General features: G+C 71.0%; 52 protein-coding genes (2 of these 52 only partly in view). 22 read left to right on the forward strand and 30 right to left on the reverse strand.

The genetic code is table 11. The features are described 5' to 3' along the window. Positions 1–71, forward strand: partial view of a VCBS repeat-containing protein gene (locus tag AB0Q90_RS14620; RefSeq protein WP_363162698.1) — the 3' end only. 3,031 nt of this gene lie to the left of the window's left edge; 71 of the gene's 3,102 nt are visible here — the last part of the coding sequence; its start codon lies off the left edge, out of view; its stop codon occupies positions 69–71. Between the two features lie 798 nt (positions 72–869). Here AB0Q90_RS14620 and AB0Q90_RS14625 read toward each other — a convergent pair. After that, a complete protein-coding gene (locus AB0Q90_RS14625; RefSeq protein WP_363162699.1) occupies positions 870–1,022 on the reverse strand; it encodes a hypothetical protein in 153 nt (50 codons plus the stop codon). A 919-nt stretch (positions 1,023–1,941) separates the two neighbouring features. On the opposite strand from AB0Q90_RS14625, the gene AB0Q90_RS14630 reads away from it, so the two are divergent. From AB0Q90_RS14630 to AB0Q90_RS14640, 3 genes are all read left to right on the forward strand, one after another. Next, on the forward strand, positions 1,942–3,204 hold the full coding sequence (locus tag AB0Q90_RS14630) for an MFS transporter (RefSeq protein ID WP_363162700.1): 1,263 nt from the start codon (positions 1,942–1,944) through the stop codon (positions 3,202–3,204). Between the two features lie 361 nt (positions 3,205–3,565). Then, the gene (locus tag AB0Q90_RS14635; protein ID WP_363162701.1) at positions 3,566–4,417 is read left to right on the forward strand and encodes a helix-turn-helix domain-containing protein; all 852 of its coding nucleotides are present in this window, start codon (positions 3,566–3,568) and stop codon (positions 4,415–4,417) included. 52 nt (positions 4,418–4,469) lie between these two features. Next, on the forward strand, positions 4,470–5,081 hold the full coding sequence (locus AB0Q90_RS14640; protein WP_363162702.1) for a Uma2 family endonuclease: 612 nt from the start codon (positions 4,470–4,472) through the stop codon (positions 5,079–5,081). Positions 5,082–5,112: 31 nt separating this feature from the next. Here the strand turns inward: AB0Q90_RS14640 and AB0Q90_RS14645 are convergent, their stop codons facing one another. Both AB0Q90_RS14645 and aspS read right to left on the reverse strand, forming a co-directional pair. Then, positions 5,113–6,033, reverse strand: a complete 921-nt coding sequence (locus AB0Q90_RS14645; RefSeq protein ID WP_363162703.1) for an intradiol ring-cleavage dioxygenase — start codon at positions 6,031–6,033, stop codon at positions 5,113–5,115. Positions 6,034–6,155: 122 nt separating this feature from the next. Further along, positions 6,156–7,919 (reverse strand): aspartate--tRNA ligase, encoded by a 1,764-nt coding sequence (gene aspS, locus AB0Q90_RS14650; RefSeq protein ID WP_363162704.1) that lies wholly within the window; start codon positions 7,917–7,919, stop codon positions 6,156–6,158. 142 nt (positions 7,920–8,061) lie between these two features. Here aspS and AB0Q90_RS14655 point away from each other — a divergent pair, with 142 nt between their 5' ends. Next, positions 8,062–10,251: a SpoIIE family protein phosphatase gene (locus AB0Q90_RS14655; RefSeq protein ID WP_363162705.1), complete on the forward strand. Its 2,190-nt coding sequence runs from the start codon at positions 8,062–8,064 to the stop codon at positions 10,249–10,251. Here the strand turns inward: AB0Q90_RS14655 and AB0Q90_RS14660 are convergent. From AB0Q90_RS14660 to AB0Q90_RS14680, 5 genes are all read right to left on the reverse strand, one after another. Then, on the reverse strand, positions 10,227–11,282 hold the full coding sequence (locus AB0Q90_RS14660) for an AI-2E family transporter (RefSeq protein WP_363162706.1): 1,056 nt from the start codon (positions 11,280–11,282) through the stop codon (positions 10,227–10,229). The two genes, AB0Q90_RS14655 and AB0Q90_RS14660, sit on opposite strands and share 25 nt — an antisense overlap. A gap of 75 nt (positions 11,283–11,357) precedes the next feature. Next, positions 11,358–12,035, reverse strand: coding sequence for a hypothetical protein (locus AB0Q90_RS14665; protein ID WP_363162707.1), 678 nt, complete (start codon positions 12,033–12,035; stop codon positions 11,358–11,360). A 93-nt stretch (positions 12,036–12,128) separates the two neighbouring features. Beyond that, complete coding sequence (locus AB0Q90_RS14670; RefSeq protein WP_363162708.1) at positions 12,129–13,106, reverse strand: pirin family protein; 978 nt, start codon at positions 13,104–13,106, stop codon at positions 12,129–12,131. 110 nt (positions 13,107–13,216) lie between these two features. Further along, positions 13,217–15,160: an Ig-like domain repeat protein gene (locus AB0Q90_RS14675; protein ID WP_363162709.1), complete on the reverse strand. Its 1,944-nt coding sequence runs from the start codon at positions 15,158–15,160 to the stop codon at positions 13,217–13,219. 180 nt (positions 15,161–15,340) lie between these two features. Next, on the reverse strand, positions 15,341–15,805 hold the full coding sequence (locus tag AB0Q90_RS14680; protein WP_363162710.1) for an SseB family protein: 465 nt from the start codon (positions 15,803–15,805) through the stop codon (positions 15,341–15,343). 260 nt (positions 15,806–16,065) lie between these two features. Here AB0Q90_RS14680 and AB0Q90_RS14685 point away from each other — a divergent pair, with 260 nt between their 5' ends. After that, the gene (locus AB0Q90_RS14685; RefSeq protein ID WP_363162711.1) at positions 16,066–17,892 is read left to right on the forward strand and encodes an acyl-CoA dehydrogenase; all 1,827 of its coding nucleotides are present in this window, start codon (positions 16,066–16,068) and stop codon (positions 17,890–17,892) included. A gap of 84 nt (positions 17,893–17,976) precedes the next feature. Beyond that, positions 17,977–19,275 carry a M18 family aminopeptidase gene (locus AB0Q90_RS14690; protein ID WP_363162712.1) on the forward strand — a complete coding sequence of 433 codons (1,299 nt, stop codon included), beginning with the start codon at positions 17,977–17,979 and terminating at the stop codon, positions 19,273–19,275. Positions 19,276–19,284: 9 nt separating this feature from the next. Here AB0Q90_RS14690 and AB0Q90_RS14695 read toward each other — a convergent pair whose 3' ends face one another. Continuing rightward, positions 19,285–19,701 (reverse strand): cupin domain-containing protein, encoded by a 417-nt coding sequence (locus AB0Q90_RS14695; RefSeq protein WP_363162713.1) that lies wholly within the window; start codon positions 19,699–19,701, stop codon positions 19,285–19,287. A gap of 52 nt (positions 19,702–19,753) precedes the next feature. Between AB0Q90_RS14695 and AB0Q90_RS14700 the strand changes: the two genes are divergently transcribed. Both AB0Q90_RS14700 and AB0Q90_RS14705 read left to right on the forward strand, forming a co-directional pair. Continuing rightward, complete coding sequence (locus AB0Q90_RS14700; RefSeq protein ID WP_363162714.1) at positions 19,754–20,755, forward strand: helix-turn-helix domain-containing protein; 1,002 nt, start codon at positions 19,754–19,756, stop codon at positions 20,753–20,755. After that, positions 20,752–21,249: an LURP-one-related family protein gene (locus tag AB0Q90_RS14705; protein WP_363162715.1), complete on the forward strand. Its 498-nt coding sequence runs from the start codon at positions 20,752–20,754 to the stop codon at positions 21,247–21,249. Before AB0Q90_RS14700 ends, AB0Q90_RS14705 begins: the two co-directional genes overlap by 4 nt. A 13-nt stretch (positions 21,250–21,262) precedes the next feature. Here the strand turns inward: AB0Q90_RS14705 and AB0Q90_RS14710 are convergent, their stop codons facing one another. After that, positions 21,263–22,060 (reverse strand): carbon-nitrogen family hydrolase, encoded by a 798-nt coding sequence (locus AB0Q90_RS14710; protein ID WP_363162716.1) that lies wholly within the window; start codon positions 22,058–22,060, stop codon positions 21,263–21,265. 185 nt (positions 22,061–22,245) lie between these two features. Here AB0Q90_RS14710 and AB0Q90_RS14715 point away from each other — a divergent pair, with 185 nt between their 5' ends. Then, complete coding sequence (locus AB0Q90_RS14715) at positions 22,246–23,070, forward strand: maleylpyruvate isomerase family mycothiol-dependent enzyme (protein ID WP_363162717.1); 825 nt, start codon at positions 22,246–22,248, stop codon at positions 23,068–23,070. Positions 23,071–23,099: 29 nt separating this feature from the next. Here AB0Q90_RS14715 and AB0Q90_RS14720 read toward each other — a convergent pair whose 3' ends face one another. Together AB0Q90_RS14720 and AB0Q90_RS14725 are read right to left on the reverse strand one after the other, a co-directional pair. Further along, on the reverse strand, positions 23,100–24,395 hold the full coding sequence (locus AB0Q90_RS14720; protein ID WP_363162718.1) for an MFS transporter: 1,296 nt from the start codon (positions 24,393–24,395) through the stop codon (positions 23,100–23,102). Beyond that, on the reverse strand, positions 24,392–25,066 hold the full coding sequence (locus tag AB0Q90_RS14725) for a GntR family transcriptional regulator (protein WP_363162719.1): 675 nt from the start codon (positions 25,064–25,066) through the stop codon (positions 24,392–24,394). Before AB0Q90_RS14725 ends, AB0Q90_RS14720 begins: the two co-directional genes overlap by 4 nt. 198 nt (positions 25,067–25,264) lie before the next feature. On the opposite strand from AB0Q90_RS14725, the gene AB0Q90_RS14730 reads away from it, so the two are divergent. Further along, complete coding sequence (locus AB0Q90_RS14730; protein WP_363162720.1) at positions 25,265–26,164, forward strand: D-alanyl-D-alanine carboxypeptidase; 900 nt, start codon at positions 25,265–25,267, stop codon at positions 26,162–26,164. 45 nt (positions 26,165–26,209) lie between these two features. Here the strand turns inward: AB0Q90_RS14730 and AB0Q90_RS14735 are convergent, their stop codons facing one another. Both AB0Q90_RS14735 and AB0Q90_RS14740 read right to left on the reverse strand, forming a co-directional pair. Next, positions 26,210–26,674, reverse strand: coding sequence for a GNAT family N-acetyltransferase (locus AB0Q90_RS14735; RefSeq protein WP_363162721.1), 465 nt, complete (start codon positions 26,672–26,674; stop codon positions 26,210–26,212). Beyond that, on the reverse strand, positions 26,671–27,171 hold the full coding sequence (locus AB0Q90_RS14740) for a hypothetical protein (protein ID WP_363162722.1): 501 nt from the start codon (positions 27,169–27,171) through the stop codon (positions 26,671–26,673). The genes AB0Q90_RS14735 and AB0Q90_RS14740 overlap by 4 nt, the downstream gene beginning before the upstream one ends. Before the next feature lie 154 nt (positions 27,172–27,325). On the opposite strand from AB0Q90_RS14740, the gene AB0Q90_RS14745 reads away from it, so the two are divergent. After that, positions 27,326–28,264 (forward strand): serine hydrolase, encoded by a 939-nt coding sequence (locus tag AB0Q90_RS14745; RefSeq protein ID WP_363162723.1) that lies wholly within the window; start codon positions 27,326–27,328, stop codon positions 28,262–28,264. A 63-nt stretch (positions 28,265–28,327) separates the two neighbouring features. On the opposite strand, the gene AB0Q90_RS14750 is transcribed toward AB0Q90_RS14745, so the two are convergent. Genes AB0Q90_RS14750 through pdhA (AB0Q90_RS14760) form a run of 3 tightly spaced genes read right to left on the reverse strand, consistent with a single transcriptional unit; the run spans position 28,328 to position 31,876 of the window. Further along, the gene (locus AB0Q90_RS14750; RefSeq protein ID WP_363162724.1) at positions 28,328–29,731 is read right to left on the reverse strand and encodes a dihydrolipoamide acetyltransferase family protein; all 1,404 of its coding nucleotides are present in this window, start codon (positions 29,729–29,731) and stop codon (positions 28,328–28,330) included. A gap of 10 nt (positions 29,732–29,741) precedes the next feature. Continuing rightward, the gene (locus AB0Q90_RS14755; RefSeq protein WP_363162725.1) at positions 29,742–30,722 is read right to left on the reverse strand and encodes an alpha-ketoacid dehydrogenase subunit beta; all 981 of its coding nucleotides are present in this window, start codon (positions 30,720–30,722) and stop codon (positions 29,742–29,744) included. 2 nt (positions 30,723–30,724) lie between these two features. Further along, the gene (pdhA, locus tag AB0Q90_RS14760; protein ID WP_363162726.1) at positions 30,725–31,876 is read right to left on the reverse strand and encodes a pyruvate dehydrogenase (acetyl-transferring) E1 component subunit alpha; all 1,152 of its coding nucleotides are present in this window, start codon (positions 31,874–31,876) and stop codon (positions 30,725–30,727) included. Between the two features lie 323 nt (positions 31,877–32,199). Between pdhA (AB0Q90_RS14760) and AB0Q90_RS14765 the strand changes: the two genes are divergently transcribed. The 3 genes from AB0Q90_RS14765 to AB0Q90_RS14775 all read left to right on the forward strand — a co-directional run bounded on the left by AB0Q90_RS14765 (position 32,200) and on the right by AB0Q90_RS14775 (position 34,444). Then, positions 32,200–32,859 carry a response regulator transcription factor gene (locus AB0Q90_RS14765; protein ID WP_363162727.1) on the forward strand — a complete coding sequence of 220 codons (660 nt, stop codon included), beginning with the start codon at positions 32,200–32,202 and terminating at the stop codon, positions 32,857–32,859. A 64-nt stretch (positions 32,860–32,923) separates the two neighbouring features. After that, positions 32,924–33,346, forward strand: coding sequence for a pyridoxamine 5'-phosphate oxidase family protein (locus tag AB0Q90_RS14770; RefSeq protein WP_363162728.1), 423 nt, complete (start codon positions 32,924–32,926; stop codon positions 33,344–33,346). A gap of 102 nt (positions 33,347–33,448) precedes the next feature. After that, positions 33,449–34,444 (forward strand): phosphotransferase, encoded by a 996-nt coding sequence (locus tag AB0Q90_RS14775; protein ID WP_363162729.1) that lies wholly within the window; start codon positions 33,449–33,451, stop codon positions 34,442–34,444. Positions 34,445–34,499: 55 nt separating this feature from the next. On the opposite strand, the gene AB0Q90_RS14780 is transcribed toward AB0Q90_RS14775, so the two are convergent. Continuing rightward, positions 34,500–36,074, reverse strand: coding sequence for a protein kinase (locus AB0Q90_RS14780; protein ID WP_363162730.1), 1,575 nt, complete (start codon positions 36,072–36,074; stop codon positions 34,500–34,502). 347 nt (positions 36,075–36,421) lie between these two features. Here AB0Q90_RS14780 and AB0Q90_RS14785 point away from each other — a divergent pair, with 347 nt between their 5' ends. After that, complete coding sequence (locus tag AB0Q90_RS14785; RefSeq protein ID WP_363162731.1) at positions 36,422–38,047, forward strand: protein kinase; 1,626 nt, start codon at positions 36,422–36,424, stop codon at positions 38,045–38,047. Positions 38,048–38,071: 24 nt separating this feature from the next. Here AB0Q90_RS14785 and AB0Q90_RS14790 read toward each other — a convergent pair whose 3' ends face one another. Both AB0Q90_RS14790 and AB0Q90_RS14795 read right to left on the reverse strand, forming a co-directional pair. Continuing rightward, positions 38,072–38,611 (reverse strand): bacterial proteasome activator family protein, encoded by a 540-nt coding sequence (locus AB0Q90_RS14790; protein ID WP_363162732.1) that lies wholly within the window; start codon positions 38,609–38,611, stop codon positions 38,072–38,074. Between the two features lie 86 nt (positions 38,612–38,697). After that, positions 38,698–39,234 (reverse strand): PadR family transcriptional regulator, encoded by a 537-nt coding sequence (locus tag AB0Q90_RS14795; protein WP_363162733.1) that lies wholly within the window; start codon positions 39,232–39,234, stop codon positions 38,698–38,700. A gap of 87 nt (positions 39,235–39,321) precedes the next feature. Between AB0Q90_RS14795 and AB0Q90_RS14800 the strand changes: the two genes are divergently transcribed. Further along, the gene (locus AB0Q90_RS14800; RefSeq protein ID WP_363162734.1) at positions 39,322–39,552 is read left to right on the forward strand and encodes a hypothetical protein; all 231 of its coding nucleotides are present in this window, start codon (positions 39,322–39,324) and stop codon (positions 39,550–39,552) included. A 34-nt stretch (positions 39,553–39,586) separates the two neighbouring features. Next, positions 39,587–39,817 carry a hypothetical protein gene (locus AB0Q90_RS14805; RefSeq protein ID WP_363162735.1) on the forward strand — a complete coding sequence of 77 codons (231 nt, stop codon included), beginning with the start codon at positions 39,587–39,589 and terminating at the stop codon, positions 39,815–39,817. 96 nt (positions 39,818–39,913) lie between these two features. On the opposite strand, the gene AB0Q90_RS14810 is transcribed toward AB0Q90_RS14805, so the two are convergent. Then, a complete protein-coding gene (locus tag AB0Q90_RS14810; protein ID WP_363162736.1) occupies positions 39,914–40,894 on the reverse strand; it encodes an NAD(P)H-quinone oxidoreductase in 981 nt (326 codons plus the stop codon). A gap of 215 nt (positions 40,895–41,109) precedes the next feature. Here AB0Q90_RS14810 and AB0Q90_RS14815 point away from each other — a divergent pair, with 215 nt between their 5' ends. Both AB0Q90_RS14815 and AB0Q90_RS14820 read left to right on the forward strand, forming a co-directional pair. Next, complete coding sequence (locus AB0Q90_RS14815; RefSeq protein ID WP_363162737.1) at positions 41,110–42,111, forward strand: ATP-binding cassette domain-containing protein; 1,002 nt, start codon at positions 41,110–41,112, stop codon at positions 42,109–42,111. Then, positions 42,108–42,956 (forward strand): ABC transporter permease, encoded by an 849-nt coding sequence (locus tag AB0Q90_RS14820; RefSeq protein WP_363162738.1) that lies wholly within the window; start codon positions 42,108–42,110, stop codon positions 42,954–42,956. The genes AB0Q90_RS14815 and AB0Q90_RS14820 overlap by 4 nt, the downstream gene beginning before the upstream one ends. A 12-nt stretch (positions 42,957–42,968) precedes the next feature. Here the strand turns inward: AB0Q90_RS14820 and AB0Q90_RS14825 are convergent, their stop codons facing one another. From AB0Q90_RS14825 to pdhA (AB0Q90_RS14850), 6 genes are read right to left on the reverse strand one after another with little or no spacing between them, the layout of a single operon-like run. Beyond that, positions 42,969–44,066, reverse strand: coding sequence for a potassium channel family protein (locus tag AB0Q90_RS14825; RefSeq protein WP_363162739.1), 1,098 nt, complete (start codon positions 44,064–44,066; stop codon positions 42,969–42,971). After that, complete coding sequence (locus AB0Q90_RS14830) at positions 44,063–45,415, reverse strand: molybdopterin molybdotransferase MoeA (RefSeq protein WP_363162740.1); 1,353 nt, start codon at positions 45,413–45,415, stop codon at positions 44,063–44,065. The genes AB0Q90_RS14825 and AB0Q90_RS14830 overlap by 4 nt, the downstream gene beginning before the upstream one ends. Further along, positions 45,412–46,323, reverse strand: coding sequence for an NTP transferase domain-containing protein (locus tag AB0Q90_RS14835; protein WP_363162741.1), 912 nt, complete (start codon positions 46,321–46,323; stop codon positions 45,412–45,414). Before AB0Q90_RS14835 ends, AB0Q90_RS14830 begins: the two co-directional genes overlap by 4 nt. A gap of 54 nt (positions 46,324–46,377) precedes the next feature. Beyond that, positions 46,378–47,685 carry a dihydrolipoamide acetyltransferase family protein gene (locus AB0Q90_RS14840; protein WP_363162742.1) on the reverse strand — a complete coding sequence of 436 codons (1,308 nt, stop codon included), beginning with the start codon at positions 47,683–47,685 and terminating at the stop codon, positions 46,378–46,380. Continuing rightward, a complete protein-coding gene (locus AB0Q90_RS14845) occupies positions 47,685–48,689 on the reverse strand; it encodes an alpha-ketoacid dehydrogenase subunit beta (RefSeq protein ID WP_363162743.1) in 1,005 nt (334 codons plus the stop codon). Before AB0Q90_RS14845 ends, AB0Q90_RS14840 begins: the two co-directional genes overlap by 1 nt. Next, on the reverse strand, positions 48,686–49,816 hold the full coding sequence (pdhA, locus tag AB0Q90_RS14850) for a pyruvate dehydrogenase (acetyl-transferring) E1 component subunit alpha (RefSeq protein ID WP_363162744.1): 1,131 nt from the start codon (positions 49,814–49,816) through the stop codon (positions 48,686–48,688). Before pdhA (AB0Q90_RS14850) ends, AB0Q90_RS14845 begins: the two co-directional genes overlap by 4 nt. Positions 49,817–50,006: 190 nt before the next feature. Here pdhA (AB0Q90_RS14850) and AB0Q90_RS14855 point away from each other — a divergent pair, with 190 nt between their 5' ends. Beyond that, complete coding sequence (locus tag AB0Q90_RS14855; protein ID WP_363162860.1) at positions 50,007–50,492, forward strand: Lrp/AsnC family transcriptional regulator; 486 nt, start codon at positions 50,007–50,009, stop codon at positions 50,490–50,492. Between the two features lie 13 nt (positions 50,493–50,505). Here AB0Q90_RS14855 and AB0Q90_RS14860 read toward each other — a convergent pair whose 3' ends face one another. From AB0Q90_RS14860 to AB0Q90_RS14870, 3 genes are all read right to left on the reverse strand, one after another. Further along, complete coding sequence (locus AB0Q90_RS14860) at positions 50,506–50,805, reverse strand: hypothetical protein (protein ID WP_363162745.1); 300 nt, start codon at positions 50,803–50,805, stop codon at positions 50,506–50,508. Positions 50,806–50,904: 99 nt separating this feature from the next. After that, a complete protein-coding gene (locus tag AB0Q90_RS14865) occupies positions 50,905–51,495 on the reverse strand; it encodes a TetR/AcrR family transcriptional regulator (RefSeq protein ID WP_363162746.1) in 591 nt (196 codons plus the stop codon). After that, on the reverse strand, positions 51,492–53,009 hold the full coding sequence (locus tag AB0Q90_RS14870) for a 3-hydroxyacyl-CoA dehydrogenase (RefSeq protein WP_363162747.1): 1,518 nt from the start codon (positions 53,007–53,009) through the stop codon (positions 51,492–51,494). The genes AB0Q90_RS14865 and AB0Q90_RS14870 overlap by 4 nt, the downstream gene beginning before the upstream one ends. A 208-nt stretch (positions 53,010–53,217) precedes the next feature. On the opposite strand from AB0Q90_RS14870, the gene paaN reads away from it, so the two are divergent. Continuing rightward, positions 53,218–54,728 carry the 5' portion of a phenylacetic acid degradation protein PaaN gene (gene paaN / locus AB0Q90_RS14875; RefSeq protein WP_363162748.1) on the forward strand. The gene runs 181 nt beyond the window's last position, so only the first 1,511 of its 1,692 coding nucleotides appear in the window; the start codon lies at positions 53,218–53,220; its stop codon lies off the right edge, out of view.

Raw genomic sequence — 54,728 nt, forward strand, 5'->3', positions numbered from 1 at the left:
ACGGGAAGGGGTCGTTCGGCTCGCGGACGAAGATCGCGACAGGCTGGGGCGGCTACAAGTCCCTGTCCTAGACAGCCGGTTCACCGATCGAGGCGCCCGGGGTCCGTTGTGACCCCGGGCGCCCTATAACTTTCCAGGTTTCCGCAGGCTTGCCAGCAACGGACGATGAGACCGCCCGAGGCATCTCGTCGTCCGATCCGCCCCGGGAAGAGGCAGCCCGACCAACCTGCCGCTGCCTACGTTCGCATCAGTGCCGGAACCCATTTCGACCCCGAAAGGACCGCACGCATGCTCACACTCATGGACCCAGAGGTGGTTCCCGAGGCCCCAGCCCCTGCCCCTGCCCCTGCCCTGGGCATACCGGCTCTTGGCCCCGCCACCTTGAAGGTCGGCGTCGGCGTCGGTACCCGCAGGGCGGTCCGCTACCCCGCCACTGCGAAGGGCGGCCGCTCTGGCATCGGCACCCGCAGGACGGTCCGCTACCCAGCCGCTGCGAAGGGCAGCGGCCCCGGCATGGGCACCCGCAGGACGGTCCGCCAGCCCGCCTCGTTGAAGGGGGGCGGCCCTAGCGTCGGCGGCCGCAAGCCCGTGCGTCGTCCCACCACGTTGAAGCACGGCCCCAGCGTCGGCACGCGTAGGCCTGTCCACCAGCCTGCCACCGCAAAGGGCGGGCCTGGCGTCGATTCCCGCTGGTCTGTCGCCACCCCTGCCACCGCCAAGGTCAGCGGCCCCAGCGTCGGTACCCGCAGGGCGGTCCGGTACCCCGCGACCGCGAAGGGCACCCCGGGCGTCAGCGGCCGTAAGCCTGCGCACCGTCCCGCCACAGTGAAGGCCGGGGGCCCTAGCGTCGGTACCCGCAGGACGGTCCGCTACCCGGCGACCGCGAAGGGCAGCCCGGGCGCCGGTAGCCGCAGGTCCACCGCCACCACCACCCCCGCCACCGCGAAGGGCAGCGGCCCGGGCATCGGCAGCCGCAGGACCGTCCGCCTTCCCGCCTCATTGAAGACAGGCGGCGGTGGCATCGGCAGCACCAAGCCCGTGCGTCGGCCCACCACGATGAAGACCGGCCCCAATGTCGGCACGCGTAGGCCTGTCCACCAGCCCGCCACCGGGGAGGGCAGCGGCCCGAGCATCGGCACCCGCAGGACCGTCCGCCTTGCCGCCACGTTGAAGGCGGGCGGCCCTAGCGTCGGCGGCCGCAAGCCAGTGCGTCATCCCGCCACGTTGAAGGCCGGGAGCCCGACCACCGGCACCCGCAGGACGGTCCACTACACCGCCACCGCGAAGGGCAGCCCTGGCGTCGGTTCCCGCAGGCCCGTCAGCCAGCCCGCCTCTCTGAAGGTCGGCCCTGGCGTCGGTAGCCGCAAGAGCATCCGCCGCCCCGCCACCACAAAGCACACTCCCGGCGCCGGTACGCGTAGGCGCCTCCGCCAGCCCGCCTCTTTGAAGGGCAACCCTGGCGTCAGCGGCCGCAAGCCCATGCGCCGTCCCACCACGCTGAAGAACGGCGGCGGCATCGGCACCCGCAGGCCCATCCACCGCCCCACCACCGCAAAGAGCGGCCCAGGCGCAGGAAACCGTCGGCCTCTCCAACGCCCCGCCACCATGAAGGCCAGCGGCCCCGGCGTCGGCACTCGCCGCAAAAGCACCCCCGGCATCGGCAGCCGCAAGAGCACCCGCCGCCCCGCCACATTCCAGACCGGCATCAGCATCAAGGGCGGCGTCAGCATCGGGGAACGTTCCCGCAGGACCGCCCCTGTTGGTCCGAACAGGCGCTAGGCGACGCCGGACTCGGATCAAACCGGCAGACAGACGGGGGAAACGGATGGAGCGCCCGCCGATCACGGTGGAGCTGCGGGAAAGGGACGAGTGCGCCGTGCAGCTCGGCATCGTGCTGCCGATGTACAAGGAGATCTACGCCCTGCCCGGCACGGGCGCCCGATGAGCAAAGTGAGCATCGACGCGCCGCCCCGGGCAGGGCTGCTGCGGCGCCGGGGCTTCCGGTTGTACTGGAGCGCGCAGAGCGTTTCGCTGGTCGGCGACGAGATCAACATCCTGGCCATACCGCTGGCCGCCGTGCTGCTGCTGGACGCGGGCGCGACCGAGATGGGCTGGCTCACGGCAGTGGCACTGCTGCCCTCGCTGCTGCTGTCGATACCCGGCGGGGCGTGGGCGGACCGGCGCACGAACCGGCGCGGCGCGATGATCGTCGCGGATGTCGGCCGGTTCGCCGCGGTTGCCTCCGTACCGCTGGCGTACGCGCTGGACGCGCTGACGATGACCCACCTGTATGTGACGGAGTTCGTCGTCGGGGTGCTCACCGTGCTGTTCCGGGTCTGCAAGCACCACGTGTACGCATCCGTGGTCGCCCCGGAGAGATACGTGGACGCCAACGCGCTGCTCTCCGGCAGCACATCAGCGGCATCGGTCGCCGGGCCGAGTACGGGCGGAGCGCTAGTTCAGGCGCTGTCGGCGCCGTTTGCACTGCTGGTGGACGCCGCGACCTACCTGGTGTCGGCGGTGTGCCTGGGACGCATCAGAACGCAGGAGGCACCCCCCGCACCGCGTGACGGGGGCGGGCTGTCGGCCGGACTGCGCTGGGTGAGGGCACACCGCGCCCCGGGCCTGCTACTGGCCGGGGTCTCCATGCTGAGCCTGTGCCACACCTTCCTGCTGACCCTGTACGTGCTGTACGGAGCCACCGAACTGGGGCTGACGGCCGGGGCGTTGGGGGTGGTGATCGCCGCGGCGGGGCTCGGCGGGCTGGCCGGCGCGTACGCCGCGCCGCGCGTGGTGCGCAGGATCGGCATCGGCCCGACCGTCGTCACCGGCTTCCTGTGGTTCAGCCTGCCCGTGATGCTGGTACCGCTGGCCGAGGGCCCGGAGCCACTGGTGATCGCAGCGCTGCTTGCCGCGCAGCTCGGCGCCGGCAGCGGGGGCTCGGTCCTGGACATCTCCGCCAACAGCTACCTGATCGCCGTCATCCCGGAAACGCTGCGCTCCCGCGTAATGGGCGTGGTGCAGACCGCCAACTTCGGCGTACGCCCGATCGGCGCGGTACTGGCCGGCACGCTGGGCACCGCCCTCGGCCTGCGCCCCACCCTGTGGATCGGCACAGCGGGCGCCGCACTGAGCGTGCTGTGGGTCATCGCGTCCGGCGTACAGCACATCCGGGAACTACCCGAAACTCCCCACGCCCGCTGACAACCGGGCGAGGATCACGTGCAGTTGAGGAAGCGTCCTTCCTCCGCAGCTTCAACTGCCGCCCCGCGGTGGAGACAACGGACGGATCACCGAAGCCCGACGCCCCGCCCCCCGGTCCGGCCTGCGCTCCCTAAGAACCACCCACTGGGAAGAAACCACCCCACCAAGCCCCACCCCTCCCTCCCGCCGCGCAAACTCACTCCCGCGGGTGAATATGCCCAACTCAGCTGGATTCAGGACCGGTTGCCTGCCCTACGCTCAGCGCGAACACCCCAGACAACCGCAGACATGCGACGGCCCCCGCCGGGAGTAGCGATCCCAGTGGCGGGGGCCTGACCACCGAGGAAGATAAGGCTTCCCGATGGACACCCAAAACCCTAGCGCGCCCCTGCCCGCCCAGTCCCGCATCCCGGGGAAAAACCACCCCCACGGCCAGCCGCACTCCGGCGTCGTCCACGACAACGTCCGCCACACCGAGAGCTTCACGGTGATCGGCAACCACCTCGTCCAGCACGAGGAGCTGTCGCTGCTGGCCATCGGGCTGGCGTGCTACATCCAGTCGGTACGGCAGGGCACCGCCGTCGACATCAAGACCCTCGCCGACCGCTTCCCCGAGGGCCCCACCCGTATCGCGGCCGCCCTGCGCGAACTCGAAGCCCACGGCTACCTCAGCCGCACCCGCGAGCGCACCGCCACCGGCCGGATCGTCACCCGCACGGTCTCCTGCAACAAGCCCGGGCACCGGCCTGCCGAGGCCGCCGACAGGCCCGCCCGACGCACGGTCACGGACAAGCCGCCTCCCCGCAAGAAGCGCCTCCCCGCCGTACCGCAGCCCTCATCCACCTCCCCCGCCCTCCTCCAGGCAGCCGTCGACGTCCTCGTCGGCCTCCGCCGCCACGACCACCGCCTGCTCCTCTCCACCACGGACGCCGAACACCTCGCCCCAGGGGTCGTCGCCTGGATGGAACGCGACGTCAGCCCCACCGCCGTACGCCACGCCCTGACCGAGAACCTGCCAACGAAACCCCTTATCCGCCCGGCGGCCTTCCTCGCGCACCGCTTGGCCGCCCAGCTGCCACCCCCACCGCCGTTCCGCCCACCCACCACCGTCCTGCACCCGCTTCAGAACTGCGACGGCTGCGACCACGCCTTCCGCGCCCCAGAACCTGGCCGCTGCCGCGACTGCCGATCAGACCTCCCGGAGTCCGCCTAGCATGAAAGCGACGATCCTTGCCCCTGGGCACAGACGACGAGGAGCGAGCGCCATGACCATCGCCCCGGACGACGCGCAGCAGGGCGCCTCCCACCGGTACCGGGCTATGCGGGATCTCGTGCAGTCCACGGATGACACGGTTCCCGGCAAATTCGAAGTCACCAAGGAAGGCATCGTTCACGACATGATGGCGCCCGTCGGCCCGCACGAGCTGACCACCGCGCACCTCCGGAAACGTCTCGAAAAGGTGATTCCGGAAGAACTCCTGGCCCACACGGGCGAGCCCGATGTCGAGGACGAGTCCGAGGGCATCATGCGCCGTCCCGACCTGATGGTGATCGCCTGGGTGGACATGGATGTGCCGGGCTCGTTCGACCCGCGCACCCTCATTGCCGCCATTGAGGTCGTCTCCCGGTCCAACCCCGACAACGACTGGGTGACCAAAGTGCGCGACTACCCCCTGATCGGCGTCCCCGTCTACGCGATCTTCGACCCTCGCACCGCCACCGGTGCCGTCCTCACCGACATCCACCCCACCCCCGACGGCCCCCGCTACGCCACCCGCAAGGACTTCGTCTACGGCGAGGACGTCACCATCGGCGACTGGACCATTTCGACCGATGGCCTGCCGCTCTACCCAAGCGAGGGCGACGACCAGCGCTAGGTCATCACCCTCACATGCCTGACATGCGTCCTCACATCGACGTGCCGTCGTTCGTCGCGTCCGGGTCCACGCCCATCGTGATCGAGCCGACGACGCCCTTGGCGATGCCGTTCTTCTTGTACTTCAGCTTGAGCAGGCCGCCCGTCGTGCCGCTCTGGTCGTAGATCGTGTCCTCTTCGAGCGTCGTGCGCTCCGTCGTCGACGTGGAGTACGGCTCCACCTCGGCGGAAGCCAGCACGGTCTCCTCGTCGAAGAAGAACTGGCCGGTGTGGCAGGCGTGGCCGCCCTCGTAGCCGGCGTCGGTCCACTCGCCGTCCACGTGCACCTTGGTGTGGATGTGGACGCAGCGGCCCTGGTACCAGCCCGGGAAGATCGTCCGGAAGGTGACGCGGCCGTGCTTGTCGGTCTTCCAGGTGCCGCGCAGATAGCGCTCGTCGTCGGTGGGCTCCTCGTGGACCCCGCCACCGGTGCCGCCGGACGGTGCGCCGGACGGGGGCTCGCCCGTCGGTTCACCCGAAGGCGCGTCCGTCGGGGGTGTGCCGCCACCGCCGCCACCGCCGCTCGACATGCTCTCGTACCCCGAGTAAATACCCAGCGCGTCGCAGTGCCAGATGTCCACGGCTGCGTTCGCGATCGGCTTGCAGGTCTCGTTGTCGATCACCTTGAGGTTCAGGGTGAGCGGGATGCCCTCCTTGTCCTCGGTGATGTCCTGGCGGAGCTTGTCCGCGTCGATGTAGTACGGACCTTCGGTGGTCTCCGAGGTGAGCTTGTAGCAGGTCTCGGACGTGGTGTCCGTACCGCTGCCACTGCTCGTGTCGTCCGCGAACGCGCCCGCCGCGAGCGTGCCGCCCACGCCCACCGCGGCGACCGCGCCGGCGCCGGCGACGACGACCTTGCGACGCGTCAGATCCTTTTTGTGCTTCGGCTCTTGGGCCGTGTGGTTTCCCGTCATGTCGCGCAACGCTAGGTAAGAGCGCTGTAAGGCGCGTGGGCGTGCGCTGTGGGTAGCTGTGAAAGCTGAAAGGGCCCGGAACCGATCACGGTTCCGGGCCCTTCGCTCAGTCGCTCGATCGACTACTTCGGCTGCGGCTTGCGCACCGACAGGTGCAGCTCCTTCAGACGCGTCTCGTCCAGCTCCGTCGGCGCGCCCATCATCAGGTCCTGGGCGTTGCCGTTGAGCGGGAAGGCGATCGTCTCGCGGATGTTCGGCTCGTCGGCGAGCAGCATCACGATGCGGTCGACGCCGGGGGCGATGCCGCCGTGCGGCGGGGCGCCGAAGCGGAACGCGCGCAGCATGCCGGCGAACTGCTCCTCGACGGTCTCGCGGTCGTAGCCCGCGATCTCGAAGGCCTTGAGCATGATCTCCGGCTCGTGGTTCCGGATCGCGCCGGAGGACAGCTCGACGCCGTTGCAGACGATGTCGTACTGCCAGCCCAGGATGTCCAGCGGGTCCTGGGTCTCCAGGGCCTCAAGGCCGCCCTGCGGCATGGAGAACGGGTTGTGCGAGAAGTCGATCTTGCCGGTGTCCTCGTCCTTCTCGTACATCGGGAAGTCGACGATCCAGCAGAAACGGAAGACGCCCTCCTCGAAGTGCCCGGCGCGCTTGGCGGCTTCCACCCGCACCGCGCCCATGATCTTCGAGACCTCGTCGAACTCGCCCGCGCCGAAGAACACGGCGTGACCGGCCGACAGGGACAGGCGCTTGGTGAGCTCCGCGACGTTCTCCTCGGTGAGGAACTTCGCGATCGGGCCGGACAGCGAACCGTCCTCGGCCACGCGCACCCAGGCCAGACCCTTCGCGCCCTGCGAGACCGCGTAGTCGCCCAGCTGGTCGAAGAACTTACGGGGCTGACCCGCGACATCCGGCACCGCCAGCGCACGCACGTGCTTGCCCGCGAACGCCTTGAACTCCGAGCCCTCGAAGACATCGGTGATGTCGACGAGCTCCAGCTGGGCCCGCAGGTCCGGCTTGTCGGAGCCGTACTTCAGCATCGCCTCGCGGAACGGGATCCGCGGGAAGGGAGAGGTGACGTGACGGCCGTTGCCGAACTCCTCGAACAGCTCCGTCATGAGCTTCTCGATCGGCTGGAAGACGTCCTCCTGCTCGACGAAGCTCATCTCGACGTCGAGCTGGTAGAACTCGCCCGGCGAGCGGTCGGCACGGGCGTCCTCGTCGCGGAAGCAGGGCGCGATCTGGAAGTAGCGGTCGAAGCCGGAGATCATCAGCAGCTGCTTGAACTGCTGCGGCGCCTGGGGGAGGGCGTAGAACTTGCCCGGGTTCAGACGGGAGGGGACGACGAAGTCACGGGCGCCCTCGGGGGAGGTCGCGGACAGGATCGGCGTCGCCATCTCGTTGAAGCCCAGCGCCGTCATCTTGTGACGGATCGCCGAGATGACCGACGTACGCAGCAGGATGTTCTTGTGCATGCGCTCGCGGCGCAGGTCCAGGAAGCGGTACTCAAGGCGCCGCTCCTCGTTGACCCCGTCCTCGGCGTTGATCGTGAAGGGGAGCGGGGCGGCGGCGCCGAGCAGCTCGACCTCGCCGACCTCGACCTCGATCTCGCCGGTGGGCAGGTCGGGGTTCACGTTCTCGGTGCCACGCGAGACGACCTTGCCGTCGATACGGACCGTGGACTCCTTGGAGAGCTTGTCCAGGGCCTCGTAGGCGGCGGTGCCGGGGCGGGCGACGAGCTGCGTGATGCCGTAGTGGTCGCGCAGATCGATGAAGAGGATGCCGCCCAGGTCGCGCCGATTGTGCAGCCAGCCACTGAGCCGGACGTCGGTGCCGACGTCAGAGGCGCGGAGCTCGCCGCAGGTGTGGGACCTGTACCGATGCATCGTCGTTCATCCAGTCTTCGCGGATCGGGGTCGTGTTTCACGTGAAACACCCCCAGCGTACCGGGCACGCGAAGATCGACCCCCCACCATTTACCGGCCGCTTCGGTGGCAGGCTTCGATCTCCTGTTCTTAGAGTGGGTCAATGCGCACTGGGGAGCCCCTGCCCGCCGTGGGGGAGGTACTCGCCGCCCTGGCGACCGGCCAATGGCACTGGTCCACCGCCACCGGCCTGGTCACGGTGGACGCCGAGGCGGCCAGGCTGCTCGGGCTGCCCGGGGAACGGGCCACCCTCCGGGAGTCCCAGGTACGCGCCCGCCTCCACCCCGTCGACTGGAACGAGATCGCCGGCGTGATCCAGCTCGCCGTCGCCGAGGGCACCCTCGGCGAGGTGCGGGTGCGGATCATGGACGGGCAGGGCGGGGCGGTCCGGATCACCCGCGCCCGTTTCAAGCCGGGCTTCGACCCCGAGAAGCGGGCCTACGAGGTGATCGGCACCCTTCAGGAGGTCACCGAGCCGACGCCGGGCACCCCGGCCGGGCGGCGGGCCGTCACCGGGGACTGGCGGCGCTCGCGGGAGGCGTTCCTGCTGGACGCGGGCCGGGCGCTGGCCGAGGCTCGGTCCACGGCGGAGGTGCTGCGGGTCGCGGCCGGGCTGTCGATGCCGGGGTTCTCACCGGACGGGCTCGCCGTCTTCGGCGTATCGGGCGACCGGCTGACGATCATCGGCCACCACGGGCAGCAGCCCGGCGACGAGGGCCCCTTCACGCACATGTCCCTGCAGACCGACTATCCGGCCGCCGAGGTGGTGCGCAGCGGCCGGGCGGTCTATCTCTCCACCCCCGAGCAGTACCGGTCCCGCTATCCGCTCACCTGGCCGCTCGCGGCGCACTTCAACCGCCGGTCCTGGGCGTTCCTGCCGCTGACGGTGGCCGGCCGCACGATGGGCGCCTGGATGGCGGCCTTCACCTACCCGGTCGCCTTCACACCGGACGAGCGGTCCGTGCTGACGACGGTGGCCCGCATGCTGGCGCAGGCGCTGTCGAGGGCCGGGGCCGCCGAGACCCAGCGGGAGCTCACGGACGGCCTCCAGCGCTCGATGATGCCCACGCTCGGCCCGCAGGGGATACCGGGCATGACCGTGGCCGCGCGCTATGTGCCCACCGGCGGCGGGCTCCAGGTCGGCGGCGACTGGTACGACATGATCCCGCTGCCGAGCGGCCGGTTCGCGCTGGTCATCGGTGACGTCCAGGGCCATGACGTACGGGCGGCCGGGCTGATGGGCCAGCTGCGCATCGCGCTGCGCGCCTACGCCTCCGAGGGGCACCGCCCCGACGCGGTCCTCTCCCGCGCCTCCCGCTTTCTGCACGGGATGACGGACGACGGCCCGGACTCCCTCGACCTGCGCTTCGCGACCTGTCTGTATGTCGAGGTCGACCCCGCGGCGGCGACCCTCGACATCGCCCGCGCCGGCCATCCCGACCCGGCGATCCGCATGGCGGACGGCACGGTGCTGACCCGGCCCACGGCGGGCGGGCTGCCGCTCGGCATCGACCCGGACGCGGACTATCCGACGACCAGGATCACCCTGGAACCCGGCGAGACGATGCTGCTGTGCACCGACGGGCTGATCGAGACCGGCGGCCATGACCTGGAGACCGGCTGGAAGCGGATCCGCTCGATCCTGGAGGGGCACGACGGCGATCTGGAGCAGCTCGCCGACGCCCTGGTCCAGGCCGTGCACGGCCCCTCCTCGCACCACACCACCGGCCCGCTGGCCGACCGGCGCGAGGACGACATAGCGGTGCTGCTGCTGTGCCGGGAGGGGGAGGGCTGCGGCTGCGGGGAGACGGTCGTCGTACGGCCGACGGTCCGCCGCACCATGCTCACGGTCGCACAGGCCGAGCCCGAGCGGATCGCGGTGGGCCGGCAGCAGCTGCGCGAGCTGCTGCACGACTGGTCCTCCCCCGACCAGGTCGACTCCGCCGTCCTCCTGCTCTCCGAGACGCTGACGAACGTCCTGGTCCACACCGACGCCGACGCCCTACTGCTCGCCGAGGTGCACGGCGAACCGGGCGTGCGCCGGATGCGCGTGGAGGTCACGGACACCAGCGACGACCTCCCCCACAAGCGCCGCCCCGGCGAACTGGCCTCCTCCGGCCGCGGCCTGATGCTGATCGAACTGCTCGCGGACGCGTGGGGGGTGGATCCGCGGGGCGAGGGCAAGAGCATCTGGTTCGAGCTGGACGAGACCGCGGCCGCGGACGACAAGGATCAACCGGACGGGACGACGGCCGCGGACGGCAGGGATCAGGGCGCCTCGGGCGCGCCGTAGTGGGTGCGCAGTTCGCTGATCACCCCGAAGGCCGCCGCCGTCAGCGGCACCGCCAGGAGCATGCCGAGGACGCCGGCCACGGAGGCGCCCGCGGTGATGGTGAGCATGACCACCGCGGGGTGCATCTGAACGGTGCGGCTCTGGATCATCGGCTGGAGCACATGCCCCTCCAGCAGCTGCACGGCGAGCACGACCCCCAGCGCCCACAGCGCGATCACGAACCCGCGGTCGGCGAGCGCCACCAGCACCGCGACGGCCCCGGAGATGAAGGCGCCGAGGTAGGGGATGTAGGCGGTGACGAAGACGAGGGCGCCGAGGCCCACGGCCCCGGGCACGTCCAGGACCAGCAGGCCCACGGTGATGCACAGCCCGTCGATGAACGCGATGAACGTCGTGCCCCGCATGAACCCCTCGACGGCCTCGAAGGCCCGCCGCGCGATCGCCTCCACGGTGTCGGCGGTCCCGCGGGGCGCCATCGAGCGCAGGGTGCCGGCGACCCGGTGGGAGTCCCGCAGGAAGAAGAAGACGAGCAGCAGGGCGAGTACGGCCATGGCGATGGTCTCGCCCACGACGCTGACCCCGCTGATGACGCCCGAGGCCGCGGTCCCGCCGAACTTGGTCAGCAGTTCCTTGGCGTTGGAGGCGATGTCGTCCAGCGAGGTTCCCGCGGCGCCGAAGTGGTCGGCGACGTCCTGCGCCGCGTCCTTGAGCGAGGCGACGATCTGGTCCCCGGTGTCGATGAGCGCGGCCACCACGATGTACACCGCACCACCGACCACGGCGACCACGGCGACGCAGGTCAGCGCGGCGGCCACGGACCGGTTGACCCGGGCCTTGACGAGCCGCCGGTGGAAGGGCCCGAGCAGCGCGGTGCCGAGCAGCGCGAGCAGCACCGGCACGACGGCGGTCCGGAACTCCACGCACAGCCTGATCCCGACGTAGACGACCCCGGCGACCAGCAGCGTCACCGCGCACCAGGCGGCGAGCCGTCGCACGGGGTCGGGCAGCGGGAGGGGTCTGGAGTCCGGCACCCTCCCAGCCGACCACGCCCGGCCCGTCCCGACCCCTCGGGGGAGCCAGCCGGGTGACGGGGTGTCAGCCGCCGCTCAGGACTCGCCGGGTGCCCGCACCACCAGCAGCACTCCCGCCAGCACGATCCACACGGCCATGAGCAGTACGGTCACCCAGGCGGTGATCGGCCCCGCAAGGCACAGCACCCCGACGACGAACGCGCACCAGCCCAGCCACGCCGGCACGGCCCGGGTCGTCACGGCCACCCGCCACACGGTGAACAGCAGCACCGCCGCCGCGACCATGGCGGCAACGAAACCGGCGTAGGCCATGTCCAGCAGCAGGATCGCCACCATGGCCGTCTCCGGGCCCACGAGGAACACATCGGAGTTGTTGGCGGTGATGGCGTAGATGGCGCCGGCGAGTGTGCCGACCATGAGCAGGGCCGCGTAGACGGCTCCGCCCGCGAGCACGAGGTGCGAGCGGTTCCCGGCGAGCCGGGCGAGCGCGCCGAGGAACCACAGGAAGAGCAGGATCGCCACCAGCAGCATCACGGCCATGCCCTCGGTGACGTCGAGGTTGTCGTCGTCGCTGTAGAAGGCGAGCGTGTCGCGCAGTGCGTCCTTGCCTTCGGTGTCCGGGCTGTCGGAGTAGGTCACCAGCAGCCCGACGAGCATGAGCACGCCCGACGCGATCCCGGCGACGCCGGGCCAGAGCGTTCTGCGGGGGGTCTCCCCGGCGTGCGCCGGAGGAGCTGTCGTCGGTGTCGTCATGTCGGCCTCCCACGTGAAAACCCACGTGAGGGTCCCGGAACAGGACTCTTCTCCAGTATGCGCGCCGGTCGGTCCCGGCGCGCTGCTGGTCGGCTAGGCCTGCGGCCCGCTCCCGGTCATCCCGTGGACGGCGGGGACGGTGCCGAGCCGGCCCTTCTGGAAGTCCTCGAAGGCCTGCATGAGCTCGTCCTTGGTGTTCATCACGAACGGGCCGTAGTGGGCCATCGGCTCACGGATCGGCTGTCCGCCGAGGAGGACGACCTCCAGGTCCGGCGTGTGGGAGTCCTGCTGCTCGTCCGCGCGGACGGTCAGCGAACCTCCGGCGCCGAAGACGGCCGTCTGCCCGAGGTGGATCGGACGCCGCTCCGCACCGACCGAGCCGCGCCCGGCCATCACGTACGCGAGGCCGTTGAAGTCCTCGCGCCACGGCAGGGTGATCTCCGCGCCCGGGGCGACGGTCGCGTGGATCATCGTGATCGGGGTGTGCGTGATGCCCGGTCCCTGGTGGCCGTCCAGCTCACCGGCGATGACGCGCAGCAGGGCGCCGCCGTCGGGGGTGGTGAGCAGCTGGACGTTGCCGCCACGGATGTCCTGGTAGCGCGGGGCCATCATCTTGTCCTTGGCCGGGAGGTTCACCCACAGCTGGAGGCCGTGGAAGAGACCGCCGGACATGACGAGGGACTCCGGCGGCGCCTCGATGTGCAGCAGGCCCGAGCCGGCCGTCATCCACTGGGTGTCGCCGTTGGTGATGGTGCCGCCACCGCCGTTGGAGTCCTGGTGGTCGAAGACGCCGTCGATGATGTAGGTGACGGTCTCGAAGCCGCGGTGCGGGTGCCAGGGGGTGCCCTTGGGCTCGCCCGGCGCGTACTCCACCTCGCCCATCTGGTCCATCATGATGAACGGGTCCAGATGGCGGTAGTTGATCCCGGCGAACGCACGGCGCACCGGGAAGCCCTCGCCCTCGAAACCGCTCGGCGCGGTCGTGACGGTGAGCACGGGACGGGCCACGGCAGCTGCGGGCGCGGCAACGCGCGGCAGCGTCAGCGGGTTCTCGACGGTCACTGCAGGCATGTCGGTACCTCCTTGTGCGTCCACTTTAGTTGAGCATTGAACTTTCTGCCACCCCCAACAGAGAAAGCCCGGAGGGCATTCCCTCCGGGCTTCTCACCGACTCAGCGGTGTCAGTTGCTGAAGTACAGGTACTTCCAGGACCCGTACGTCGTCGAGTTCACGCTGTCGCCGGACGAGCCGTTGACGTACACCGAGCGCATCCGCGCCCGGACACCCGACTCACCGGGCGCCCCGAGGCTCACGGCCGACTTCCCGTTCGTACCGAGCGGGAAGTACTGCGAGTCCAGCGCGTACCACGAGCCCTCGTAGTAGACCTGGAGGTCGAAGCGCTGCTGACGGCCCGGGTAGTAGGTCATCGTCGTGGTGAGCAGCGGGTCGGTGCTCTTGTGGAACCAGTAGTACGTCTTCGTGCCGATCTTGGCCGTCTTGTAGTGCTTGGAGACGGCGGTGGAGACCTTCACCTTGGCGTACGCCGTGACCTTCACGGTCTTCGGCTTGTAGCGGGAGTCGCCCTTGAAGACGGCCGTGACGGTGGTGTCCCGGGTCATGTCCACCCAGGCGGAGATGTTGCCGTCGGAGTTGACCGTCCCGCTCTTGATCAGCTTGTTGGGCTTGTCCCCGCCGTACGGGTTGGCCCAGATCTCCACCGAGCGGTTCTTGTACGTCGTACCGAGGTGCGCGGTGAACTTGACGTCGGCGCCGTAGCTGTACAGCTTGCCGTTGTTGTTCAGGCTGAGCGAGGTGGAGGCGCGGGAGACATCGACGGTGTCGGAGGCGGAGCGCGCCGTGTGCTCCGCGTCGCCCGCGAAGCGCACCGTGTACTTCACCTTGCCGCCGGCCGGCGGGGTGTTGCTGAAGGAGTAGGTGCCGTCCGCCTTGACCGTGACGGCGGGCAGCGCCTTGCCGTCCGGGCTCTCCATGTCGGTGCGGGTGACCGCGAGCGTCGTACCCGCGGCGAACGGCACGTTCGCGGTGAGCTTGCCGGTGACGGTGAGCGGCTTGGCGCGGGTCGCGGTCGAGGGCGCGTTGACCGTGAGGGTCGGCACGCTGAGCGCCGGGCCCGTGAACGCCTTCAGGGTGTACGTGTTGTCCGAGTTGCCGGCCAGGGCGAACACCCGGGAGGAGTCGGGGGCCCAGGCCACCGCGCCCATGCTGGAGGTCCCGGCGTCGAAGCGGCGCACCGGCGTGGCCGAGCCCGCCTTGTAGATGTTGACGTGGCGGTCGTAGGCCTGGGCGATCAGACCGCCCGGCGAGACGTCGCCGTGCCAGCCGGTCTCGTTGAGGCCCGCGACCTCGGTGAAGGCGCCGTCGGCGTAGTTCAGCTTCCGGTAGCCGTTCCACAGCACCTGGGGGGTGCCGGGCATGAGGTCGATGTCCATCGTCCAGCGGTCGCTGTCCGTCTTGGCGACCACCTGCGGGGTGGCACCGGAGACGTCGAGGAGGTTGATCGCGCCCGCGCTGTCGCCGCTGTCGTGGAAGGCGAGCAGACCGGGCGAGGACGGGTCCGCGTCGAGAACGCCCGCGTTGTAGTACGGGGCGACGCTCTCCGGGAGCTGTCCGAGGGTCACCGCGGTGGCCGCGTCGGTGGCGGCGGGGTCGAGGACGCCCAGGTTGCCGTGGAAGAAGCCGTCGTCCCCGGTGACCCGGTAGGAGAACCACAGCCGCCCGCCCGCGAAGGCGGCCTCGCGCGGGTCGACGCCGGCGCCGAGGTCGTAGCGGGTCACGACCTCCAGGGTGGCCGCGTCGACAGCCACGATCTCGTGGGTCGTCGGCAGCACCGCGTACAGGGTGAGACCGTCGTCCGAGAGCGCGAGGTCGCTGGGGCGGCCGAAGCCGACGTTCACGTCGACCAGGGTGCCGCTGTAGTCGGTGGCCAGGATCCGTCCGTTGTCCTGGTCCGCCACGAAGACGCGCTGCAGGGCGCCGTCCGCGACCAGACCCACGGGCTGGGTGACCACGGCCGACGCGGCCGAGGCCGTACCGGCCGTCACGACGGTCAGTGCCGCCGAGCTGAACAGGACCGCGAGCGACGTCGCGACCGCAGTGCTGCGCATGCGCACAGTGATGTACCCCCACAGAAGAACCCGGCATGCCGGGGAGTCGAGAGCGCCGCGCGGCACCCGGACGCGGACCGCGGGAGAGCGGTGGCGTGCGGGGCGCGGCTGCCAGGGGGCACTCTATGGCATGGCTGTGACAACAGGGGAGGGATATTCCGGCCCCCGTTGCGGCAGGTCCTAGCCGTACATCCGGCGCATCGCGAAGTCGACCATCTCCTCGACCGCCTTCGCGTCGAAGACCATGCGGTGCTCGCCCTCCATGTCGAGGACGAAGCCGTAGCCGGTCGGCAGGAGGTCGATCACCTCGGCGCCGGTGATCACGAAGTACTTGGACTCCTTGCCCGCGTACCGGCGCAGCTCCTTGAGCGAGGTGAACATGGGGATCACCGGCTGCTGGGTGTTGTGCAGGGCGAGGAAGCCGGGGTTGTCGCCGCGCGGGCAGTAGACCTTCGAGGTCGCGAAGACCTGCTGGAAGTCCTCCGCGGACATCTGCCCGGTGGTGAAGGCCCGCACCGCGTCCGCGAGCGAGGGCGGGGACGGCTCGGGGTACAGCGGCGGCTGCTGGCCGTAGCCGCCGGACATGGGCTGCTGCGGCGGGGCGTAGCCCGCTTGAGCGCCGACGTTCTGCTCGTAGCCGTACATGGGCGCAAGCGTACCGAGCGGGGGCGGCGCGGGGGGCGGGTACCGCCGCTACAGCGGGAGTGTGACCGGCCTCCGGCGGCTCTCGATCGGGGCGGACGACATTTTCCGTGACGACTATGACGTCCGGTGTGACCCGTCACAGATGACCGGAACGGGGTTGCGGCTTATTACCGACGGGTAGCATCATCGTAGCTACTTGTTGGTACGTGAACTAGCGCGAGGATCCAGTGCCTCGCCCGTCTCTCTACGGAGCCGTCGCCATGGGGCACTACAAGTCGAATCTCCGCGACATCGAGTTCAATCTCTTCGAAGTACTCGGACGCGACAAGCTGTACGGCACGGGTCCGTTCGAGGAGATGGACGTCGAGACCGCGAAAAGCATCCTTGAGGAGATGACCCGCCTCGCCGAGAACGACCTGGCGGAGTCCTTCGCGGATGCCGACCGCAACCCGCCGGTCTTCGACCCCGAGACGAACACCGCGCCGGTCCCGGCGTCCTTCAAGAAGAGCTACAAGGCCTTCATGGACTCCGAGTACTGGCGCCTGGGCCTGCCCGAGCCGATCGGCGGCACGACGGCCCCGCCGTCGCTGATCTGGTCGTACGCGGAGCTGATCCTCGGCTCGAACCCGGCCGTGTGGATGTACTCCTCCGGCCCGGCGTTCGCCGGGATCCTCTACGACGAGGGCAACGACGTCCAGAAGAAGATCGCCCAGATCGCCGTGGAGCGGACCTGGGGCTCCACCATGGTGCTCACCGAGCCCGACGCGGGCTCCGACGTCGGTGCCGGCCGCACCAAGGCGGTCCAGCAGGAGGACGGCTCCTGGCACATCGAGGGCGTCAAGCGCTTCATCACCTCCGGTGAGCACGACATGGAGGAGAACATCCTCCACTACGTCCTCGCCCGCCCCGAGGGCCACGGCCCCGGCACCAAGGGCCTGTCCCTCTTCATGGTCCCGAAGTACCTCTTCGACTTCGAGACCGGCGAGCTGGGCGAGCGCAACGGCGCCTACGCCACCAACGTCGAGCACAAGATGGGCCTGAAGGCCTCCAACACCTGCGAGATGACCTTCGGCGACCAGCACCCGGCCAAGGGCTGGCTGATCGGCGACAAGCACGACGGCATCCGCCAGATGTTCCGCATCATCGAGTTCGCCCGCATGATGGTCGGCACGAAGGCGATCTCCACGCTGTCCACGGGCTACCTGAACGCGCTGGAGTACGCCAAGGAGCGCGTCCAGGGTCCGGACCTGGCGAACTTCATGGACAAGACCGCGCCCAAGGTCACCATCACGCACCACCCGGACGTGCGCCGCTCGCTGATGACGCAGAAGGCGTACGCGGAGGGCATGCGCGCCCTGGTCCTCTACACCGCCTCGATCCAGGACGCGATCGCGGTGAAGGAGGCCGCGGGCGAGGACACCTCCGCCGAGCACGCGCTCAACGACCTGCTCCTGCCGATCGTCAAGGGCTACGGCTCCGAGAAGGGCTACGAGCAGCTCGCCCAGTCGCTGCAGACCTTCGGCGGCTCCGGCTTCCTGCAGGAGTACCCGATCGAGCAGTACATCCGGGACGCCAAGATCGACACCCTCTACGAGGGCACCACGGCGATCCAGGGCCAGGACTTCTTCTTCCGGAAGATCGTCCGCAACCAGGGTGCGGCCCTCAACGGCCTCGCCGAGGACATCAAGAAGTTCCTGGCGCTCGGCACGGGCGGCGAGGAGCTGTCCGGCGCCCGTGAGCACCTGGCGAAGGCCGCCGTCGAGCTGGAGGCCATCGTCGGCCTGATGCTGACCGACCTCGCTGCCACCGAGTCGGACGTCAAGAACATCTACAAGGTGGGCCTGAACACCACCCGCCTGCTGATGGCCTCCGGTGACGTCGTCGTCGGCTACCTGCTGCTCAAGGGCGCCGCGGTGGCCGCCGAGAAGCTGGAGACGGCCTCCGCCAAGGACAAGGCGTTCTACACCGGCAAGATCGCGGCGGCGAAGTTCTTCGCGGCCAACGTCCTGCCGGGCGTCACCGGCGCGCGCAAGCTCGCCGCGGGCGTCGACCTGGACCTGATGGAGCTGGACGAGGCGGCGTTCTAGTCGCGGGCGTCCTCCACAGCCTTCTCACCAGGGCCCGCTCTCTTCCAGGAGAGCGGGCCCTGGTACGTCGTTAAGGTGAACCCCATGAGCCAACCCTCCCGCTTCGACCGCGGGCACACCGACGACCTCATGACCTTCCTGGCGGCCGGCCCGTCGCCGTACCACGCGGTGTCGAGTGCCGCCGAGCGGCTGGAGAAGGCCGGTTTCCGGCAGGTCGCCGAGACGGACGCCTGGGACGGGACGAGCGGCGGCAAGTACGTGCTGCGCGGTGGGGCGATCGTGGCCTGGTACGTGCCCGAGGGTGCCGAACCGCACACCCCGTTCCGGATCGTCGGCGCGCACACCGACTCCCCCAATCTGCGGGTCAAGCCGCTGCCCGACACCGGGGCGCACGGCTGGCGCCAGGTGGCTGTGGAGATCTACGGCGGCCCGCTGCTCAACTCCTGGCTCGACCGTGACCTGGGCCTGGCCGGCCGACTGACGCTGCGGGACGGCTCCACCCGGCTGGTGAACATCGACCGGCCGCTGCTGCGGGTGCCGCAGCTCGCCATCCACCTGGACCGCACGGTGTCCACGGAGGGCCTCAAGCTCGACAAGCAGCGCCACCTCCAGCCGGTCTGGGGCCTCGGCTCCGACGTGCGCGACGGCGATCTGATCGCCTTCCTGGAGGAGGAGAGCGGGCTCCCGGCGGGCGAGGTCACCGGCTGGGACCTGATGACCCACTCCGTGGAGCCGCCGGCCTACCTCGGCCGCGACCGCGACCTGCTGGCCGGCCCCCGCATGGACAACCTGCTGTCCGTGCACGCCGGTACGGCGGCGCTGACCGCGGTGGCGACCTCCGGCGACTCCCTGTCGTACATCCCCGTCCTGGCCGCCTTCGACCACGAGGAGAACGGCTCGCAGTCGGACACGGGCGCCGACGGGCCGCTGCTGGGCAGCGTGCTGGAGCGTTCGGTGTTCGCGCGGGGAGGCTCGTACGAGGACCGGGCCCGTGCCTTCGCGGGCACGGTCTGTCTGTCCTCCGACACGGGCCACGCCGTCCACCCCAACTACGCGGAGCGGCACGACCCGACGCACCACCCGCGGGTCAACGGCGGGCCCATCCTCAAGGTCAACGTCAACAACCGCTACGCCACCGACGGTTCGGGCCGGGCGGTGTTCGCCGCCGCCTGCGAGAAGGCGGGCGTGCCCTTCCAGTCCTTCGTCTCCAACAACGCCATGCCGTGCGGCACGACGATCGGCCCGATCACCGCCGCCCGCCACGGCATCCGGACCGTCGACATCGGCGTGGCCATCCTGTCCATGCACAGCGTCCGCGAACTGTGCGGCGCCGACGACCCGTTCCTGCTGGCGAACGCGCTGGTGGCGTTCCTGGAGGGCTGACAGCGACGGCTACGGCGTCCGACCGTCCGTCGGGCGGGCCAGCGCGTGCCCGGTGGTGGCGTCCACGTGGGCCGGGATCTCCTCGTGCCGGTCGCCCACGGTCGAGGTGCCCGTGGGCTCCAGCAGCAGGATGTCGGTGGGGACGGGCGCGTACGGCTTGTGCTCGATGCCGCGCGGGACGGTGAAGACGGACAGCCTCGGCAGGACGACCGTGCGCTCGCCGGCCGGCTCCCGCAGGGAGATGTGCAGCTCTCCGTCGAGGACCAGGAAGAACTCGTCGGTGTCGTCGTGGACGTGCCAGAGGTGCTCGCCCTCGACGTGGGTGACGCGGACGTCGTAGTCGTTGACGGTGGTGGCGATGCGCGGGCTCCACTGCTCGGTGAAGGAGGCGAGCGCGGCGGGCAGGGAGACGGGTTCTTTGGTCATGCCGTCATCGTGCGGGTGGCCGGGGGCGGCGCACGAGTGCTAGGAATCGCATATGCCGCAAGGATCCTCTCAGCGTCGTCCGCATCGGGTGGCCGTGATCGTCGACGAGGGAACCAACCCCTTCGAGGTCGGCGTCGCCACCGAGCTGTTCGGGCTGCCCCGGCCCGAACTGGGGCTGTCCGGGCCGCTGTACGAGGTGACGCTGTGCACGCCCACGCGCGTGGTGCGCATGAACCACGGGTTCTTCTCGATGACCGGTACGCCCGGCCTTGAGGCCGTGGACGGCGCCGACACCCTCGTCGTGCCGGGGCGGCCCGACAACGTCGTCCCGCGCGGCGCCGACGTCCTGGACGCCATCCGCCGCACCCACGCGCGCGGGGCGCGCATCCTGAGCTTCTGCACGGGCAGCTTCGCGCTCGCCGAGGCCGGGCTGCTCGACGACCGCCGGGCCACCACTCACTGGATGTGGGCCGACGCCTTCCGCGAGCTGCATCCGCGGGTGCTGCTGGAGCCCGATGTGCTCTTCGTGGACGAGGGGCGGATCCTCACCGCGGCGGGCAGCGCCGCCGCGCTCGACCTGGGGCTGTATCTCGTCCGCCGGGACCACGGCGCCGAGATCGCCAACGCGGTGTCCCGGCGGCTCCTGTTCGCCGCGCACCGGGACGGCGGGCAGCGGCAGTTCGTGGAGCGGCCGGTGCCGGACGTGCCCGACGAGTCGCTGGCGCCGCTGCTGGCGTGGGCGCAGGAGCGACTGGGCGAGCCGCTGACGGTGGCCGATCTCGCGGCGCGCGCCGCGGTGTCGCCGGCCACCCTGCACCGCCGGTTCCGGGCCGAGCTCGGCACGACCCCGCTGGCCTGGCTGACGGGTGAACGGGTGGCGCTGGCCTGCCGGCTGATCGAGCGGGGCGAGGAACGGCTGGACGTGGTGGCGGCGAGGAGCGGGCTGGGGACGGCCGCCAACCTCCGGGTACGGCTGCGCCGCGAGACCGGACTCAGCCCGTCGGCCTACCGGCGGCGTTTCGGACCGGGTGGCGGGGAAGCCCTGGTGTCATGAGATTCCTCGTACGCGACCGGCTCCTCGGCCTCGGTGACGACTACTGGATCGAGGACGACCGGGGCGAGAAGGTGTTCCTCGTCGACGGCAAGGCGATGCGGCTGCGGGACACCTTCGAGCTGAAGGACCGTCAGGGGCGGGTCCTGATCGACATCCGGCAGAAGATGTTCGCCCTGCGCGACACGATGGTCGTCGAGCGCGACGACGCCCCGCTGGCGACGATCCGCCGCAAACGGCTGTCCCTGCTGCGCAACCACTACCGGGTGCAGCTGGCGGACGGCACCACCGAACTCGACGTCAGCGGCAAGATCCTCGACCGCGAGTTCGCCATCGAGTACGACGGCGAACTCCTGGCAGTGATCTCCCGCCGCTGGCTGCACCTCCGCGACACCTACGGCGTCGACGTCGTACACGAGGACGCGGACCCGGCCCTGCTGATCGCGGTGGCGGTGTGCGTGATCCACCTGGCGGAGAAGGAGCGGGGGGAGGTCTAGGGGCGGCGCCCCGTCAGCGCCGGGGAGTCTCCAGCCCCAGCACCCGGTCCTTCAGCGCCGGGAACTGCTCCCGCGTAGCCGCGACCCTCCCCGGATCGAACTCCACCGTGAGGACCTCCTCGTCGGCACCGGCCTCCGCCAGCACCTCGCCCCACGGATCCACCACGATCGAGTGACCGGCCTGCGGAACTCCCGCATGCGCCCCGGCCGTTCCACACGCAAGCACGAACGCCTGGTTCTCCACCGCCCGCGCCCGAGCCAGCAGCGTCCAGTGCGCCCGCCGCCGCTCCGGCCACCCCGCCGGAATGACCAGGGTCTCGGCCCCGGCATCGACAAGCCCACGGAAGAGTTCGGGGAAACGGAGGTCGTAACAGGTAGCCACACCAACCGTCGTCTCCGGCAGACGGACCGTCACCAGCTCCCGCCCCGCCCCCATCAGCACGGCCTCGCCCTTGTCGAAGCCGAAGCGGTGGATCTTGCGGTAGGCGGCGGCCAGCTCACCGGAAGGAGAGAAGACCAGGGAGGTGTTGTACAGCGGCCCTTCGGGGTCCCGCTCCGGAATCGACCCCGCGTGCAGCCACACGCCCGCGTCACTCGCCGCCTTCGCCATCGCCTCGTACGTGGGCCCTTCGAGCGGCTCGGCCTCCCGCCCGAACTCCTCGTAGGCGAACGCACCGGTGGTCCACAGCTCGGGCAGTACGACGAGGTCGACGACCCCCGCCTGGTCCCGGACGAGCGAGGCGACCCGCACCCTGCGCGATTCGACCGATTCGCCCTCGTCTACGGTGATCTGGAGGAGAGAGGCGCGCACACTACCACCGTCCTGGCATTCGAGCCGTCAACACGGGCCTACGATCGTCACACGAAAGCACTGCCGGGGTGCCTCACAGCAGCGTAACTTAGCGTCCCAAGACACCCGCCGAGTGCAGCCGCCACCTCCCACTGGCAACGCCGCCACCACCTGCCCGTGTACCGACCGCCGAGGGGTCCCGTTCCGTGAGTCTGCATCCCACCCTCCAGCCCTACGCCGACGCCTGGACCCACTCCATCGAAGCGATATCCGAACTGGTGACGCCGCTTGTGGAGGGCGAGTGGAACCGGCGTACGCCCTGCCCGGGCTGGTCGGTCCGTGACGTGGTGTCCCATGTCATCGGCCTGGACTGCGAGATGCTCGGCGACCCGCGCCCCATCCACACACTCCCGCGCGACCTCTTCCACGTCACCAACGACCACCAGCGCTACATGGAGATGCAGGTCGACGTCCGCCGCCATCACACGGCACCGGAGATGACGTCCGAGCTGGAGTACACGGTCATCCGCCGCAACCGCCAGCTGCGCAACGAATCGCGGGACCCGGGCACGAAGGTGCGCGGCCCGCTCGGCACCGAGCAGACCCTCGAAGAGGCCATGCGCGGCCACGCCTTCGACATCTGGGTCCACGAGCAGGACCTGCGCGCCGCCCTCGGCCGCCCCGGCAACCTCGACTCGCCCGGCGCCCACGTGGCACGGGACGTCCTGCTGTCCGCCCTCCCGGAGATCATCGCGAACAAGGCGAACGCCCCGCGCAGTTCGGCGATCGTCCTCGACGTGCACGGACCGGTGGAGTTCCTGCGCACGATCCGCGTCGACATCCAGGGCCGCGGCACCGTGGAGACGGCCCCCGCTCTCGGCCCCGCCGCCACCCTCACCCTCGACTGGGAGACCTTCGTCCGCCTGGCCTGCGGCCGGGTGACCCCGGAGGCGGTGGCGGACCGGGTGAAGGCGGAGGGCGAGCCGGCCCTGACGTCGGCGATCCTGCGGAACTTCAAGGTGACGCCGTAACACCGTGACGACGCGTGCGCGGCTCGGCGTCACGCCGGGACGTGCACCGTCTCCACCCGGCTGGCCACCAGCCGCTCCCGCTCCCGCCGGGCCGCCCGTCCACGCAGCCGCAGGATCTGGCTGACGCCCAGCGCCTGGAGCACGAACACCGCGGAGAAGGCGATCCGGTAGTTGTCCCCGGTGGCGTCCAGCAGCACGCCGACCGCGAACAGCGTCGTCATCGAGGCGACGAAGCCGCCCATGTTGGTGATGCCGGAGGCGGTGCCCTGGCGCTCGGGCGGGTTCGCGGGGCGGGCGAAGTCGAAGCCCAGCATCGACGCCGGCCCACACGCGCCGAGCACCGCGCACAGCACGATCAGCAGCCACATGGGCGCGCGGTCGGCCGGATAGGCGAGCGTCGCGGCCCACAGCAGTGCCGTCGCCCCGACCGTGCCCAGGGCCAGCGGCAGGCGCGCGCCGTGGTGCCGGGCGACGATCTGGCCGTAGACCAGGCCGATCACCATGTTGGACAGGACGACCAGGGTGAGGAGTTCGCCGGCCGTGGCGCGGGTCAGGCCCTGGGCCTCGACCAGGAAGGGCAGGCCCCACAGCAGCAGGAACACCATCGCCGGGAACTGGGTGGTGAAGTGCACCCACAGGCCGAGCCGGGTGCCCGGTTCCCGCCAGGAGGCGGCGATCTGGCGGCGTACATAGGTCGCGCCCCGGTGCGGGACGGGCTCCGGGGCGTGGCCCTCGGGGTGGTCCTTCAGGAACAGCACCAGCAGCACGAACACGACCACGCCGGCCAGCGCGCTGCCCGCGAAGGCGGCCGTCCAGCCGACGCCGTGCAGCAGCCGGGCCAGGACGAGGGTGGAGACCAGGTTGCCCGCCATGCCCGCGAGACCGGCGAGCTGGGCGACCAGCGGCCCGCGCCGGGCCGGGAACCAGCGGCTGCCCAGCCGCAGCACGCTGATGAACGTCATCGCGTCCCCGCAGCCGAGCAGCGCCCGGGACGCGAGGGCCGTGCCGTACGTCGGCGAGAAGGCGAAGCCGAGCTGTCCGGCCGTGAACAGCACGACCCCGAGGCCCAGCACCTTCTTGGTGCCGAGCCGGTCGACGAGCAGGCCGACAGGTATCTGCATGCCCGCGTAGACCAGCAGCTGGAGGATGGAGAAGGTGGACAGCGCGGAGGCGTTGACCTGGAAGCGGTCGGCGGCGTCGAGGCCGGCGACACCGAGCGAGGTGCGGAAGATGACGGCGACGAAGTAGACCGAGACGCCGATGCCCCAGACGGCGAGCGCGCGCCGCCCGCCCGGGGGGTCACCCGGCAGCGCGGCGGAGCTCATCGCACTTCACCCCGGGCCAGGTGGGAGAACCAGCCGACGTGCCGGTGGACGAGACCGACGGCGGCCTCCGCGTCCCCGGAGCGCAGCGCGTCCAGGATCTCCTCGTGCTCGGCGACGTTCTTGGCGACCCGGTCGGGGTGCGCGTGCATGATGGCGACGCCCATGCGCAGCTGCCGGTCGCGGAGCTGGTCGTACAGCCTCGACAGGATCTCGTTGCCGCCGCTGCGGACAATCTCGGCGTGGAAGCAGCGGTCGGTGACGGCGGCCGCGGCGAGGTCGCCCGCGGCGGCCTCCTCCTTCTGGCGCGCCAGCAGGTGCTCCAGCCGTTCGACGAGTGCGGGCGGGGCGGGTACGGCCTTGCGGGCCGCGTGCTCCTCGACCAGCAGCCGGGTCTCGACGACGTCGGCGATCTCCTGCGCCGACACCGGCAGGACCAGGGCGCCCTTCTTGGGGTAGAGCTTGATCAGCCCCTCCGCCTGCAATCGCAGCAGCGCCTCGCGCACCGGGGTGCGGGAGACCCCGACGGCCTCGGCGAGTTCACCCTCGGTGAGCAGGGTCCCGCCCTCGTAGCGGCGGTCCAGGACGCCCTGCTTGACATGGCTGTAGACGCGGTCGGCGGCGGGGGGCTGCTTGGCGGGAGTGGCGGGGGCGGGCGGGGCTGACGACGGCATGCGCACATCTTAGATACAACAGGGACGCATGACAGGGCGTCGTCCACGATGCGGACCCCTTCGGGGGCAAAGTCACTTCCGCCCCAGTGATCACACAACCTTCTGTGCTACTTACGTGGGACACACATGCGGCCCGACCGTGCCCTTCTCCAACTCGGCCGCATTTCAGGGGATTTCGACGTAATCGGGGTATTTCAGTTGATAACTGCCATCAAGGGCCTCCGTGTCCGCAGAGCCGCGGCCGTAGCCGTCACGGCCGGAGCGATGCTCGCCACCGGAGCTCTCACCGCGGCTCCGGCGCAGGCTCTCACCGAGCCCACCGTCACCGCCAAGGGCGCGTACCTGATGAACAGCGCCACCGGCAAGACGCTCTACTACAAGTCCCCCAACACCAAGCGCCTCACCGCTTCCACCACGAAGATCATGACCGCGAAGGTCGTGCTCGCGCAGTCGAACCTGAACCTGGACGCCAAGGTCACCATCAAGAAGGCGTACAGCGACTACATCGTGTCCAAGGGGGCCTCCTCGGCCCGGCTGATCGTCGGTGACAAGGTCACCGTCCGACAGTTGCTGTACGGGATGATGCTGCCGTCCGGCTGCGACGCCGCGATGGCGCTGGCCGACAAGTTCGGTTCCGGCTCCACGGTCTCCGCGCGCGTGAAGAACTTCATCGCCAAGATGAACAACAAGGCCGACCAGCTCGGCATGACGAACACGCACTTCGACTCGTTCGACGGCATCAGCAACGGGTCCAACTACTCGACGCCGAAGGACCTGACGCTGCTCGCCCGCAGCGCGATGAAGCACTCGACGTTCAAGTCCGTCGTGAAGACCAAGTCGTACACGGCGAAGACGATCACCTCGACCGGCTCCACGCGCACGATGGCGCCCTGGAACAACACCAACACCCTGCTCGGCTGGAACGGCACGCTCGGCATCAAGACCGGCTCCGGCACCGAGGCCAAGTACTGCCTCGTCTTCGCCGCCACGCTCAACGGCGAGTCGGTGATGGGCACCGTCCTCACCTCCTCCTCGGCGGACAACCGCACGACGGACGTGAAGAAGCTCATCAACTACGGCTACGCGAAGATCAGCTGACGCCTGAGCTCAGGGGGCCCGCCGGTATCCGGCGGGCCCCCTTTCTCACTCCACCGGCAGGAAGAACCGCCGCTTCTCCTTCGCACGGGCGCCCAGACGCTCGTAGAACCTGATCGCGCCCTCGTTCCACACCGGTGTCTGCCACTGGACCTGGTCGAGTCCGAGCGCGCGTCCCTCGGCCCGCACGGCGTCCATCAGCAGCGCGCCGAGCCCCAGCCCGCGATGGCCGTCGCGCAGGAACAGGCAGTCCATGTGGAGGTACTCGGCCCCGTCCCAGGTGGAGACCTCCGCCGAGCAGGTGGCGTAGCCGACGACCGGGCCGCTCTCGCCGAGCTCCGCGACCAGACACCGCAGCCGCGGCTCGCCGGCGCCGAACAGCAGCCGCTCCAGCCGCCCCTCAAGCCCGTCGCCCGGCGGCTCCGCCTTCTCGTAGACGGCATGCTCGGCGACCAGCAGGACGACCTCGGGCAGATCAGCGGGCAGCGCCCGGCGCACCCGCGGGCCGGTCATCGGACCTCGCCTTCCAGGACGTCCTCACGCCATGCGGCCAGCCGCTGCGCCGGCTCCCCGCGCCCGTCCAGCACATGCCGCACAAACGCGTCCCGCTCGTGCGCCAGCACCGCCGCCTCCCACACGCACGGCGCGAGCCCCTGCCGCCCGGGCCGCAGCTCCTCGGGCCTGCCCGCGGGCCCGGTGAACACCGCGAGGTCGGACATGTACCCCTCGATCCAGGTGTGTACGAGGACGTAGTCGCCGTCCCCTCCGGCGTGCGCCAGCAGCACGGCGAGCCCGAGCGAGCCGCGCAGCCGCCCCGAGGCCAGGTGCTCCTCGGCGGTCCGCAGCGCGGCCTCCGCCGACGCCCCCTCCCGTCCGGGCGCCTCGATCGCGTACGCCTTCACCAGGTGCCCGGCGATCTCCCGCACCCCCAACGGCCGTACGGTGCGGGCGTGATGCCCCTCGGCCAGGGAGCGGAGCTCGGCGGTCGTGCTCTCGTCAAGATCGGTCATACGGCCATGATGCACACGCCGGAATCCCGGCCGCATCGACGAATTTCCGAATCCCGTACATCCATTGGCGGTGCTTGTGAGTCTCCTGAGAGCACCCCCTACGTCATGGCCCAGGCATCCCCTCAGTCATTTCGCATCTTTCGGAGCGTTCATAGTGATAACCGGCATCAAGGGCGTACGTGTCCGCCGAGCCGCAGCTGTCGTCGCCACCACCGGCGCGCTGCTGGCGGGCGGCGTCCTGACCGCGCCCGCCCAGGCGGCGACCGCACCCACGGTCAGCGCCAAGGGCGCGTTCATGCTCGACAGCGCGACGGGCTCCACGCTCTACAGCAAGTACGCCGACACCAAGCGGCCGATGGCGAGCACCACGAAGATCATGGCGGCCCGGGTCGTGCTGGCCATCCCGGACGTGAACCTGGACACCAAGGTCACCATCAAGCAGGCCTACCGCGACTACGTCACGAATGTGGGCGCGAGCAGCGCGGACCTGAAGACCGGCGACAAGGTCACCGTCCGCCAGCTGCTGCACGCGATGATGCTGCCGTCCGGCTGCGACGCCGCGATGGCCCTCGCCGACAAGTTCGGCACCGGCACCTCGGTCGCGGCCCGCACCAAGAACTTCATCGCCAAGATGAACAAGAAGGCCGAGGCCCTCGGCCTGACCAACACGCACTTCGACTCGTTCGACGGCAACTCCACGCAGAACACGAACTACACGACCCCGCGCGACCTCGCCAAGCTCACGCGCAGCGCGATGAAGTACTCGACGTTCGCGGGCATCGTGAAGAAGCCCAAGACCGTGCAGTACGCGCCGACGAGCACCGGCGGCACCCGCACCTACACCTGGTACAACACCAACCAGCTGATCGGCTCCTACAGCGGCGCGATCGGTGTGAAGACGGGCACCAACACCCCGTCCGGTCCCTGCCTGGTCTTCGCCGGCACCCGTGACGGCAAGACCGTCGTCGGTGTGCTCCTGAACGACCAGTACCGCTTCACGGACGCCGCGAAGCTCATGGACTACGCCTTCGGCACCACCACGGCCAGCACGATGCAGCTGCGCACGCTGCCGGCGGGCGCTCCGCGCGACTGATCCGCGCGGCAATACGTCAGGGGCCCACCGCCGGTCGGCGGTGGGCCCCTTCGTCGTCTCCCGCTACGCCCAGGTGATCAGGCGCTTGGGCTGCTCCAGGATCGCGGCCACGTCCGCCAGCACCTTCGAGCCCAACTCCCCGTCCACCAGGCGGTGGTCGAAGGAGAGCGCGAGGGTCGTCACCTGGCGGGGCTTGACCTTGCCCTTGTGCACCCACGGCTGGAGCTTGATCGCACCGATCGCGAGAATCGCCGACTCACCGGGGTTCAGGATCGGTGTGCCGGTGTCGACTCCGAAGACACCGACGTTGGTGATGGTCACCGTGCCGGCCTGCATCGCGGCGGGCGAGGTCTTGCCCTCCCGCGCGGTCGCCACCAACTCGCCGAGCGCCTCGGCCAGTTGCGGGAGCGTCTTGTCGTGCGCGTCCTTGATGTTCGGCACGATCAGACCCCGCGGGGTGGCCGCGGCGATGCCCAGGTTCACATAGCGCTTGAGGACGATCTCCTGACTGGCCTCGTCCCAGGACGCGTTGATGTCCGGGTTGCGCTTGATTGCCACCAGCAGGGCCTTGGCGATCAGCAGGAGCGGGTTGACCCGCAGGCCCTGCATGTCCTTGTCCTGCTTGAGCTCCTCGACGAGCTTCATCGTGCGGGTCACGTCGACCGTCACGAACTCCGTGACGTGCGGCGCGGTGAACGCCGAGCCGACCATGGCGGCGGCAGTGGCCTTGCGGACGCCCTTGACCGGGATACGGGTCTCACGGGCGGTGTCGTACGTGGCCGCCGCGGCCGGGGCCTGAGCCGGGGTCGGCGCAGGCGCGGGGGCCGCCACGACCGGTGCGGGCGCCGGGGCCGCCACCGCCGCGTGCACGTCCTCGCGCGTGATGATGCCGTCCGGGCCGGACGGAATCACCCTCGCCAGGTCCACGCCGAGGTCCTTGGCCAGCTTGCGCACCGGCGGCTTCGCCAGCGGGCGCTCCTGCACGGGCGCGGGACCGTGGCCGTTCAGCTCCTTCTGCACGGCCTGGACCGCGGGCGACGCCTCCTGCACCGGGACCACGGGGCCCTTGCGCGGGCGCCGCTTGGTCGAGGACGCGGCGACGCCGTAGCCGACGAGGACCGGCTGACGCCCCTGGGGCTTCTCCTCCTCCTCGACGACCGGCGCCGGGGCCGGCGTCTCGGCAGCCGCGGGGGCGGCCGGGGCCCCGCCCGCGACGTCGACCGCGATGATCGCGGTGCCCACGTCGACCGTGGTGCCCTCCGGGAAGTGCAGCTCGCGCACCACACCGTCGTACGGGATGGGCAGCTCGACGGCCGCCTTGGCCGTCTCCACCTCGCACACCACCTGCCCGTCGGTGACCGTGTCACCGGGCTGGACGTACCACTTGAGGATCTCGGCCTCGGTGAGCCCCTCGCCCACGTCCGGCATCTTGAACTCGCGTACGGACGCTTCCGTCATCGTCGTCACGACCCTCTCCTCAGTACGCCAGGGCACGGTCGACGGCGTCGAGCACCCGGTCCAGGCCCGGCAGGTACTCCTCCTCCAGGCGCGCCGGCGGATACGGCGCGTGATAGCCGCCGACCCGCAGCACCGGGGCCTCCAGGTGGTAGAAGCACCGCTCCGTGATCCGGGCGGCGATCTCCGCACCCGAACCGAAGAACACCGGAGCCTCGTGGACCACGACCAGGCGGCGGGTCTTCTCGACCGAGGCCTGGATGGCGTCGAAGTCCATCGGGGAGACCGAGCGCAGGTCCAGGACCTCCAGGGACTTGCCCTCCTCGGCGGCCGCGGCGGCGACCTCCAGGCAGGTCTTCACCATCGGGCCGTAGGCGGCCAGGGTCAGGTCGGTGCCCTCGCGGACGATCCGGGCCTTGTGCAGCGGGCCGGGGATGGCGTCGGTGTTGACCTCGGCCTTGTCCCAGTAGCGCCGCTTGGGCTCGAAGAAGATCACCGGGTCGTCGCTCTGGATGGCCTGCTGCATCATCCAGTAGGCGTCCGAGGCATTGGACGGGGTGACGACCTTCAGGCCCGCCACATGCGCGAACAGCGACTCGGGGGACTCCGAGTGGTGCTCGACGGCGCCGATGCCACCGCCGTAGGGGATGCGCACGACGATCGGGAGCTTCACCTTGCCCAGGGAGCGGGCGTGCATCTTCGCCAGCTGCGTGACGATCTGGTCGTACGCCGGGAAGACGAAACCGTCGAACTGGATCTCCACGACGGGGCGGTAGCCGCGCAGGGCGAGTCCGATGGCGGTGCCGACGATGCCGGACTCGGCGAGCGGGGTGTCGATGACCCGCTCCTCGCCGAAGTCCTTCTGCAGACCGTCGGTCACCCGGAAGACACCGCCGAGCTTGCCGACGTCCTCGCCCATGACGAGGACCTTGGGGTCGGCCTCCAGGGCGCGGCGCAGCGACTCGTTGATCGCCTTGGCCAGAGCCAGCTTTTCCGCTGCCATGATCAGACCCCCTCTGCGTCCGCGAACGACGCCTGGTAGGCGGCGAACTGGGCTCGCTCCTCGTCGACGAGCGCATGCCCGTCCGCGTACACGTTCTCGAAGATGGCGAAGTGGTCCGGGTCCGGCATGGCACGGACCGCCTCGCGCACTCGTTTGCCCAACGCCTCGCTCTCGTCCTCAAGTTCCGCGAAGAATCCCTCGTCCGCGTGGTTTGAGGCCTCCAGGAACCGGCGAAGGCGCAGGATCGGGTCCTTCGCCTCCCAGGCCTGGCGCTCGTCGTCGTGGCGGTAGCGCGTGGGGTCGTCGGAGGTGGTGTGGGCGCCCATGCGGTACGTCCACGCCTCGATCAGGGCCGGGCCCTCACCGCGCCGGGCCCGCTCCAGCGCCCACCGGGTGACCGCGAGGGAGGCCAGCACGTCATTGCCGTCGACGCGGACGCCGGGGAAGCCGAAGCCCTGGGCGCGCTGGTAGAGCGGCACACGGGTCTGCTTCTCGTTGGACTCGGAGATCGCCCACTGGTTGTTCTGGCAGAAGAACACCACCGGCGCGTTGTAGACCGCCGCGAAGTTGAAGGCCTCGCTCACATCGCCCTGGCTGGAGGCGCCGTCGCCGAAGTAGGCGATCACCGCGCTGTCCGCGCCGTCCTTGGCGATGCCCATCGCGTATCCCGTGGCGTGCAGCGCCTGGGAGCCGATGACGATCGTGTAGAGGTGGAAGTTGTTGCCGTTCGGGTCCCAGCCGCCGTTGTTCACGCCGCGGAACATGCCGAGCAGGTTGGTCGGATCGACCCCGCGGCACCAGGCGACGCCGTGCTCACGGTAGGTCGGGAAGACGTAGTCGTCCTCGCGGGTGGCCCGGCCGGAGCCGATCTGGGCGGCCTCCTGGCCGAGCAGCGACGCCCACAGGCCCAGCTCGCCCTGGCGCTGCAGGGAAGTGGCCTCGGCGTCGAAGCGGCGGGTGAGCACCATGTCCCGGTACAGACCGCGGAGCTCGTCGGGGGTGATGCCGGCGACGTACTTGTCGTACTCGGCGTTCTTGACGCGCTCGCCTTCCGGCGTCAGCAGTTGAACCAGCTCGGGCTTGGTGCTCGGGGACTTCTTGGTCCCGGCGCTGCGTCGCGGCTTGCGCGCGGCGGCAGTGCTCTCCACGGTCACGTGTGCTCCTCCGTCGGTCCGGTCCCCGGGGTTGCCGGGTAAACCAGTGCGGCTCAACCTGGTCCGACACCCGTGCACGGGGTGGGTGTCACTCGGCCGGAACAGGCGTGACAGGTGCCCCGGCGAGCGCCCTGCAACAATCACGTTACCCAGTGCGCCACATTTCTGTGAAACCCCCTTTGACCTGCGATTTTGCTTGGATTTCCAAGTAAATCGCGAAGCCCTCGAAGGGTGCTGGTCACAGCCTTGCAGGAGGCCGGAGCAACGGCACGTTATCCCGCGCACCCAGCTCACCGGAAGACTTTGTGTGTTTGACTTACCCCGTGCGCGAAGACGGAAAAATCCGGGTATTTCTCCTCGACGACCATGAAGTGGTCCGGCGCGGCGTCCACGAACTGCTGTCGGTCGAGGACGACATCGAGGTCGTCGGCGAGGCCGGTACGGCGGCCGACGCACTGGTCCGGATTCCGGCCACCCGGCCCGATGTCGCGGTGCTGGACGTGCGTCTCCCGGACGGCAGCGGTGTCGAGGTGTGCCGGGAGATCCGCGCGCGGGACGAGTCGGTGAAATGCCTGATGCTGACCTCGTACGCCGACGACGAGGCCCTGTTCGAAGCGATCATGGCGGGCGCCTCCGGATACGTCCTCAAGGCCATCCGCGGCAATGAGCTGCTGGACGCCGTACGGGACGTGGCGGCCGGGAAGTCCCTGCTCGACCCGGTGGCGACCGCCCGGGTGCTGGAGCGGCTGCGGGGCGGCGGCGCCGCGCGGAACGACGACAAGCTCGCGCACCTCACCGACCAGGAGCGCCGGATCCTCGACCTGATCGGCGAGGGGCTCACCAACCGGCAGATCGGCGAGGAACTCCATCTCGCCGAGAAAACGATCAAGAATTACGTGTCGAGTCTGCTCGCCAAGCTCGGAATGCAGCGGCGCTCGCAGGCGGCCGCCTATGTCGCGCGCATGCAGGCGGAGAAACGCTAGAAGCCCCCGGCGCTCAGGACTTAGGGCCCTGTTCCGCGCCTTTTCGCTCGCGCACAGTGAGTGCATGCCCTCTGCCGAACAGCGCGCGGTGAACCTGCTGAGCCGCACCGACTACGGCCGGGTCGCCACCAGCATGCGCGCCCTGCCCTTCCTCGCCTTCGCACGGCACATCGTGAGCGACGGCCGCGTCCTGCTGCGCATGCCCAGGAGCTGCGGCTACCACCGGGCGTGCGTCGGCAGCGTCGTGGCCTACGGCTCCGACAACCTGAGCTCGGCCCGGCCGGGCGAGTCCCTGTGGTCGGTGCAGGTCGTCGGGGAGTGCGCGGCGCACGAGCCGACCGCGGCCGAACTGGAGCGCTTCGGCCCCGCGCCCCTCCTGGTGGACGGCGAGCCGTTCGAGCCCGTCTATCTGAGCGTCGAGCCGCAGTTCGGGACCGTCCACTCGACCGACGGAGGCCTGGAACGCCACTTCCAGGACGCCCCGTGACCAAAAGCGACTGCCAACGACTTTCTGTGACAACGCCCAGCTCACAGGCCCGGCTCGTGCCCTAGCATCTGGCGCGTGCCGCGCCCTTGTGTACCACCCCCTGTGCCTCACGCGCCCCCGCTGGGCGCCCTTCTCCGCCGGTACGCCGCCGGCCACGCCGTCACCTGCGAGCCCGTCGACCAGGGGCTGCTCAACCGTGGCTACCGGCTGTGCACGACCCGCGGCCGCTATTTCCTCAAGCACCACTTCGACCCCGAGACCGCCGACCCCGCCGCCATCGTCCGCCAGCACCGCGCCACCCGGCGCCTGGCCGACCTGGGCGTGCCGGTGGCGCCGCCACTGCCCGGCCGCGACGGCCGTACGGTCGCGGTCGTCGGCGGCCACGCCTACGCCCTGCACCCGTGGATCGACGGCCGGCACCGGCACGGCGGCCAGCTCACCCCGGAGCAGTGCACACGGCTGGGCGCGCTGCTGGGGGCGGTGCACGCCGGCCTGGAGCGCGTGATGCCGCCGGACGGACGGGCGCCCGCCGCGAGCGCCGACCCCGCAGACACCTTCGCCCTCATCACCGACCTGCTCGCGCGCGTGAGCCGGCACCGTCCCGCCGACTCCTTCGACGCGCTGGCCCGCCACCGGCTCCTGGAGCGGCGCACACTGCTCGAACGGCACGTCGGCCGACGTCCCCCGCGCGGCGGCCCGGTCGGCTGGGTGCACGGCGACTTCCACCCGTTCAACCTGCTCTACCGGGGCGACGCCCCCGCCGCGATCGTCGACTGGGACCGGCTCGGCGTCCAGCCGCGCGCGGAGGAGGCCGTACGCGCGGCGGCGATCTTCTTCGTGCGCCCCGCCGGCACCCTCGACCTGCCCAAGGTGCGGGCCTACGCGCGCGCGTACCGGCGCACCGCGGGAGCCACGCCCTCCGAGCTCGCGGCGGCCGTGCACCGCGTGTGGTGGGAGCGCCTCAACGACTTCTGGATGCTGCGCTGGCACTACGAGCGCGGCGACACCCGCGCGGACCCGCAGTTCCCGGCGGCCTCGGCACTGGTGGTGTGGTGGACGGGGGCGTACGAGGAGGTGTGCGACGCGTTCGCGGGCTGACGGAACGAAAACAGCCTCCACGCGTGCGCGTGGAGGCTGTCGAGTCGGTCGGGGATCAGCCGCCCCCTACCTCACCGCCCGTGCCCTCGACGGTGCCGCCCGTAGGCTCGTCCGTCGGCTCGGTCGGCTCGGTCGCCGTCTCCGTAGGCTCGTCCGTCGGCTCGGTCGGCTCGGTCGCCGTCTCCGAGGGCTCGCCCGTCGGCTCGTCCGAGGCCGTGGGCGACGGCGTGTACGAGGGCGTCGGCGACGGCGACCAGTTCCCGCCCGTGCCCGTCCCGGTGTCGCCCGTGGAGGTGTCCGTCTCCTCCTCGGTCGCGTGGTCGCTCGGCGTCTCCTCGGCCGTCTCGTCGTCCGTGGTCTGCGAGGTGGTCGGCGACTGCGTGGTCCCGTCGCCGGGCTTCTTCTCGTCGCTGCCGTTCAGCGCCAGCGCGACGCCCGCCGCGATGGCGATCACCGCGAGGACGGCGAGGATCCACAGCTTCCCGCGGCCGCTGCCCTTGTTCCCGTGCCCCTCGAACCCGCCGTCGTCGCGGCCGCCGCCGTAGCCGCCCGGCAGGATCGGCTGCGGGATCTGCGTGGTGCCCGAGGCGTCCGCGCCGGGGTGGCCCATCACGGCCGTCTGCGCGAAGCCCGCGGAGGGCGTGTGCCGGCCGTCGTGCATGTCGACCGGGCCGGTGTTCCAGGTGCCGGTGTGGCCGCCCTGGTCGTAGAGCATCTGGAGGCCGTACTGGACCAGGCCGCGCATCTCCTCGGCGGTCTGGAAGCGGTCGTCCGGCTCCTTGGCCAGGGAGCGCATGACGAGGCCGTCGAGCTCCGGCGGGCAGGCGTCGGAGGCCTCCGACGGGGGCGTCGGGATGTCCTGGACGTGCTGGTAGACCACCGACAGCGGGGTCTCACCGGTGAACGGGGGCCGCAGCGCGAGGAGTTCGTAGAGGAGGCAGCCGGTCGCGTACAGGTCGGAGCGGTGGTCGACGGCCTTGCCGAGCGCCTGCTCGGGCGAGAGGTACTGCGGGGTGCCCATGACCATGCCGGTCTGCGTCATCGTCGTCGACGCGCCGTGCAGCGCGCGGGCGATGCCGAAGTCCATCACCTTGACGGCGCCGTTGTGGGTGATGATGACGTTGGCGGGTTTGATGTCGCGGTGCACGATGCCGTGCTGGTGCGAGTAGGCGAGCGCCTCCAGGACACCGGAGACGATGATCAGCGCCTGCTCGGGGCCGGGCGCCTCGGCGTTGAGGAGCAGGTCGCGGATGGTCCGCCCCTCGACGATCTCCATCACGATGTACGGCACGCTCTGGCCGCCCACGAAGTCCTCGCCGGAGTCGTACACGGCGACGATCGCGTGGTGGTTGAGGCCGGCCACCGACTGGGCCTCGCGGGTGAAACGGGCCTTGGAGACCGGGTCCTCGGCGAGATCGGCGCGCAGCAGCTTGACCGCGACGGTGCGCCCGAGGCGTACGTCCTCGGCGGCGAACACCTCGGCCATGCCGCCCCGGCCGAGTCTGCGGGTCAGCCGATATCGGCCGTCGCCGACCAGTCCGCCGTTACCCCACATCTCCGGCGCATCTGACATACCGCCGCCAGTCGCCTCGGGGTCGGACGGGCCCTGAGCGCGCTGCTGCTGTGCCATCAGTCCTCGCCGTCGTTTCTGCCCGCGGTGCGCGCGGTGTTGTTACGGTCTCCGTCGGCCACGCTACAGCCTTCGCGCAAGCCGCCGGTCCGGGATGGGACCCGGGGGCCGGTCCGGGACGTGACCGGCCATGAAACCCGCAAGCCGTACCGTCGTGCAAATTCTGTGTACCGGCCGTACGGCCCCTGTAACGCTTGCGCGACTCTTCTTTCGCGTACGGTCACGGAACGGGCACCGAGCTTGACGTGTCAGTGCCCTGGGGCAGACTTGGCCGGGAATAGCACTTTCGATCAACGACTGGTCGACGACAATCGCCGGCGCCAACGGGCTATGGGGGACGCGGAAACATGAGCCAGGACGGCGCTCAGGGACGGTATGCGGGACGGGCGCTCGCGGGCAACCGCTATCAGCTGCGCGACTTGCTCGGCGAGGGCGGCATGGCCTCGGTGCACCTGGCGTACGACGCCGTGCTCGACCGCCAGGTCGCGATCAAGACCCTGCACACCGAGCTCGGCCGCGAGCAGGCCTTCCGCGAGCGCTTCCGCCGCGAGGCCCAGGCCGTGGCCAAGCTCACGCACACCAACATCGTCTCGGTGTTCGACACCGGCGAGGACACCCTCGACGGGATGACCACGCCGTACATCGTCATGGAGTACATCGAGGGCCGCCCGCTCGGCTCGGTGCTCGACGAGGACGTCCGGCAGTACGGCGCGATGCCCGCCGACAAGGCGCTGAAGATCACCGCGGACGTGCTCGCGGCGCTGGAGATCAGCCACGAGATGGGCCTGGTCCACCGGGACATCAAGCCGGGCAACGTGATGATGACCAAGCGTGGCGTGGTCAAGGTCATGGACTTCGGCATCGCGCGTGCCATGCAGTCCGGCGTGACCTCGATGACGCAGACCGGCATGGTCGTCGGCACCCCGCAGTACCTCTCGCCCGAGCAGGCCCTCGGCCGCGGTGTGGACGCCCGCTCCGACCTGTACTCGGTCGGCATCATGCTGTTCCAACTGGTCACCGGGCGGCTGCCGTTCGAGGCCGACTCGCCGCTGGCGATCGCGTACGCGCACGTACAGGAGGAGCCGGTCGCTCCGTCCTCCGTCAACCGCTCGCTGCCGCCGGCGGTGGACGCGCTGGTCGCCCGCGCGCTGAAGAAGAACCCGAACGAGCGCTTCCCGAGCGCCGAGGCCATGCGCGACGAGTGCCTGCGGGTCGCCTCGTCCTTCCAGGCCGCCGCGCCGAGCATCGTCCCGGGCGTGCAGACCTCCAGCGGCGCGGGCGTCGGCTCCGCGGTCTTCCCGCCGGTCGGACAGCAGACGCCGCCGCCCTCGGGGCAGGTCCAGACGCCGTACCAGCCGAACGCGTACGGCACTCCGACGCCCGCCCCCGCGCCCGCGTACGGCTATCCGCAGCAGCAGCCCGGCTACGCGACGCCGGCGCCGTCCCCGTACTCGACGACTCCGCCGCCGTACAACGTCACGCCCCAGACGGCCGTGACCGGTTCCGGTGGTGGTGGTGGCGGTGGGCGCAGGAACAACCGGCCGGTGATCATCGGTTCGGTCGTCGTCTCGGTCCTCGCGGTCGGCGGCCTGGTCGCGGCGCTGACGCTGGGCGGCGGCGACGGCACCAAGGACGACGAGGGCGGCGGGACCGCCAGCCCGTCGGCGACCAAGGCGGAGGGCTACCGCGGGCCGGACCCGAGCCGGACGATCGACCCGGAGGTGTGCAGCGAGCCGGAGGAGTCGTACAACGACCCCGAGAAGGTGCGCATGCCCAGCTTCGTCTACAAGGACATCAACTCGGTGAAGGACTGCCTCAAGGCCGCCGGGTGGGAGGTCGACACCACGGATGTCGACGAGAACACCTGGGGCGAGGGCACGGTGATCAAGCAGTATCCCCAGCCGGGCATGGACATCGACCCGGAGGACCCGGGGAAGCTGTCGTTCTCCGTGTCCACGGGCAACCCGGCCTAGGCCAGGCTGCCCGAGGCCCGAAACCTACAGGTAGGGCCCGCCCGAACGGCCGCCCGCCTGGTGCGGGTCCTCCCCGTCGTGGCCGACGCCCGGCGGGAGGGCGCGGCGCATCTGCTCCAACTGGGCCCGGGCGGCCATCTGCTGGGCGAACAGGGTGGTCTGGATGCCGTGGAAGAGTCCCTCCAGCCAGCCGACCAACTGGGCCTGGGCGATGCGTAGTTCCGCGTCGCTCGGGGTCGCCTCGTCGGTGAACGGCAGGGAGAGCCGCTCCAGTTCCTCCACGAGCTCCGGGGCCAGGCCGTCCTCCAGCTCCTTCACCGAGCTGGCGTGGATCTCCTTGAGCCGGACCCGGCTGGCCTCGTCGAGAGGAGCCACGCGGACCTCTTCGAGCAGCTGCTTGATCATGCTGCCGATCCGCATGACCTTCGCGGGCTGTTCGACCATGTCCGTCACGGGAACCTCGCGGGAGTCCTCGTCGCCTCCGCCACCGATGGCCATCCCGTCCTGGCCCACGACCAGGATCTGCGGACTGTCCGGCGACCGTTCGTTCCTCGGCATCTCCATGCCGCCATTCTCTCGCACCCGTACATCTCATCAGCGTGGTGCCCCCTGCGTGGGGTGATCCACCGTTTACGGGGGTGGACTTTGCGTCACTGTCCGGCCAGGCGCAGCAGGCGGGTGGCGCAGTGGTCGAGCCAGCGGACCTCGGCCTCCGCGTGGAAGACGAGCTGCTCCAGCACCAGCAGCCGGGCCATCCCGTCCGGGTCCTCGTGCGCCCGCGCCAGCGCCTCGGCCCGGCGGCGTACGTGGTCGTGCAGCGCCTCGGTGACATGCCGACGCTGCGCCTCGACGACCTCCCGTACGTCGACGCCGGGGGTGGCGAGCGCCAGCACCAGCTTGATGGCCAGCTCGTCGCGCGGCGGGTCGGCCCGCTCCACCGGCCGCGCGAACCAGTCCCGCAGCTCCTCCCGGCCCGTCCCGGTGAGCGCGTACAGCGTCCGCCCCGCCGCGTCCACGCCCTCCTGGGCGACCATCCCGTCCCGTTCGAGCCGGCCGAGGGTCGTGTACACCTGGCCGATGTTCAGCGGCCAGGCCCCGCCGGTGCGCGCCTCGAACTCGGTGCGCAGCCGCGAGCCGTAGCGGGGGCCGCGTTCCAGAAGCGCCAGCAGTCCGTGACGTATCGACATACCGGGATTGTGCGCCCGGTTCGACCCCGGTGGCGGAGCCCGAAATGCCGGGTTTTGCCGCTGATGTGAGTCTGGTCCCGTGACTCCTTGGCGGACAGTGCTCCGGGCGGTGCGGGCGGCGGGCCTGCTGACCGCACTGGCGGCGGGGCAGGCGTACGGGGTGGAGGCGACGCCCTCCGTGTCCGTATCGCCCTCCGTATCGGCATCCGCGTCCGCCTCGGCTTCCGCGGCCGCCCACGGTCCTACGGCGTCGTCGTCGCCGTCCCCTTCCCCTTCGGCGTCCGCCGGGCCCTCGCGGGCCGGGAGCGTGGCCGGTGAGGGGCGGGAGCGGCCGGGGCGGCGGGAGGTGACGGTGGACGAGGACCTCAGCGCCGCGGAGGCCTCTGCGGAAGACCCGACGCCACCGCCTCCGTCGGACGTCAAGGACACCGATTCCACCGACGCCCCGGTCACCACCGCGGACCAGGCCGCCGCACAGTCCGAACCCGTCCTGGAGGTCCTCCCACTGGGCAGCGGCCTGGTACTGATCGGCCTCGGCCTGGGCCTCGCCTTCATCGGCCTGCGGCTGCGGCGGGGAGACTAGCCGCCCAGCCTGCGGGCATGAGTGCCGCCTAGGGCGGCACAGGTGGGCGCAGGCGGCACCCCGTCAACCCCAGGCCCGCCCGACCCACGCCCCGGCTCAGCCCGTCACCAGCAGCACCTTCCCGATGTGACCGCTCTCCTCCACCACCCGGTGCGCGGCCGCAGCCTCGCTCATCGGCAGCTCGCGGTCGACGACCGGGCGTACGTGTCCGGCGTCGAGCAGCGGCCACACATGCTCGCTTACGGCCGCGACGATCGAGGTCTTCTCGTTCAGCGGACGCGCGCGCAGCGACGTCGCGCTGACCGCGGCCCGCTTGCGCAGCAGCGTGCCGATGTTCAGCTCGCCCTTGACGCCGCCCTGCATGCCGATGATCGCGAGCCGGCCGTTGACGGCGAGGGTCTGGACGTTGCGGTCCAGATACTTCGCGCCCATGGTGTCGAGGATGACGTCGGCGCCCGCGCCGCCCGTCGCCTCCTTCACCTCGGCGACGAAGTCCTGCTCCCGGTAGTTGACCAGGATGTCCGCGCCCAGCTCGGCGCAGCGCGCCAGCTTCTCCGCGGTGCCCGCGGTGACCGCGACCTTCGCACCGACGGCCTTGGCCAGCTGGATCGCCATGGTGCCGATGCCGCTGGAGCCGCCGTGCACGAGCAGCGTCTCACCCGGACGGAGGTGGGCGATCATGAAGACGTTGGACCAGACCGTGCAGACCACCTCGGGCAGTGCCGCGGCCTGGACCAGGCCGACGCCCTTCGGCACGGGCAGCAGCTGACCGGCCGGGACGACCACCTTCTCGGCGTAGCCGCCGCCGGCGAGCAGCGCGCACACCTCGTCGCCGACGGCCCAGCCGGAGACGCCCGGGCCGAGCGCGGCGATCCGTCCGGAGCACTCCAGGCCGGGGTAGGGGGAGGCGCCGGGCGGCGGGTTGTAGAAGCCCTGCCGCTGCAGGATGTCGGCCCGGTTCACGGCGCTCGCCGCCACCTCGACCAGGACCTCGCCCTCGCCGGGCTCCGGATCCGGGACCTCGGCCCACACCAGTGCCTCGGGCCCACCAGGTTCGGGAATCGTGATCGCATGCATGAGGGGGACGCTACTCCTCGGTCCCCGGTCCCGGCCGGGGAGGCCGGAACCTCCTCCGACCTGGCCGGATCCTCCGTCGCTGGTCCCATCCGCCGTCGGTCCATGGTCGGAACTCCCGGGAAATCCCTGTGCTCCACCGATGAGTTTGCGCGACCGTGAAGGTCTCCCCCTGCGTAGCCCCGTACACGGACGGAACTCCGGAAGGACCCCGCAGCATGAGCACGCAGACGACGTCCGGGCTCGCGATCGAGACCGCGGGCCTGGTGAAGACCTTCGGTGAGACACGGGCCGTCGACGGCGTGGACCTCGCGGTCCCTGCCGGCACGGTCTACGGCGTTCTCGGCCCGAACGGCGCCGGGAAGACCACCACCGTGAAGATGCTCGCCACCCTCCTCAAGCCCGACGGCGGCGAGGCCCACGTCTTCGGCCACGACGTCGTGCGCGAGGCCGACGAGGTGCGCGGCCGGGTGAGCCTGACCGGCCAGTACGCCTCCGTGGACGAGGACCTCACCGGCACCGAGAACCTGGTCCTGCTGGCCCGGCTCCTGGGCCACGGCAAGCAGGCCGCACGCACCCGCAGCGAGCAGCTGCTGGAGGCCTTCGGGCTGACCGGGGCGGCCGGCAAGCAGATCAAGCACTACTCGGGCGGCATGCGGCGCCGTATCGACATCGCGGCGTCCATCCTCAACACCCCCGACCTGCTCTTCCTGGACGAGCCGACGACCGGGCTCGATCCGCGCAGCCGCAACCAGGTCTGGGACATCGTCCGCGCTGTGGTCGCGCAGGGCACGACCGTGCTGCTGACCACGCAGTATCTGGACGAGGCCGACCAGCTGGCGTCCCGGATCGCGGTCATCGACCACGGCAGGGTGATCGCCGAGGGGACGAAGGGCGAGCTGAAGGCGTCCGTCGGGGCCGGGTCCGTACATCTGCGGCTGCGGGACGCCGAGCAGCGGCCGGAGGCGGAGCGGGTGCTGCGGCTGGCGCTCGACGCGGAGGTGCAGCTGGAACCCGATCCGGTGGCGCTCACGGCACGCGTGGGCACGGCGACGAGCGACTCCGCGGCCGAGCAGGCCTCCCGGGCCCTCGCCGAGCTGGCCCGTACCGGCATCACCGTCGACAACTTCTCGCTGGGACAGCCCAGCCTGGACGAGGTGTTCCTCGCCCTCACCGGACACGACACCGGCCACGACACCAAGGACGAGGTGGCGGCATGAGCACCGCGACAAGCCCCGAGACCAAGGAACTCGCCCCCGTCAGCGCCGAGTCGCTCGCCGCGCTGCTCGTCACCGGTGAGCGGCCGCCGCGGCCGAGCGCGTGGTCGGCGTCGCTGACCTTCGGCTGGCGGGCGATGCTGAAGATCAAGCACGTTCCGGAGCAGCTCTTCGACGTGACCGCGTTCCCGATCATGATGGTGCTGATGTACACGTACCTGTTCGGGGGCGCCCTGGCCGGGTCCCCGGAGGAGTACATCCAGTTCCTGCTGCCGGGCATCCTGGTGATGTCGGTCGTGATGATCACCATGTACACCGGGGTCTCGGTCAACACGGACATCGAGAAGGGCGTCTTCGACCGGTTCCGTTCGCTGCCCATCTGGCGGCCGTCGACGATGGTCGGCTATCTGCTCGGCGACGCCCTGCGCTACACGATCGCCTCCGTGGTGATGCTCGTCGTCGGCATGATCATCGGTTACCGCCCGGACGGCGGGGTCGCCGGTGTGCTCGCCGGGATCGCGCTGCTCGTGGTGTTCTCGTTCGCGTTCTCGTGGATCTGGACGATGTTCGGGCTGCTGCTGCGCACCGAGAAGTCGGTGATGGGCGTCAGCATGATGGTGATCTTCCCGCTGACCTTCCTGTCCAACGTCTTCGTCGACCCGCAGACCATGCCGGGCTGGCTCCAGGCGTTCGTCAACAACAGCCCGATCACCCATCTGTCCTCGGCGGTCCGGGAGTTGATGGCGGGCGACTGGCCGGCCGACGAGATCGCCTGGTCGCTGGGGTGGGCCGGGCTGTTCGTGCTGGTCTTCGGGCCGATCACGATGCGGCTGTACAACCGGAAGTAGCTTTTGGAGCGCTCAGTCCTGCGGGATCGGGCGGGCGTCGGGCGCCACCGGGGTGCTCGGCGTCGCCCGCACGATGGTGATGAGCCGGTCGGTCGACTGGAGCGTGCCGACGTCGGGGTGGTCGTAGCCGAGGACCCGGTGGCCGCGGACGACGCTGACCACCAGGTCGTCCGTCTCGCGCGGGCCCTTGCCCACCTCGGCCTTTATGACCGGCCGTTCGACGATGTCGAGGCCGCTGCCCTGCTGGATCAGGTCCTCCATGACCATGCCGGCCGCGGGGCTGAGCACGGACAGGCCGAGCAGACGTCCGGCCGCGCTGGCGCTGGTGATGACCGCGTCGGCGCCGGACTGCTTCAGCAGCGGTGCGTTCTCCTCCTCGCGGACCGCGGCCACGATCTTCGCGCTCCGGTTTAGCTGCCGGGCCGTCAGCGTCACCAGCACGGCCGTGTCGTCGCGCTGGGTGGCGATGATGACCTTCCGCGCCTTGTGCACCTCGGCGCGCCTGAGCACATCACTGCGGGTCGCGTCGCCCACGATCCCCGCGTATCCCTCGGCCGTCGCGGCGTCGATCACCTTGGCGCTGGGGTCGACGACGATGACCTGCTCTTTCCTCAGGCCCGACGCGCAGACGGTCTGGATCGCCGAACGCCCCTTGGTGCCGAAGCCGACGACGACGGTGTGGTCGCGCAAGGCGGACCTCCAGCGGTTCAGACGCCATTCCTCCCGGGTGCGCTCGGTGAGGACCTCCAGCGTGGTGCCGACCAGGATGATCAGGAACAGCACACGCAGGGGCGTGATGACGAGGATGTTGGTGAGCCGGGCAGTGTCACTGACCGGCGTGATGTCGCCGTATCCCGTGGTGGAGAGGGTGACGGTCGCGTAGTAGAAGGCGTCCAGGAAGTCGAGGGAGCCGTCGGAGTTGTCGTTGTAGCCGTCGTGGTCGGCGTAGACGATGAGCGAGGTCGCCACGAGGAGCAGCAGGGCCATGGTCACCCGCTTGGCGACCTGCCGGAACGGGTGCTCCACCACCTTCTTCGGCAGCTTCACCCGATGGGTCACAAGGTGTTCGTCCGGCTGCCGGGCGATCGCGTCATGACCCGGAAGTTTCACGTGAAACACACCCCGATCCCCGCGGACGCCCAGGGCAGATCGAGGAGTTCGACCTCCTGCCCCGGCTTCGCCCCACCCGGCGGTACGACGGCCAGGGCGTCGGCCGCCGCAATGCCACGCAGCATCGCCGGGCCGTTGTAGTGCAGGGGAACGGCACCGTCGGCGCGCAGGACGACGGGGATGAGCCGGGTGTCGTGCGGATGCCCGTGCGTCGCGTCCCGCAGCGGCAGCGTGTACGGCTCGGGGGCGGGGCGCGCGCCGAGGGTGCGCAGCAGGGGCTCGGCGAGCGTGAGCAGGCCGGACACGGCCGCGAGGGGGTTGCCCGGCAGGCCGACCAGGTGCTGGTTCTCCTTGGTGCGGGCCAGCAGCATGGGGTGTCCTGGGCGCACCTTGACGCCGTTGACCAGGAGTTCCGCGCCGAGGCGGCGCAGGGTGGGGTGGACATGGTCCACGGGACCGGAGGCGGTGCCGCCGGTGGTGACGATCAGGTCGGCCTCGGAGAACGCGATGGCCTTGTACAGCGCCTCGGCATCGTCGCCGAGCCGGCGCACGGTGGTCACCTCGGCGCCCAGGGCCCGCAGCCAGGGCGGCAGCATCGGGCCGAGCGCATCGCGGATCAGCCCGTCGTGCGGCCGCCCCTCGGTGAGCAACTCGTCGCCCAGGACCAGCACTTCGGCACGGGGGCGCGGTACGGCGGTCAGGGTGTCGTAGCCCGCGGCCGCGGCGAGGCCGAGCACGGCCGGGGTCACCAGGGTGCCGACGGCCAGCAGTTGGTCGCCGGAACGGCACTCCTGGCCGCGCGGGCGGATGTCCTGGCCGTGCTGGAGGTCCCGGGTGGCGTGCAGGCGGCCCTTGTCGTCGCTGCGGCCGTGCTCGCTGCGCAGGACGGCGGTGGTGTCCAGGGGGATCCGGGCGCCGGTGGCGATCCGTACGGCCTCGCCGTCGGTGAGCGGCTCGGGTTCGGCGTGCCCGGCCAGGACGCCCGCCTCCCGTACCTCCCAGGGGCCCGGTCCGGCGACCGCCCAGCCGTCCATCGCGGAGGTGTCGAAGGAGGGCAGGTCGGTGAGGGCGGTGAGGGGGGCGGCCAGGGTGAGGCCGAGGGCGTGGTCGAGGGTGACGGAGACGAGCTCGCGGCGGGCGCCGCGCGGCCGGCCGGCGCGGGCCGCGATCGTACGGGCCTCGGGCCAGGGGGTGGCCCGGTGATGGTCGCCCTTGGCGCTCTGGGGGGCCTGCGGGGCGGGGGTGGGCGGCGGCACCTGGCGGCCGTTGTCCTCGTTCACGAGGGCGAGCACCTCCTCGACGTCGAGTTCCTCGGCGTCCTGGCCGTCCCGGACGCTGCGGGCGGTCATCCGGCGTCCGGGGTGGCGTCGGGTACGGCGTCCTGCCCCGCGCCGGGGGTGCCCTCCTGTGCCCAGCGCTCGGCGAGGGCGGCGGCCTTGCGGGCGGCCTCGGCGACGGCCTCGGGGCCTCCCGCGGCCTGTGCTGCCGCGTAGCCGACGAGGAAGGTGGTCAGCGGCGCCGCGGGCCGCGCCACACCGTGGGCGGCGTCGCGGGCGAGGTCCAGCAGGACCTTGATGTCGACGTCGAGGTCGATGCCGAGCTCGTCCTTGACTGCGGAAATCCATTCATCCAACACGTGCCCATGCTCCCTGATGCGTGCCCTGGCAGTGGCGATGTCGTCCCAGGTGTCGCAGTCGAAGGACGCGACGGGGTCGGGGACGCGGGTGAGGTCGAGCGCGGCGGTCAGCCGGCGCAGGGGCAGGCCGGTGAGGCTGCCGTGCTCCTGAGTGAGCGCCGCCAGCCCGTCGCGCAGCACCGGCGCGCGGTACGCGGCGACGAGCGGCTGGTCGCGGCCGTCGGCGTCGGTGAGCAGCGCGCCGTCCGCCGTGCCGTCCCGCAGCGCGGCCAGCAGCCGCCGTACGGTGCCCTCTTCGAGGAACGGCAGGTCGGCGGAGAGCACCACGACATGGTCCGCCGTGGTGGGGTGCAGCCCTGCGGCGAGGGCGGCGAGCGGACCGCCGCCGGGCGGGTCCTCGCGCGCCCAGGTCACCGGGCGGGCGGTGGGCCGGGGGTCGGCGACGACGACGGTGGTGCGCGCGTCGGCGCAGGCGCCGAGCACCCGGTCGAGCAGCGCGCGCCCGCCGACGCGCAGACCGGGTTTGTCCGCGCCGCCGAGCCGCCGTGCGGCACCGCCGGCGAGCACGACGGCGTCGTACGTCTCGGTACCGGGGCTGCCCGGGGGCTCGTACGCGGTCACCCCCCGAGTATGCGTGCCCCCGCGATCACAGGGAACGCGGGGGAGGCACCGCAATCACAGGGTGCGCAGCAGAACCGCCGGCTGTTCCACGCAGTCGGCGACGTAGCGCAGGAAGCCGCCCGCCGTGCCGCCGTCGCAGACCCGGTGGTCGAAGGTGAGCGAGAGCTGCACGACCTGCCGCACCGCCAGCTCGCCCTCGTGCACCCACGGCTTGGGGACGATGCGGCCGACGCCGAGCATGGCGGCCTCGGGGTGGTTGATGATCGGCGTGGAGCCGTCGACGCCGAACACGCCGTAGTTGTTCAGCGTGAAGGTGCCGCCGGTGAGTTCCGCGGGCGTCAGGGCGCCGGTGCGGGCCGACTCGGTCAGCCGGGCGAACTCCGCGGTCAGCGACTCCGCGTCACGCGCGTGTGCGTCCCGCACGACCGGGACGACCAGGCCCCGTTCGGTCTGTGCGGCGAAGCCGAGGTGAACGTGGTCGAACCGGACGACCTCCCTGGCCTCCATGTCCACGGTGGAGTTCAGCTCGGGGAACCGGGCGAGGGCGGCGGTGCAGATCCGGGCCAGCAGCGCCAGCAGGGAGATCTTCGGGCCGCCCGCGGCGTTCATCGCGGTGCGGGCGCGCATCAGCTCGGTCGCGTCGGCGTCCACCCAGCAGGTCGCGTCCGGGATCTCGCGCCGGCTGCGGGAGAGCTTGTCGGCGACGGCACCGCGCACGCCCTTGAGCGGGACGCGGATCTCTCCGGTGGTGACCGGGACGCGGGCGGGGGCGGGCGCGGTCGGTGCGGGGGCAGCCGGTGCGGGGGACGGGGCCGTCGGCCGGGCCGGTGCGGCGGCCGCCCGCAGGGCGTACTCCACATCGGCGCGCAGGATCAGTCCGTCGGGTCCCGAGCCGGTCATCTCCCGCAGGTCCAGGCCGTGCTCCCGGGCGAGGCGGCGGACCAGCGGGGAGATCACCGGTACCGGCCCTTCGGGCACCTCACGAGCCTCGGCCGCGGCCCTGCCGTTCGCCGACGGCTGCGCGGGGCGCACCCGCCTGCGGCGCGCCGGTGCCTCCGAGGTGCCGTATCCCACCAGGACGTTGCCCGAGCCCTCCGTCTCACCGCCGGGGGCGGGCGCCCCGACGGCGACCGTGATCAGCGGCGCGCCCACGGGCAGCTCGCTGCCCTCCTCGCCGAAGCGGGCGGTGACCACGCCGGCGTAGGGGCAGGGGACGTCGACCATCGCCTTGGCCGTCTCGACCTCGACGACCGGCTGGTCGACGGCGACGACGTCGCCGACCTGCACCAGCCAGCGCACGATCTCCGCCTCGGTGAGCCCCTCCCCGAGGTCGGGGAGCTTGAACTCCAACACCTGTGCCATCAGCTCTCGGCCTCCCACTGCAGACGCCCCACGGCGTCCAGGATCCGGTCCACGCCGGGCAGGTGGTGACGCTCCAGCATCGGCGGCGGGTAGGGGATGTCGAACCCGGCCACCCGGAGCACCGGCGCCTCCAGATGGTGGAAGCAGCGCTCCGTGACGCGGGCCGCTATCTCCCCTCCCGGGCCACCGAACCCACCCGACTCGTGCACGACGACCGCTCGTCCGGTCCGCCGTACGGAGGCGCAGACCGTCTCGTCGTCGAACGGCACCAGGGAGCGCAGATCGACGACTTCGAGGTCCCACCCCTCCTCCCGGGCCGCCTCGGCGGCTTCGAGGCAGACGGGCACGGACGGTCCGTACGTGATGAGCGTGGCGCTCCGGCCCGAGCGCCGCACCACCGCGCGGCCAATCGGTTCAACGTCCGTCGGGTGGTCGGGGTTCCAGGAGTCCTTGGACCAGTACAGGCGCTTGGGCTCCAGGAAGACGACCGGGTCGTCGGAGGCGATGGCGGCGCGCAGCAGCCCGTAGGCGTCGGCGACCGTGGCCGGTGTGACGACGTGGAGACCCGGGGTCGCCATGTAGTACGCCTCGGAGGAGTCGCTGTGGTGCTCGACTCCGCCGATGCCGCCGCCGTAGGGGACGCGGATGGTGATCGGCAGGGGCATGGCGCCGCGGGTGCGGTTGCGCATGCGTGAGACGTGCGAGATGAGCTGCTCGAAGGCGGGGTACGCGAACGCGTCGAACTGCATCTCCACGACCGGGCGCAGTCCGTACATCGCCATGCCGACGGCCGTGCCGAGGATGCCCGCCTCGGCGAGCGGGGTGTCCGTGCAGCGGTCCTCGCCGAACTCCTTGGCGAGCCCGTCGGTGACGCGGAAGACGCCGCCGAGGGTGCCGACGTCCTCGCCCATGACGTGGACGGTGGGGTCCTCCGCCATGGCGTCGCGCAGCGCGCGCGTGAGGGCCTGCGCCATGGTGGCGGGCTTCACCGCGACGGTGGTCATCGAACGTCTCCCTCGGCGTCCAGCTCGGCCCGCAACTGGGCCTGCTGCTCCCGCAGCTGCGGGGTGGGCTCGGCATACACATGGGCGAACAGATCCATGGGGTCGAGCACCGGGTCCGCGTTCATGCGCTCGCGCAGATCGGCGGCCATGGCCTCGGCGGCGTCCCGTGCGGCCTGCTTGCCGGCCTCGTCGAGCAGACCGCGCTCGGTCAGCTCGTGCTCCAGGAGGGCGATCGGGTCGTGCCCGCGCCAGGTCTCGACCTCGGCGTCGCCGCGGTAGCGGGTCGCGTCGTCGGCGTTGGTGTGGGCGTCGATCCGGTAGGTGATCGCCTCGACCAGCGTGGGGCCGCCGCCCGCGCGCGCGTGGCGTACGGCGTCGGTCAGGACCTCGTGCACGGCGACCGCGTCGTTGCCGTCGACCAGGCGGCCGGGCATGCCGTAGCCGACGGCCTTGTGGGCCAGCGACGGGGCCGCGGTCTGCTTGGCGAGCGGTACGGAGATCGCGAAGCCGTTGTTCTGGACGAGGAAGACGACCGGGGCCTGCCAGACGGCGGCGAAGTTCAGCGCCTCGTGGAAGTCGCCCTCGCTGGTGCCGCCGTCGCCGACCAGTGCGAGCGCGACCACGTCGTCGCCCTTGAGGCGGGCGGCGTGGGCGAGCCCCACGGCGTGCGGGAGCTGGGTGGCCAGCGGGGTGCACAGGGGGGCCACGCGGTGCTCGCGCGGGTCGTAGCCGGTGTGCCAGTCGCCGCGCAGGAGCGTGAGCGCCTGGACGGGGTCCAGGCCGCGGGCCACGGCCGCGAGGGTGTCGCGGTAGCTCGGGAAGAGCCAGTCGCGGTCCTCCAGGGCGAGCGCGGCGGCCACCTCGCAGGCCTCCTGGCCGGTGGTGGAGGGGTACACGGCGAGCCGGCCCTGCTTGGTGAGGGCGGTGGCCTGGGCGTTGTACCGACGACCGCGCACCAGTTCGGCGTAGAGGCGGCGCAGCAGGCCGGGGTCGGCCTTGGCTGCCGCTTCCGTGCCGAGGACGCGGTAGGGCTCCGCGTCGGGCAGCAGCGGCGCGGGGTCGGTACGGGGCTGCCAGGCGGGCGGCGGCGATGGCCGGTACCCGCCTCGCTGCTCCATGACCGTCATGACGGCACCTCCTCGTGGGAGCGGCTACGGGAGGCGCAGCGGCTGTGATGCGCCTCACCTACCGATTGTTCGGTCGTCGGCACATTTTGGCTACAGGCACCTCCAGGCTGTGGACAAACGGTTCTCCACAGCCTGGAATGAATGCAGTACGTCCACGACGGGGAGGCGGGGGGACATGGCACCTGAACAAATGGCCGAAAGTCCCGAGGGCGGGAACGCTCAGCCACCGCCCCGGCCGCTCGACGCCATCGATCAGGACATCCTCCAGATGCTCCAGGCCGACGGCCGCGCCTCGATACGTTCGGTGGCCGAGCGGGTCCACGTCTCGCGCGCCAACGCCTACGCGCGCATCAACCGCCTCATCGAGGACGGCGTCATCCGCGGCTTCGGCGCCCGCGTGGACCACGAGCGCGCAGGTCACGGGACGTCGGCGTACATCACCCTGAAGATCGTGCAGAACACCTGGCGCACGGTGCGCGAGCAGCTCAGACAGCTGCCCGGCGCCTCCCACATCGCGCTGGTGGGCGGCGACTTCGACGTCCTGCTCCTGGTGCACACCCCCGACAACCGGGCCCTGCGCGAACTGGTGCTCACGCGCTTGCAGGCCATCCCCGAGGTGCTCAGCACGCGCACCCTGCTGGTCTTCGAGGAGGAGGACCTGGAGCCGCAGGGGTGAGCGGGCGGGGCTGTCAGGCCATCGCCATCGCCATCATCACCATGAGCAGCAGCGGAAGCACCGCGCAGAGGAGCCCGGCACCGGCGGCCAGCATCCGCGGCGCCTGCAGCGACCGGCGGTGCGGGAGCGCCCAGGCGAGCGCGAGAAGGCCGGTCGCCCAGTAGAACGTGCCGCCGAGGTAGCCGAGGCCGTCCTCCGGCCACATCAGGGCGAACTCAAGGACGAGCAGCGGCAGCCCGGGGATCGTGGCCAGGAGGGGTGCCTTCCACCACGTCGGGTGGGCGGCGGAGAGCTGTACGTCGTCCAGGGTCATGCGCACAGCTCATCAGCCGGGCCCGCCCCGGGGCATCGGGCGGCGTACTCAATGCGTCCACGCGCGCGTACTCAGCCCGCCCCCGCGACAAGCAGCGGATCAGCCCGCCTGCCGCAGCCCCCCGAACACCAACTGCGCGACCGCGTCGGCCACTTCGCGCTCACTCATACCGCGGCCGTCCGGCCGGTACCACTCCACGATGGAGTTGATCATTCCGAAGACGAGACGGGTGGCGAGCCGCACCTCCACGTCGCCGCGCACGTCCCCCTCGGCGGCCGCCGCCTTCAGCAGCTCGGCGACCCGGTGGTCGAAGTCGCGGCGCCGCTCCAGGGCCCACCGCTCGGTGCCGGTGTTGCCGCGCACCCGCAGCAGCAGCGTCACGTACGGCAGCTCGGCTATCAGCACCTCGACCATGCGCCGTACGACGTACTCCAGTCGTTCCGAAGCGCGCCCCACGCGCGCGGGCTCCTCGTCGAGGATCCCGAAGAGGCCGTCCAGCGCCCGGCTCACGGCCCGGCGCAGCAGCTCCTCCTTGCCCGTGACGTGGTGGTAGATCGACGACTTGGAGATGCCGGCCGCGCGGGAGAGGTGCTCCATGGAGGTGCCGTCGTAGCCGCGCTCGTTGAAGACCTGGACGGCGACCGTCAGCAGCGTCTCGGGGGTGTACGTGTCGCGCTTGGCGGTGGTCATGAGCCGCTGCCCTCCCGCTTGTCGGTGGCGTGCGCGTGCCGGTAGAGCGCGAGGGACGGCGCGTACCGGCCGGAGGGGTCGCGCAGGTGCAGGTCGTCGAGGAGGGCGTACGCCCAGTCACGGCCGAGCCGGCGGCTCCACTCGAAGGGGCCGAGCGGGTAGTTGACCCCGAGCCGCATCGCGGTGTCGACGTCCTCCTCGGTGGCCACGCCCTTGGCGACGGCGTCGTGCGCCAGGTCGACGATCCGCGCGACCGTACGGGCGACGATCATGCCCGGCACGTCACCGATGACGCTGACGTCCTTGCCGAGCGCCTGGAACAGGCCGATCGCCTCGACGAGGGTCAGCGGGGAGGTGTCCTGGGAGGCCGACAGGGCGATCCGGGTGGCCCGGCGGTAGTCGAGCGCGAGGTCGAAGTAGACGACGTCCCGGAACTCCACCGAGGTCTGCCCGTCGGCGAGCGCCAGCTGGCCGCCGCTCGGCAGGACGAGCCGGGTGCCGTGGTCCTCTTCCTCCTCGCGCACCGGGATGCCCGCCTCGCGGATCAGCGCGAGCAGCTCGGAGGCCGGGCCGAGGCCACCCTCGGCGACGACGTACGCGGGCGGCCGCTCCTTCTCCGCGGTGTGCGGCTCGGCGCGCTCGGCGCCCTCGGCGTGGTCGTACCAGCCGTGTCCGCTCTTGCGGCCCAGGCGGCCCGACTCGACCAGGCGGCGCTGGGCGAGGGAGGGCGTGAAGCGGACGTCCTGGAAGAAGGACTGCCACACGGAGTGGGTGACGGACTCGTTGACGTCCTGCCCGATCAGGTCGGTCAGTTCGAAGGCGCCCATCCGGAAGCCGCCCGACTCGCGCAGCACGGCGTCGATGGTGGCCGGATCGGCGCCCTGGGCCTCGTAGACGGCGAAGGCCTCGGCGTAGAAGGGCCGCGCGATGCGGTTGACGATGAAGCCGGGGGTGTCGGCGCAGGCCACCGGCGTCTTGCCCCAGGCGCGGGCGGTCTCGTACGCGCGCGTGGCCGACGTGACGTCGGTGGCGAACCCGGAGACGACCTCGACCAGCGGCAGCAGCGGGGCGGGGTTGAAGAAGTGCAGGCCCACGAAACGGCCGGCGTTGCGCAGGGCGCCGCCGATGGCCGTGACGGACAGGGAGGAGGTGTTGGTGGCGAGCAGACAGTCCTCGCCGACGACGTCCTCCAGCTGCCGGAACAGCTCCTGTTTGACGTCCAGGCGCTCCAGGACGGCCTCGACGACGAGGGCGCAGTCCGCGAGCTCGGTGAGCTGCTCGGCGGGCACGAGCCGGGCGCGGGCCGCATCCCGCTCGGCGCCGGTCAGCCGGTCCTTCTCGACGAGCCGGTCGAGGCGCGCGCCGATCGCCGCGGCCGCGTCCTTGGCCCGTCCGGGCACGGCGTCGTACAGCCGTACGGGGTGGCCGGCGACCAGCGCGACCTGGGCGATGCCCTGGCCCATGGTGCCGGTGCCGACGACTGCCACGGGGCTGCTGAGGTCGAGTGCTGTCATGTGCGCGATCCTCCCGCACGGGGTTTTCCACAGAAGCGGCGGACCCCCTTGTCCCGACCGATCGTTCGGTTACTCTAACTCTCACTGGCCCACCCGTCACCCGCCACCACCCTGATCGAGGCGCTTCGCGCCGCACCCCTCGATTTCCTGCCCATGTTTCTGCCCAGGTCATGAACTCGACGGAGAGTTCAGAAGGAGTTGGTCCCGCATGGCCGCCGAACTGACCGCCCACGAGCTGATCGCCAAGCACCGACCCACCCTCGACCAGGCGCTCGAAGCCATCCGCACCCGCGCGTACTGGTCCCCCCACCCCGAGCACCCCAAGGCCTACGGCGAGAACGGCAGCCTGGACATGGGCGCGGGCAAGGCTGCCTTCGACGCCGTCCTCGGCACCCGGCTCGACCTCGGCCAGCCCGGCACCGACGACTGGGTCGGCGGCGAGGTCTCCCCGTACGGCATCGAGCTGGGCGTGCAGTACCCGCACGCGGACATCGACGTGCTGCTGCCCGCCATGAAGGCCGGACAGCGGGCCTGGCGGGACGCGGGCGCGGAGATCCGCGCGGTGGTCTGCCTGGAGATCCTCAAACGGATCAGCGACCGCACCCACGAGTTCGCGCACGCGGTCATGCACACCTCCGGCCAGGCCTTCATGATGGCGTTCCAGGCGGGCGGCCCGCACGCGCAGGACCGCGGCCTGGAGGCGGTGGCGTACGCGTACGTCGAGCAGGTCCGCACCCCCGACACCGCGGAGTGGACCAAGCCGCAGGGCAAGCGCGACCCGCTCGCGCTGACCAAGGCGTTCACGCCGGTCCCGCGCGGCATCGCCCTGATGATCGGCTGCAACACCTTCCCCACCTGGAACGGCTACCCGGGCCTGTTCGCCTCCCTCGCCACCGGCAACGCGGTCCTGGTGAAGCCCCACCCGCGCGCGGTGCTGCCGCTCGCGCTGACCGTGCAGGTCGCTCGCGAGGTGCTGGCGGAGGCGGGCTTCGACCCCAACCTCGTCGCCCTGGCCGCCGAGCGCCCCGGCGAGGGCATCGCCAAGACGCTCGCCGTGCGCCCCGAGATCCGGATCATCGACTACACCGGCTCGACCGCCTTCGGCGACTGGCTGGAGGCCAACGCCCGCCAGGCGCAGGTCTACACGGAGAAGGCCGGCGTCAACACGGTGCTCGTCGACTCCACCGACAACTACAAGGGGATGCTGTCCAACCTGGCGTTCTCGCTGTCCCTGTACAGCGGCCAGATGTGCACCACCCCGCAGAACCTGCTGATCCCCCGGGACGGCATCCGCACCGACGAGGGCCCGAAGACCTTCGACGAGGTCGTCGCCGACCTCGCCCGCTCCGTCGACGGCCTGCTCGGCGACGACGCGCGCGCGAACGCGCTGCTCGGCGCGATCGTCAACCCGGACGTCAAGGCCCGCCTGGAAGCCGCGGCAGGGCTCGGCGAGGTCGCCCTCGCCTCCCGCGAGATCACCAACCCCGAGTTCCCGGACGCGGTCGTCCGCACGCCGGTCGTCGTGAAGCTGGACGGCGCCAAGCCGGACGACGAGGCCGCGTACATGAGCGAGTGCTTCGGCCCGGTCTCCTTCGCCGTCGCCGTCGACTCGGCGTCCGACGCGGCGGAGCTGCTGCGCCGCACGATCCGCGAGAAGGGCGCGATGACGGTGGGCGCCTACACGACCGACACCGAGGTCGAGCAGGCGGTGCAGGAGGT

The organism is Streptomyces sp. NPDC079141 (genome assembly GCF_040686775.1).
Lineage (GTDB): Bacteria > Actinomycetota > Actinomycetes > Streptomycetales > Streptomycetaceae > Streptomyces.

Excerpts from the sequence above, each read along its gene's own strand:
- AB0Q90_RS14625 (WP_363162699.1), bottom strand. The coding sequence starts at position 1,022 with ATGCCACCGCCGCCTGTCTTCAATGAGGCGGGAAGGCGGACGGTCCTG.
- AB0Q90_RS14630 (WP_363162700.1), top strand. The coding sequence starts at position 1,942 with ATGAGCAAAGTGAGCATCGACGCGCCGCCCCGGGCAGGGCTGCTGCGG.
- AB0Q90_RS14635 (WP_363162701.1), top strand. The coding sequence starts at position 3,566 with ATGGACACCCAAAACCCTAGCGCGCCCCTGCCCGCCCAGTCCCGCATC.
- AB0Q90_RS14640 (WP_363162702.1), top strand. The coding sequence starts at position 4,470 with ATGACCATCGCCCCGGACGACGCGCAGCAGGGCGCCTCCCACCGGTAC.
- AB0Q90_RS14645 (WP_363162703.1), bottom strand. The coding sequence starts at position 6,033 with ATGACGGGAAACCACACGGCCCAAGAGCCGAAGCACAAAAAGGATCTG.
- aspS (WP_363162704.1), bottom strand. The coding sequence starts at position 7,919 with ATGCATCGGTACAGGTCCCACACCTGCGGCGAGCTCCGCGCCTCTGAC.
- AB0Q90_RS14655 (WP_363162705.1), top strand. The coding sequence starts at position 8,062 with ATGCGCACTGGGGAGCCCCTGCCCGCCGTGGGGGAGGTACTCGCCGCC.
- AB0Q90_RS14665 (WP_363162707.1), bottom strand. The coding sequence starts at position 12,035 with ATGACGACACCGACGACAGCTCCTCCGGCGCACGCCGGGGAGACCCCC.
- AB0Q90_RS14670 (WP_363162708.1), bottom strand. The coding sequence starts at position 13,106 with ATGCCTGCAGTGACCGTCGAGAACCCGCTGACGCTGCCGCGCGTTGCC.
- AB0Q90_RS14675 (WP_363162709.1), bottom strand. The coding sequence starts at position 15,160 with ATGCGCAGCACTGCGGTCGCGACGTCGCTCGCGGTCCTGTTCAGCTCG.
- AB0Q90_RS14680 (WP_363162710.1), bottom strand. The coding sequence starts at position 15,805 with ATGTACGGCTACGAGCAGAACGTCGGCGCTCAAGCGGGCTACGCCCCG.
- AB0Q90_RS14685 (WP_363162711.1), top strand. The coding sequence starts at position 16,066 with ATGGGGCACTACAAGTCGAATCTCCGCGACATCGAGTTCAATCTCTTC.
- AB0Q90_RS14690 (WP_363162712.1), top strand. The coding sequence starts at position 17,977 with ATGAGCCAACCCTCCCGCTTCGACCGCGGGCACACCGACGACCTCATG.
- AB0Q90_RS14695 (WP_363162713.1), bottom strand. The coding sequence starts at position 19,701 with ATGACCAAAGAACCCGTCTCCCTGCCCGCCGCGCTCGCCTCCTTCACC.
- AB0Q90_RS14700 (WP_363162714.1), top strand. The coding sequence starts at position 19,754 with ATGCCGCAAGGATCCTCTCAGCGTCGTCCGCATCGGGTGGCCGTGATC.
- AB0Q90_RS14705 (WP_363162715.1), top strand. The coding sequence starts at position 20,752 with ATGAGATTCCTCGTACGCGACCGGCTCCTCGGCCTCGGTGACGACTAC.
- AB0Q90_RS14720 (WP_363162718.1), bottom strand. The coding sequence starts at position 24,395 with ATGAGCTCCGCCGCGCTGCCGGGTGACCCCCCGGGCGGGCGGCGCGCG.
- AB0Q90_RS14725 (WP_363162719.1), bottom strand. The coding sequence starts at position 25,066 with ATGCCGTCGTCAGCCCCGCCCGCCCCCGCCACTCCCGCCAAGCAGCCC.
- AB0Q90_RS14735 (WP_363162721.1), bottom strand. The coding sequence starts at position 26,674 with ATGACCGGCCCGCGGGTGCGCCGGGCGCTGCCCGCTGATCTGCCCGAG.
- AB0Q90_RS14740 (WP_363162722.1), bottom strand. The coding sequence starts at position 27,171 with ATGACCGATCTTGACGAGAGCACGACCGCCGAGCTCCGCTCCCTGGCC.
- AB0Q90_RS14755 (WP_363162725.1), bottom strand. The coding sequence starts at position 30,722 with ATGGCAGCGGAAAAGCTGGCTCTGGCCAAGGCGATCAACGAGTCGCTG.
- AB0Q90_RS14770 (WP_363162728.1), top strand. The coding sequence starts at position 32,924 with ATGCCCTCTGCCGAACAGCGCGCGGTGAACCTGCTGAGCCGCACCGAC.
- AB0Q90_RS14780 (WP_363162730.1), bottom strand. The coding sequence starts at position 36,074 with ATGGCACAGCAGCAGCGCGCTCAGGGCCCGTCCGACCCCGAGGCGACT.
- AB0Q90_RS14785 (WP_363162731.1), top strand. The coding sequence starts at position 36,422 with ATGAGCCAGGACGGCGCTCAGGGACGGTATGCGGGACGGGCGCTCGCG.
- AB0Q90_RS14790 (WP_363162732.1), bottom strand. The coding sequence starts at position 38,611 with ATGGAGATGCCGAGGAACGAACGGTCGCCGGACAGTCCGCAGATCCTG.
- AB0Q90_RS14795 (WP_363162733.1), bottom strand. The coding sequence starts at position 39,234 with ATGTCGATACGTCACGGACTGCTGGCGCTTCTGGAACGCGGCCCCCGC.
- AB0Q90_RS14810 (WP_363162736.1), bottom strand. The coding sequence starts at position 40,894 with ATGCATGCGATCACGATTCCCGAACCTGGTGGGCCCGAGGCACTGGTG.
- AB0Q90_RS14815 (WP_363162737.1), top strand. The coding sequence starts at position 41,110 with ATGAGCACGCAGACGACGTCCGGGCTCGCGATCGAGACCGCGGGCCTG.
- AB0Q90_RS14820 (WP_363162738.1), top strand. The coding sequence starts at position 42,108 with ATGAGCACCGCGACAAGCCCCGAGACCAAGGAACTCGCCCCCGTCAGC.
- AB0Q90_RS14830 (WP_363162740.1), bottom strand. The coding sequence starts at position 45,415 with ATGACCGCCCGCAGCGTCCGGGACGGCCAGGACGCCGAGGAACTCGAC.
- AB0Q90_RS14840 (WP_363162742.1), bottom strand. The coding sequence starts at position 47,685 with ATGGCACAGGTGTTGGAGTTCAAGCTCCCCGACCTCGGGGAGGGGCTC.
- AB0Q90_RS14845 (WP_363162743.1), bottom strand. The coding sequence starts at position 48,689 with ATGACCACCGTCGCGGTGAAGCCCGCCACCATGGCGCAGGCCCTCACG.
- pdhA (WP_363162744.1), bottom strand. The coding sequence starts at position 49,816 with ATGACGGTCATGGAGCAGCGAGGCGGGTACCGGCCATCGCCGCCGCCC.
- AB0Q90_RS14855 (WP_363162860.1), top strand. The coding sequence starts at position 50,007 with ATGGCCGAAAGTCCCGAGGGCGGGAACGCTCAGCCACCGCCCCGGCCG.
- AB0Q90_RS14860 (WP_363162745.1), bottom strand. The coding sequence starts at position 50,805 with ATGACCCTGGACGACGTACAGCTCTCCGCCGCCCACCCGACGTGGTGG.
- AB0Q90_RS14865 (WP_363162746.1), bottom strand. The coding sequence starts at position 51,495 with ATGACCACCGCCAAGCGCGACACGTACACCCCCGAGACGCTGCTGACG.
- AB0Q90_RS14870 (WP_363162747.1), bottom strand. The coding sequence starts at position 53,009 with ATGACAGCACTCGACCTCAGCAGCCCCGTGGCAGTCGTCGGCACCGGC.